The sequence below is a fragment of the Ureibacillus massiliensis 4400831 = CIP 108448 = CCUG 49529 genome (assembly GCF_000772965.1).
GTDB lineage: Bacteria > Bacillota > Bacilli > Bacillales_A > Planococcaceae > Ureibacillus > Ureibacillus massiliensis.
The window spans coordinates 1-41436 of the sequence record NZ_JPVQ01000029.1 but is presented as its reverse complement, the minus strand read 5'-3'; the positions used below and the strand labels follow the sequence as shown (position 1 = coordinate 41436).

Below are 41436 nucleotides of genomic sequence, written 5' to 3'. Positions count from 1 at the left end.
TTCCTTTTTACATGGAAATTTTCATTTACACAAAATATTTTATACTCTCAAAATTAATGAAACATTCCATTTTTCAGTCACAATTTAAAAAATAGTTACTATTATTTGTATTATTAAGTCGAAAAATAATAGATTAACATTTATACTTTTCAATAAATTATAAAAAAAAATCAAATCATGTCGAAATAAACTATAACGAGTAATTGGAGGTAGTCAGATGGATATTTCTTCATTAATAGGAATTATACTTGCAGCTGTTGCTTTAATCGTCGGAATGATATTTAAAGGTGTAACACCCGATGCATTATTAAACCCTGCTGCAATATTTATAATCATTTTAGGTACTGTAGCAGCAGTAACAATTGCTTTTCCTATGAAAGAGTTAAAACGAGTTCCAAAGTTATTTGCAATATTATTTAAAGAAAAAAAGCTTACTAGTGATTTAGAAATTATTAAAATGTTTTCTGGTTGGGCAGATTTAGCTCGTCGTGAAGGTTTACTAGCACTTGAAAGTAAAGCGGCTGAAATCGAAGACCCATTCCTAAAAAATGGATTAACGTTAGCGATTGATGGTCAAAACGCAGATTACATAAGAGATGTATTAACTGAAGAAGTGGAAGCTATGGAGGAACGTCATGCTAGTGGTTCTGCCATCTTCACTCAAGCTGGTACATATGCTCCAACTTTAGGGGTACTTGGTGCAGTAATAGGTTTAATTGCTGCTTTAAAAGATATGAGTGACATAGACAAACTAGGTCATGCAATTTCTGCTGCATTTATTGCAACATTATTAGGGATTTTTACTGGTTATGTTTTATGGCATCCATTTGCAAACAAACTAAAGCGAAAATCAGCTGAAGAAGTACGCCAAAAAAGAATGATGATTGAAGGCGTGTTATCTGTTCTTGAAGGTGAAGCACCTCGTGTGATTGAACAAAAATTAGCATCCTATTTAACAAGGGAAGAACGTTTGAAAATTACGGGTGAAAGCGGGGCGAGCGGCCTTGGCAAAGAAGTCTAAGCGTCATAAGAAGCATGAAGAGCATATACCAGAGTCATGGCTCGTACCTTATGCGGATATATTAACATTATTATTGGCGTTATTTATCGTTCTTTTTGCTATGAGTACAGTTGACCAAGAAAAGATGAAGGAAATGTCCCAAGTATTTTCCCAAATTTTTGATGGTGGAACAGGGTTTATGGATGAAAATGCGGTTATTGAACAAGCGGAACTCATCAATCAACTAACTGAAGAGCAAAAAGCTTATTTACAGGATCAAGAAGCTTTAAAAGAAATTCAAAGCAATGTTAATAATTTTATTGCTGTAAATGAGCTTGAAAAAACTTTTGCTACTTCCATGACTGACGAAGGATTACTGATCACCATTCGTGACAGTATGTTATTTGATCCAGGGAAAGCGGATGTAAAATCAGAGTATTTACAAGTGGCAACAGAATTATCAAAGTTATTAAGTATGGACCCTCCGCGTTATATAGTGGTGACAGGTCATACGGATAATGTTCCTCAAAATAGTCCTGAATTTAGATCGAATTGGGATCTATCAGTTATGCGTGCAGTAAATTTATTGAAAATTATAGTGGAAAAAAATCCTGAGCTTGATCCAAAGTACTTTAGTGCGAAAGGATATGGGGAATTTAATCCAATTGCCTCAAATGATACTGCAGAAGGTCGTGCTCAAAATAGACGTGTAGAAGTATTGATTCAACAATTAGTAAATGAAGATGGAACAAAAAACAAAGTAGAATAATGAAAAGACAAAATCTCTAAATAGGGGATTTTGTCTTTTTTATTGATTTATTATAAACATTTGTTTATAATTATAAACAAATGTTTATAATCGAGGTGAGCGCATTGAATGATAAGGAAAAACAAGTAATTGATATGATAAAAGCGAATCCGTACTTGTCACAGCAGGAAATGGCAACTCAGTTAAACATCTCTCGTCCGGCATTAGCAAATATTATTTCCGGTTTAATGAAAAAAGGTGAAATAGTTGGACGAGCATATATTTTACCTAAAAAGGATGCCATAGTCGTTATAGGTGGAGCAAATGTAGATAGAAAATTCCACTTAAATAATGAAGTTCGCTACGGTACCTCAAATATCGCCTCTTCCCATAGTAGTGTAGGAGGCGTAGCAAGAAATATTGCTGAGAACCTAGGTAGATTAGGCAACTCTGTAAAGTTAATTACAATAATGGGAAATGACCAAGACGCCTATCAAATCGAGCAAGAAAGTAGTACTTACATTAACTTCGACTTAGTAGAAAAACGAGAAAATGAAACGACGGGATCCTATACTGCAATACTAAGTAATGACGGTGAATTAATACTAGGGTTAGCCAACATGGCGATCTACGATTCATTGATACCAGCTGTATTAGAAAAACATGAGTCAACTTTAATAAATTCTAAATGTATCGTCGTGGATTTAAATTGTCCAAAGGAGACGGTTGAATATTTGAAGAATATTGCTGAAGTACGCAATGTACCATTTGCTATCGTTCCAGTATCATCGCCAAAAATGAAAAATATGCCGTCAGATTTAAAAGGTGTTACGTACTTTATCTGTAATTTAGAAGAAGTGGAAATGTATTTAAATGGAAGAATTGAAAGTCTGATTGATTGTGAAGTTGCTGTAAAACAGTTACTAGAGCTAGGTGCTGAAAATGTCGTGTTAACAATGGGAGATAAGGGAGTTTATATCGGCAATTATTCGGGAAGAAAGCATCTCGAAGCAGTGAAAGTAAATGATGTAGTTGATGTAACTGGTGCTGGTGATGCATTTGTAGGCGCGACATTACATGGAGTCTTAAATGGTGATTCCTTTGAAGATGCAGTCCAACTGGGCTTATATAATGCATCCAAAACATTAGAATCTGATAAAACAGTGCGAAATGATTTATCAGCTGAAGAATTATATAATTGGAGGAATTTATAATGGAAAAATATTTATCCTATTCACAAGAAGTATTAGATGCAAAAGAAAAAGGTTACCCAATTGTCGCATTAGAATCAACGATTATTTCTCATGGGATGCCTTATCCGCAAAATGTTCAAACGGCAAGAGAAGTAGAAGATATCGTTCGTGCAAATGGAGCGGTTCCAGCTACAATTGCAATTATTGATGGTAAGATTAAAATTGGTCTAACTGATGAAGAACTAGAAATGTTCGGAAACGCAAAAGATGTTGCGAAGGCATCAAGAAGAGACCTTGGTTATTTAATTGCATCAAAAAAACTTGGTGCAACAACTGTAGCGGCAACGATGATTGCTGCAGAGCTAGCGGGAATTGAATTGTTTGTAACAGGTGGGATTGGTGGTGTGCACCGTGGAGCCGAAGAAACAATGGATATTTCAGCAGATTTAGAAGAGCTTGCACAAACGAATGTGGCAGTTGTATGCGCGGGTGCAAAATCAATTTTAGATTTAGGCTTAACTCTAGAATATTTAGAAACAAAGGGTGTTCCTGTAATCGGATATGAAACGGACACTTTACCTGCTTTCTATACAAGAGAAAGTGAATTCAATGTTAACTTCCGAGTGGACTCGCCTCTGGAAGTGGCCGAAATGATGCGTGCAAAGTGGGATTTAGGGTTACAAGGCGGAGCAGTTGTAGCAAATCCTATTCCAAAAGAAGAAGCAATGGAAGCTTCATTTATTAATGGAATTATTGAAAAAGCATTAAAAGAAGCTGAGGAACTAGGAGTTAAAGGAAAAGATGTAACACCATTTTTACTTGGTAAAGTAAAAGACTTAACAGAAGGAAAATCTTTAACAGCAAATATTGCATTAGTTAAACATAATGCAAAAATAGGAACACAAATTGCTGTTGCACTTGAGAAAACTAAAAAATAGGTAAATAAAAAAGAAGTTCTATTAGGGTGTAAAATACTTGATGTTGGCAAAAGCTATTACCGAAAAAGTATTGTAACCTATAAAAGAACTTCTTTTTATTTACGTGAACAAATAAATTATCGTCTCAAGGAACCTAGTTCAGTAACGATTGCTTGCATTTCACTTGGACTAAATGTCTCACGTTTCATAACCATGTTGTAAAGATATAGTAAGTCGTCATAATGTTCATCATTAAAATTTTCTGATTTCATTGCATCTACATTAACCATTCTAAGCTTTTCTTTAATTGAATCAACAATATAAACAACATTTTCTTTTGATGGGTTAGATAAATCCATTTATTAATCCGCCTTTCAATGTTTACTCAATAATCATTTCATTTGATCCAAAAGATGTCAACCGAAATCGTAAAAAAACAAAGACATTGACCACTTACTTTAAAAACAAAGGAATTTTATTTAAAATGGTAATGTAAACAATAACAACCAATAACAGTGACAATCTTAATTTATTTAGGAGGTAATATAATGAGCGAAAGTAAGCTATTAAAATCGATGGTAATTGGTGCACTCGTAGGAGCAGCTGTAAGTATGTTTGACCGCAAAACACGAGAACATACTGTAAACAACATGAAGAAAGCAAAGGATACTGTACAATATTATGTGACGCATCGTGATCAACTACAACAAATGATTGAGGAAAAAATAGCCCAAGTACAAAAACTATATGAAACAACGCAAGACAATGTATCCTTTATAAAAGATAAGTTAGATGAAGTGAGAGAAATTCCAGTGGCAGTACAAGATATCATGGATGAAACAAAAACAACATTTACAAAACCGATTAACTAATAAAGTACTTTAGTGAAAGGAAGTGGGCTTAGTTTTGAGTAAAGATAAGAAACAAGCTGAAAACAAAAGTCCGAATTTTATCCAATCCATCATATTTCCTGATGAATCTAAAGTAAATATTTTAACATTTAAAGGGATGGTTCAGGATTTAATCCTTCGAATGTACGCTGTTGATGTTTCGGGACTTGGTGCACAGCTTGCCTACTTCTTTTTACTATCATTTTTCCCGCTATTAATTTTTTTAGTTGCTTTGCTACCGTTTCTTAATCTTAATCAACAACATGTATTTGATTTTATGGAGTCGATGGTTCCGACAGAGGTTTTCTTGTTAACGCAAGGAACGCTTGTTGAAATCTTAACGAGTCAAAACAATGGAGGTATTCTATCATTAAGTATTATCGGAACAATATGGTCTGCTTCAAGAGGTGTAGACGCGCTTATTAAGGCATTGAATGAAGCTTACAATACAAAGCCAAAGCATGGCTTAGTCGTTCGAGCGTGGTCAGTTGTATTTACGATTGCCCTTGTTGTGATTATTTTAATCGTATTGATGCTACCGATTTTTGGATTGCGATACGGATATACCTTATTTGGTTACTTTGGTTTTGAACAATCCTTTATTTCAATTTGGCAATATGTACAATGGGGATTACCACCTCTATTGATTTTCATTGTTTTAACACTTCTTTATTGGGTAGTGCCAAACACTGATCCAAGGTTAAAATTAAGAAGTGTCATTCCTGGAACAATTTTTTCTACAGTAGCTTGGGTTGTTTTAATTTATGCTTTTACGTTTTACATTAATAACTTCGGAAATATTTTCTCTACGTATGGAAGTATTGCAAGCGTCATTGTATTAATGCTGTGGCTTTACTTTACAGGTATGATTTTAATTTACGGTGGATTAATCAATGCAACGATACAGAGAAGAAGGTTAGCAAAAATAGAGAAGAAGAAACAACTTAAAAATTAAAAAGCTTTCGCTCCTAATTTGGGCGAAAGCTTTTTATTTCTAAAGATTTCTATTCAATAAACGTAATCCATTTAAAATTACTAAGATGGTACTTCCTTCATGTCCAATTACACCAAATGGTAAGTCAACAGCCTGTAAAAAGTTAGAAATGATTAATAAGGCAATGACGGAAATTGAAAAAATGATGTTTTGTTTTACAATTCTTTGCATTTTTCTGGATAATCGAACTGCATAAGCAATTTTCGATAAATCATTTTTTATTAACACCATGTCGGAAGTTTCTAAAGCGACATCAGTCCCGCCGCCCATCGCAATACCGACTGTTGCAGTAGCAAGTGCTGGAGCATCATTAATACCATCACCAACCATACCAACATATTTATAATCATTTAAATATTTTTTAACATGGTCCACTTTTGTTTCAGGTAAACAGTTAGCAATATACTCCGTAACACCCGCTTCAGCTGCAATTGTTTTTGCGGTCTTCTCGTTATCTCCTGTAAGCATTGCAACTGTAATACCAAGTTCTTTTAACTGTTTAATAGCTATCTTTGCTTCATCTCGAACGGTATCCTTCAGTGCAACAAGTAAAGCTATGCCTTTGTCATCTTTCATAAATATGACAGTTTTACCTTCTTCAGCTAATGTTGAAAGTGCTTGATTACTAAACTCTTTTGCAGCTTCACTTCCAACAAAATCCGGTTTTCCAACGACATAGGATTTATTGTTTATCTTTGCTTTTATTCCCCATCCAGGTACATCTTCAATATCAATGCCTTGATTAGTTTGAATGTTTCGTTCATTAGCATACTTTGTAATAGACTGTGCTAATGGATGATTCGATTGAGCTTCAATAGATGCAAGAACAGAAAGTGCTTCTTGTTCTGACAAGTCTTCTCTTGCAATAACATCAGTAACCACTGGTGAGCCAACAGTTAAAGTGCCAGTTTTATCAATAGCTAATAACTTGATAACACTTAAATGTTCTAGATGAATGCCGCCTTTTAATAGAATGCCGTTTTTTGCACCGTTAGAGATGGCAGCAAGTGTAGCTGGCATAATTGATGCTACAAGGGCACATGGAGAAGCGACAACTAACAGTACCATAGCACGGTAAAATGTTGTATTCCAATCCCAACCTAATAAAAAGTGTGGCATGAACATCATTAGTCCAACGGCAATTAAAACAAATTTAACGTAATTACCTTCAAAACGTTCGATAAATTGCTGAGAAGGAGATTTTTCGCTTTGCGCTGATTGAACTAGTGTAATGATTTTTTGAAACAGTGTTTCTGAATTAGGTTTTTCCATATTAATGGTGATGGTTCCGTTTAAATTTACAGTACCTGCAAAGACATGATCACCAATTCCTTTTGTTACAGGCATGGATTCGCCACTAATTGCAGATTCATCAATTGAAGAAGTGCCCTTTATAATCTGACCATCAGCTGGTATTCGCTCACCAGGCTTAATAAGTAAATGATCGCCAACAGATAAAGATGAGACAGGTACCTTCATAGGCTCAAATGAACCACGAACAAGCCATGCTTCCTCTGGCTGTAATTTCATTAATGCAGAAATTTCTCTTTTACTTTTATTCATCGCGTAGGTTTCAAGGGCGCCACTTACAGCGAAAATGAAAATAAGGATAGCCCCTTCTGTCCAATAACCGATAATAGCGGAACCAATTGCAGCTAATACCATTAACAATTCAACATTTAGACTTTTATGTTGAATGGTATCCTCAATACCTTCTCTTGCTTTGGCATATCCACCAATGATAAAAGCGGTCAAATAAGCAAGTACCGCAGCGGTAGTTAAACCTCCAGCTTCCATACGCCAAGCAAAAAGTATAATAACCCCTGAAAGAAGGGCAGCAATTAGTTCACTATGAATTTTTAAATTCTCAATTAGATTATCATTTTCTCGATTAGAAATATCCATGATATTCTCCTTTTGATAATGAAAATCACTTTCATATAACTACTATTTAACTAATAATGATTCTCATTTGTTCTATGTTATAAATAAAATTAATTACTAATTTATAATTATTATAATATAGGGCACCTTATTTGTAAACGTGATTGATTTATATTTTTAGAAATGCAATTAAAAGGAGAAATGTAAGACTAATGACTCTTTAATTGAAAAAATAAAAAAGACTCAAATGATTGCTTAACAATCATTTGAGTCACTATCAAAACTAACTTTTAAATTAAAATACTCGTTCAGCGTATTGAGCTAATTTTTCTAAAGAAGATTTTTCAACATCCGCGTGTAAAGAGTTACCGTGAGAATCCATTGTAACTACTGCTGTGAAGTCTTCTACTGTTAAATGCCACATAGCTTCAGGAATTCCGAATTCCTGTAAATCAACACCATCGACTGATTTAATACAATCAGCATAGTATTGTGCAGCTCCACCGATCGCATTTAAGTAAACGCCACCATGTTCTTTAAGAGCGGCAAGGGTTTTTGGTCCCATACCGCCTTTTCCGATTACAGCACGGATACCGAATTTTTTCATAATGTCCCCTTGATATGGCTCCTCACGGATAGACGTAGTTGGTCCAGCTGCTTTTACTGTCCAGTTGTCATTCTCGTCTTTTGCCATAACAGGACCACAATGGTAAATAATATGTCCATTTAAATCAACTGGAGCATCGTGACTCATTAAATGGTGGTGGATTGCGTCACGACCAGTGTACATGCGACCGCTAATTTTAACTACGTCACCAACTTTAAGTTCACGGATTTGCTCTTCAGTAATAGGTGCGCGTAATTCTACTACTTTACTATCTGATTTTACTTCTGTTTTTGGCTCGTCTTTAAATGTGACTCTCTCGCCTTCTTGATAATGCCATTTCGTAATTTCACCAGTTGCAGGGTCGATATTTACTGCCATACGACGATATGCCCAACAGTTGTAAGCAACAGATACATAGAATGAAGCTGGGATACGGTGCATTACACCAATTTTACAACCAAGTAAAGTTGCTTCTCCACCGAAGCCCATTGTACCAATGCCAAAAGTATTCGCTTTTTCAACAATATATTCTTCTAATTTTGCTAAATCAGGGTTTGGATTTACATCATCAACATGACGGAATAATTGTTCCTTCGCAAGGTCATAACCTGAAGAACGATCACCACCGATACCAACACCGATAAAGCCTGCTGAACATCCTTGTCCTTGTGATTGCCATACTGAGTGAAGAATACATTTTCGAATTCCATCAAGATCACGACCTGCACGACCAAGACCTTCTAATTCACAAGGTAGGCTGTATTGAATATTTTTGTTTTCACAACCGCCACCTTTAAGAATTAGTTTCATTTCAATATAGTCTTTTTCCCATTGTTCAAATTTAACAACAGGCACGCCTTCACCAAGGTTATCCCCACTGTTTTTACCAGTTAATGAGTCAACTGAGTTAGGACGTAATTTAGCGTCTTTAGTAGCTTGTACAATTGCATTTTTAATTGCTGCTTTAATTTCTAATTGATTAACGCCAACAGGAGTTTTTACTTTAAAAGTAGGAAGGCCTGTATCTTGGCAAATTGGAGATACGTTGTCTTCAGCCATCACAATATTATTTGTAATAGTGTCTAAACTCATTGCAGCACGAGTGCCAGCATTTTCAGCTTCTTTCGCCTTTTTAATAGCACGACGTACATCAGTAGGTAAGTTTGTAGATGTTTCACTTACTAAATCGTAAATACTCTTCTCAAGAGCTTGTAAATAAGATGTTGCCACTTGTGACATTGAATATATACCCCCCAAAAAATTTAAAAATTAATTTCCAAGAACATTATACCTTTTTGAAACTACGAAAAAAAGAGTAGTAGATTAAGTTTGGAGGTAAATAAACATAAGAGGCCCGTTCAAAAAAATATTTGAATAGGCCTCTAATTATCTTTTAGATATATTAAAAAGTTAATTAATCAACTAATTTATCACGATGATTGAATTGGTCCATCTTTTCTTCTACGTCATCGATGATTTGAATTAGTCGGTCAATGTCTTCAACACTTGTAGTTTCAGGATCAATTGCATCTAAAACTTCCACAAAAATTTGAAGTCTTTCTTTTAAATAGTTTAACTGTTGGTCTTTATCTGTAATGGGGTTTGACATGATTTCACCTCTTGTAAGTTTTACAATGACAATTATAGCATGTTCCAAGAGTATGAAAGAGTATTCATTTAGAAAAAAGAATATATTTGTAAAATTATTTGAAGGAAAATGAATTGGATTATGTTAACATATTTACGTAAAAATAAAGTGGTTGTCTCGGAGGACTCACAGTATGATAGAGAGATACGAAAAAGTGAGATTTTGGATATTGATAGCAATTGTATCAATTTCAGGTTTTTCTCAAGGAATGTTGTTACCGCTTATATCCATCATTTTTGAAACGGATGGAGTATCTTCGACTTTAAATGGTCTTAATGCAACAGGCTTATATATTGGGACATTATTAATATCTCCTTTTATCGAACAGCCTTTAAGAAAATTTGGTTATAAACCAATTATTATATTCGGCGGTGCGTTAGTTTTTGTCTCTTTATTGCTGTTTCCATTATGGAAACACGTGTTATTTTGGTTTGTTTTAAGGTTATTAATTGGTATTGGTGATCATTGTCTTCACTTTTCAACACAAACCTGGCTAACAAGCTCAACACCTCATGGCAGCTTAGGGAAGAGTATGTCCATATATGGATTATCCTTTGGTGTTGGTTTTGCGGTTGGTCCGTTAATGGTTCCTTTAGTGAATGTATCTGAAGCATTTCCATTTATAATTTCTTCTATTTTTTGCTTAATTGCTTGGTCATTAATATTTTTTATCCGTAATGAACATCCAGATGTTCTTCAAGGAGATGCAAAAGAGGCAAATAGTATTACTAGATATAAATTATCATTTAAATATGCGTGGATTGCCTTTTTACCTCCTCTTGTTTATGGAGTATTAGAAACATCCCTTAACGCATTGTTCCCAATTTATGCATTAAGAATGGAATATGATGTTTCGATGGTGTCTATAATTATATCTGCCTTTTCTATAGGTGGTATTATTACACAAATTCCATTAGGCGTATTGGGAGATACGATTGGTAGAAGAAAATTATTATTATATGCATTATTTATCGGTTCGGCTTGTTTTGGTATCGGAAGCTTTTTAGAGTTCTCAGAAATATTAATTGGTGTTGTATTTTTTATTTGTGGTATGTCTTTAGGTTCTACTTTTTCATTAGGCATTACTTATATGGCAGAGTTAACGCCAAAGGAATTATTACCAACAGGAAATTTACTTTGTGGAATTTTCTTTAGTCTAGGTAGCTTGATGGGACCATTTGTTGGTGGACTATTTTTACAATTGGTTGATTCCATTAGCTTCCTATTATTTATTGCAACAATTCTATATGCTGTATTTATTATTGTTTTATTATTTGGAAAAGGATTTACACCTTTAAAATTAGTCGGTAGGGAAGAGTAATCTCCCTACCTTTTTTATTAAAGAGCAATAATCATTATAAATGTAAAAGGTTTCTTAAATATCGAATGAAAAATAAAAAACTTTGCGGGAAGAATTGTCCTCACGCAAAGTTGATTGAATTAAGAGAGTCTATTTCTGTAATCTTCATAGCCGAATTGACGGACTACCTTAACGCCTTCTTCTTCGTTATATAAGCAGATGCTTGGTAGGTTGACACCGTTGAACATATGGTTTTTTACCATTGTGTAGTGTGCCATATCTGTAAAGACAATTTTATCCCCAGCTTTTAAAGGTGTATCAAATGAATAGTCACCGATAACGTCTCCAGCTAAACAAGTCATCCCACCTAAACGATACGTATGGGCTTTGTCATTTGGTGTACTTGCACCGATAATTTGTGGACGGTAAGGCATTTCTAATACATCTGGCATATGGCATGTTGCAGAAGTATCTAAAATGGCAATTTCCATTCCGTTTTTTACAACATCAAGAACAGTTGTCACTAAGTATCCAGTGTTTAAAGCAATTGCTTCTCCTGGCTCTAAAATAACATGTACATCATATTTCTTTTTAATATAGTTAATAATATTCACTAATTTATCTACATCATAATCAGGGCGAGTAATATGGTGACCACCACCAAAGTTTACCCATTTCATTTGATGTAAATAAGGTCCGTATTTTTCTTCGAAATGAGGAATAATACGTTCAAGCACATCTGAGTTTTGTTCACACATTGCATGGAAATGGATTCCCTCAACGCCATCTAATTCATCTGGACGGAATTGTTCGAATGGAATTCCTAAACGAGAATTTAATGCACATGGATCATAAAGTTCTGTTTCAACCTCTGAGTAACCAGGGTTTACACGTAATCCAATTGAAACGTGCTTATCTAAGCTTTGTACTTTTTCTTTGTACTTATTTAATTGGTCAAAGGAGTTGAACACAATATGATCAACATATTTTAAATACTCGTCAATTTCATGCTCAGCATATGCAGGTGCATAGGCATGAACTTCTTTACCGAACTCCTCGTAACCAAGACGAGCTTCAAATAAAGAGCTAGATGTAATTCCTTTTAAATACTCGCGCACCATTGGGAATGTCGAAAACATTGAAAATCCTTTTAGTGCTAGCAATATATCGCAACCTGTACGATCTTGTACAGATTTTAAAATTTCTAAGTTACGTCGAAGTAAACGCTCGTCCACAATATAGCTTGGAGACGGTACAGCTTTCCAATCTATTGCCTTCATTTATTTTACCTCTTCTTTGTCTAATTCAAGGTCTAGAAGATCAGGGTTGAAGCTTTCTTGCCATGGAAGACCCCATTTATTTAATGCTTCCATGAATGGATCTGGATCAAATTCCTCTACATTGTAAACTCCAGGTTTTTGCCAAGTTCCGTTCATTACTAGCATTGCACCAATCATAGCTGGTACACCTGTTGTATAAGAAATTGCTTGTGATCCAACTTCACGGTAACATTCTTCATGATCACATACATTGTAAACGTAGTAAGTTTTTTCTTCACCATCTTTAACACCACGGAAAATACAACCAATGTTTGTTTTACCTTTAGTACGTGGTCCTAGTGAAGCCGGGTCTGGTAAAACTGCCTTTAGGAATTGAAGTGGTTGGATCATTTTGCCCTCAAATTCAATTGGTTCGATTGAAGTCATACCAACGTTTTCAAGTACGTTTAAGTGTGTAATATATTTTTGTGAGAAAGTCATCCAGAAACGAATTTGTTTAATCCCTTTAATGTTTTTTGCTAAAGATTCCAATTCTTCATGATATAGAAGGTACATATCTTTAGGTCCAATTTCAGGGAAGTTATAAACTTCTTTAAATTCTAAAGGTTCTGTTTCTACCCATTTACCTTCTTTCCAGTAACGACCATTTGCTGTAATTTCACGAATGTTGATTTCAGGGTTGAAGTTTGTTGCGAAAGGATAACCGTGATCACCAGCATTTGCATCTAAAATATCGATGTAATGAATTTCATCGAAGTAATGTTTCAATGCGTAAGCTGAGAATACACCCGTTACACCTGGGTCAAATCCGCTACCAAGTAGTGCAGTCAGACCTGCTTTTTCGAATTTTTCTTTATAAGCCCATTGCCATTTATATTCGAATTTAGCTGTTTCAGGTGGCTCGTAGTTTGCTGTATCAACGTAATGCACACCTGTAGCTAAACATGCATCCATAATTGTTAAATCTTGATATGGTAAAGCTACATTAATTACCACATCTGGTTTAAATCCATTGATTAATTCAATAAGTTCGTCCACATTATCCGCATCCACTTGAGCAGTGTGGATAATCGTTTTACCGCCGTCTAATTTTTCCTTTAAAGCGTCACATTTTGACTTTGTTCGACTAGCGATCATGATCTCCTCGAACACTTCTGAATTTTGTACACATTTGTGTACCACAACACTAGCTACACCGCCAGCTCCAATAATCAATGCTTTACCCAATTCCTTATTACCTCCTTAAGAGAAAAGTTAATAGTTTCTGTGAGATTAACCACAATCTGCACAATAAAACAGATTATACAGAATTATTTTTTTCGTAGCAATTACTTTTCTACAAAATATTTGATGAAAATAGAAAAATTTAACGAAAACCATTATAAACATTTTCTTTTCCTATATTAGAGTAAACAAAAAGTATGAAAATATTTCAGAATGCAATAAACAAAAATTGTTCTAGAATAAATAGAACAGATTTGTTATACTGTGTATAGAACAGATTTGTTCTATAAATAATAGAACAGACGGTATCTAATAAGAAAAATACTGCATGTTCAAATAGACGAAACTATCCGCTTTTTACTTAAATTCAAAAAAAGGCAAGGTATTCAGCAATTGGGGGTGAAATGTTGATGATCTGTATAGAACCAGAATCGGAAGTTCCTATTTATACACAATTAACAAATCAAATTATTCAAGGGATCGTTAGAAGGGAAATTTTACCAGGTGATTCTCTTCCTTCTGTTAGATCCTTTGCAGCAGATTTAGGTGTTAATATGCACACAGTGAACAAGAGCTATCACGAACTTGAGAAAAAAGGAGTAATACGAATCGTCCCAAAATCAGGAGCAGTAATAGCAACACATGACAAATTTGATGAAGCAATTTATCAAAGAATTATGGAAGACATTAAACCACAAATCGCTGAAGCATTAGTATTTGGAATTGATGAGGAGAAAATACAAATGATGGTGAAAACTATTATTGAGGATTTTAAAAATAAATAATTCAAGTTAAAAAACTAAGCAAACAGGCTTAGTTAAGAAAATATAGAGGAGGAAAAATCAATGGCATTACTTATATTTTTTGTAATCATTTTATCTTTGGTCATTGTTCAGACGCTCATACCTTTCTTAGTCAAAAAAACAGTTGTGTTTGGCGTTTCGATACCAGAGCAGAATATTGAGGAACCAAAGCTTGCACAATTTAAAAAGCAATATGCAATTGCGACTTTCACTGTTTCTGCTATTTCATTAGTGCTCTATGCTGCTTGGGCTTTAATAAATCAATTATCAGATGAACAAATCGTAATAGTTGGAGCAAGTATTCAATTTGCGATAATAATCTTTAGTATTTCATTGTACTTTTATTTTCATGGTAAGACGAAGCAATTAAAGCAAGCAGAAAAATGGACAGAGAATTTAAAGCAAGTAACGGTTACAGATTTGAACATTCGTAATCAAGATGAGATGCTTCCATGGTATGTTTATACACTACCGATGATTGTTACGATTGGACTCATTATTTATACATTTATGAATTATGATTTACTGCCAAATGAAATCCCTACACATTGGGGACCAAATGGTGAGCCTGATGCTTTTACTGAAAAGACACCTTTTTCTGCAATTCAATCATCTTTATTTTTATTAATCATGCAAATGATGTTTACAGGAATTCATATTGCAACGAAAAATTCAGGCATAAAATTAAGTGCAACAAATGCAATAGCATCTAAAAGAAGACAATTAGGAATGCGTAAATATTCTAGTTGGTTACTATTTATAGTGCTTTTAGTTATTACAATCATGATGAGCTTCTTCCAATTAACAACCATTCACCCAAACTTATTTGAAGGGTCATTATTAAAACTGATACTTCCGTTTGGAGCATTAGCCATTATTTTAATAGGAACAATCATTTTCGCATTGAAGGTTGGTCGATTAGATAAGGAAGAAAGTACAGTGATAGAAGGAAATATTACGGATATAGATGATGATCAATATTGGAAGGGTGGCTTATGGTACTTCAATAAAAATGATCCATCTATCTTTGTTGAAAAAAGATTTGGTGTAGGATGGACGATTAATTTTGCAAATCCTTTAGGATATCTTATTATCATTTTACCGATTGTCATCATTTTATTTGCAACGTTCTTTATGAACTAAAAACGGGGGAATTAATCCTTAAAAAAACTGCCTACGATTATTAAAATCGTGGCAGTTTTTTTATTTATGAAATTGTTGAAACATCGCCAACTTGAACTGAATCTTCTTTTTGTTGTTTCTTCAATTTTTTCAAATCATAACGTATCCACAATGAAATACATAGTGAAATGCCGATTAAGAATGAGAATAAATAAAACACAGGAATGTAACTATTTGTTGAATTACGAATGGACGTTACAATAATTGGACCAAATATTCCACCTAATGACCAAGTTGTTAGTAAATAACCATGAATAACTCCAAGTTGTTTTGTACCGAATAAGTCACTTGCAAAGGCAGGTAAATTTGAGAATCCACCGCCATAACAGCTAACTACAAGGAATATGAATAATTGGAATATAATTACGTTTGTTGTAAATGGTAATGTAACGAATGTAATTAATTGAATGATAAAGAAAATGACAAAGACATTATGACGTCCTATATAATCAGAAGCGGCAGCCCATAATAGACGTCCTCCTCCATTAAATAAGCCCATTAAACCAACCATTGCAGCAGCTCCAGCAACAGATAATCCAACGATCTCTTGAGCCATTGGAGATGCGACTGAAATCATCATGATCCCAGCTGTTACGTTTACTAAGTGCATTGACCAAAGCATCCAGAAATGTTTTGTCTTAACAGCTTCTCTAGCTGATAATTGGGCAATCGGTTTTGCACCTGGGCTTGTTGCATATTTATCAACAGAAACATTCTCAGTAGGTGGAGCAATGTAAAGAGCACCTAGTAACATTAAAATAAAGTAACTAATTCCAAGAATGTAGTAAGTATTTGAAATGCCAACAGCTTCCATTAAATATGTAGCAACAGGAGCTGTAATTAATGCGCCAGAACCGAAGCCAAGAACGGCCATCCCAGTTGCTAAACCGCGTCGATCTGGGAACCATTTTACTAATGTTGAAACTGGTGCTATATAACCAATCCCCATACCTAACCCACTTAATACGCCATAAGTTAACCAATAAAGAACAACAGAGTCTGATAAGATTGCAATCCCTGCACCTGCTTGTCCAACTCCGAATAAAACAGCTGCAACGATTGCTGATTTTCTTGGACCCATTTTTTCTACTAAACTACCAAACAATGCTGCTGCGAATCCAGCTAGTCCCATCATAATCGTAAATGCGATCGTTACGTTAGTGGTACTCCAACCCATTTCGTCAGTTATCGGATTTTTATATACGCTGTATGCATATGCACCGCCTATTGATAAATGTATAGCAATAGCTGAAAGCGCAATTAACCATCTATTTTTATTCATAATTTCTCTTTCAACCCCTATTTTTCTAGTCTATGAATTTTCGCGAATAATTCTTAGATAAAAAGATACCATTAAACAAAATAATATTGCAATAAGAATTTTTAAAAAAATATTTTCTTTAAATAGAATTTTTGCATTTTAAAAGAGAAATTATTGTTGTTTCCTGTTTTATAACAGGGGGTATGCGAAGTGGTGATAACCTTATGAATAAAGGGTTTTTAATGTATCGATTAGAAGTAAAACAGGTTAGATGAAGGGGTGGTAAGAAAATTTTTGTTTGAAGTAAAATATAATGTTTTGAAAGAGAATATTTTATATTAATATATTTTAAGTTAGGGGGAAGTAGGAATGAATATTATTTTATTGCTTATAAAAAGTCGTGAATAAATATTCGTGATATTGAATTTTGAAAAAATGAGTGTGAACAAAAGTAATGTCAATAAAGGGTAATTTGAACTCCCGTTCGATTTTAGGGAATTTCGTGTAGTTCCAATTTATTTATTTTCGAAGTATTTAACTAAAGAGTCAATTATAAAGAAAGATGTTACATAAATTAACGGAATAAACTTTCATTTTCATTTATGTACTTAATAACACCATTTTATATTTCTTCTGAACTATATTTATCCATAGAAAAACTGCACCACCAATTGTTTTGCTAAATGGTGGTACAGTTATCCTTACGACTGGTTAAATTTATTTAGTTTTTAAAGTCATTTTCGCAACGATTTCTACCCTTGCTGTTTGTGGGAACATATCAACTGGCTGGATATATTCTACATTATAGACCTTAGTAAGATCAGCCAAGTCCTTTGCAAAAGTAGATGGGTTACATGAAGTATACACAAAACGTTTAGGTTTAATTTTCAAAACAGTTTTGATGAAGCTTAGTGCAAGTCCAGTGCGCGGAGGATCTACCGTAATGACGTCAGGGATAAACCCTTCTCGTCGCCATTTTTCTAGCCATTCTTCAGCAGTACCAGTATAGTAACGAACATGTTTAAAGCCATGATTTCTCGCATTTTTCTTTGCATCTACAATACTTTCTGGGACTACATCCATTCCACGAACTTCCTTGGCATCACGCGCAAGCCATAACCCAATTGTACCAACACCACAATAAGCATCTACTACGGTCTCTCTTCCTGTTAACATAGCTGCTCTTTTAATTTCATCATATAAATGGACGGTTTGTTCAGGATTTAATTGAAAGAAAGCTCTTGATGATAGGTCAAATGCTAACTCACCTAATTTTTCATGAATCGTTTCTTTTCCATATAATACAATTGTTTCATCTCCGAAAATAAGAGAAGTCTTTTCACGATTAACATTTTGTGTAATTGATACTATACTTGGATCTATTTTTAACATACGTTCGATTAATTCTTCTTTATGTGGAAGCTCTTTTCTAGTTGTTACTAAACAAACTTGTGTTTCACCTGTTTCAATGGCGGTACGAACAACGATTGTACGAACAAGCCCGTTTAATGATTTTCCATCGTATATAGAGATATTTAGTTTTTGTAAAATTTTTCGTGTACCCACTGTAATTTTTGAAGTTAATGGATGTTGTACTGCACAATCATTAATGTTTAACAGTTTATTTGTGCCTTCTGAGAATAGGCCAGCATAAACGCGCTTTCCTTCTTTTCGAACCTGGAAGGAACTTTTATTACGATAATGCCAAGGATTGTCCATTCCGATAGTAGGTCTCACTTCTAATGTAGCTGCGATTGGTTTAACATATTTTTCAAGTGATTGCAAAACCATGTCACGTTTTTCTTTTAATTGTCCCCCGTAGGTTAAATGCTGAAGCTGACAACCACCACATTCTGCATAAACTGGACAGCTTGGTTCTTGTCGATATTCAGACTCCTTTCGAACATTCAATAAGTCAGCCTCTGCGAAATTACGTTGCACTTTGGATACCTTTACCGTCACTTCTTCACCAGGTAATGCACCCTTCACAAATACTACATTTCGTTTATAGAAACCGACACCTTCTCCATTAATGCCAAGTCGTTTTATTGTTAACGGAAATTTTTGACCAACTTCCATCAATACTTTATTATCGCTCAAAAGCGTTCACGTCCTTTATTTTACTCATCTTATCATTATAACGAAGAGTATTATGAAAGCAAGTGAAGTAAGTGGAAAGGGTTATTAATCATTTTAATTAATGGCTATTACTGCGAAATAGTGATAATATGGTAATTAATTTAATAATGTCTAGCAAGGTAGGTTTTCCTTTCTTTTGCTAGAAGTCCTTCGGGGTCGGGTGAAATTCCCAATCGACGGTGATGAAGTAATTCTAAGCCCGTGAGCTCAAATACGAGCAGGATTTGGTGCGAATCCAAAGCCGACAGTTAAAGTCTGGATGGGAGAAGGATGTAAATGTAAAATCCATTAAATTTATATTTAATGGACTAGTTTCTTATTGACTTTTTTACATTACAAATCTAATCCCGCTTCTTTTAGGTAAGCGGGATTTTTATATGGCATAATCTTCCTTTTGATGTTATTCATCAAGAAGGCTTATTTGTGCTACCTATTTTCAAAAATCTCCCACCCCCTTTAACTATCAGTTTGAAGGGGGATTTTTGTTGCGAAAAATACATGGAGGTGATTTATGTTTACAGGAATTATTGAAGAGTTAGGAAGAGTAACTGCATTAAAGAAAGATGATGTAAGTATGGAACTATCATTGCAGTGCAGCAAAATTTTATCTGATGCCAATTTAGGTGATAGTGTTTCTGTAAATGGCGTTTGTTTAACAATTACAAATTTCACTAAAAATGAAATGACAGTCGATGTTATGCCAGAAACAGTTAAAGCAACAAACATTCACAAACTGAAAATTGGTGACTATGTGAATTTGGAAAGAGCCATGCTTGCAAACGGTAGATTTGGTGGTCATATTGTTGCGGGCCATGTTGACGGTGTTGGAATTATAAGGAGTATTAAACCTGTTGCCAATGCAGTATATATTGAAATCGAAGCTCCAAAAGAACTTACTGAGAACTGCATTCCTAAAGGTTCTATCACAGTCGATGGAACTAGTTTAACGCTTTTTAAAGTGTCCGAAAAAAGCCTTACCATTTCGTTAATTCCTCACACGTTTAAGGAAACGGTATTGGGAATAAAAAAAGTCGGGGATCAAGTAAATATTGAGACGGATCTATTAGGGAAGTATGTATTACATCATTTAGGAAATATAGATAAAAAATCAAATATCACAATCGATTTTTTAAGAAAAAATGGATTTTGAGAATGGGTGATTTCATTTTGTTAAATACAATTGAAGAAGCAATCGAAGATTTGAAAAAAGGTAAGGCCATTATTGTTGTTGATGATGAGAATCGTGAAAATGAAGGAGATTTTTTAGTATTGGCAGAGTATGCAACACCTGAAAATATTAATTTTATGGCTAAATACGGTAGAGGATTAATTTGTATGCCGATTACAGAGGAACTCGCAGAAAATTTGCAACTGAATCCAATGGTAAAGAAAAATACTGACAATCATCAAACGGCTTTTACCGTTAGTGTGGATCATGTCGATACGACAACTGGTATTAGTGCTTATGAACGTTCGCATACCATTGTATCTATGATTAAACAAGATGCTCAAAAAGAACATTTTAGAAGACCTGGTCATGTATTCCCATTAGTTGCGAAGAATAATGGTGTTCTAGAACGTAGGGGACATACTGAAGCTGCGGTAGATTTAGCAAGAGCATGCGATAGTTTTCCAGCCGGAGTTATTTGTGAAATTATGGGTGATGATGGGAACATGTTACGTTTAGATGATTTAATACTATTTGCTAAACAACACGGATTGAAACTTATCTCAATAGAGGATTTAGTTCAATACCGAATTAAAAATGAAAGCTCTTTAGCTGAATTAGTACAAAAGGAGATTGAATAAAAATGGGAAAAGTATTTGAAGCACAATTAATTGGTACAGATTTAAAAATTGGAGTTGTAGTAGGTAGGTTTAATGAGTTTATTACAAGCAAATTATTAGACGGCGCTTTAGATGGACTTAAAAGACATGGTGTACATGAAGATAATATTGATATTGCATGGGTGCCAGGGGCATTTGAAGTACCATTCATTTCAAAGCAAATGGTTGAAACCAATCAATATGACGCTGTTATTGGCTTAGGAACTGTTATACGAGGTGCAACTTCACACTATGATTACGTTTGTAGCGAGTCCGCAAAAGGAATCGCAAAGGTTTCGTTAGATACAAATGTTCCAGTCATTTTTGGTATTGTAACAACTGAAAATATTGAACAAGCAATTGAACGAGCTGGTACGAAGGCAGGAAATAAAGGATATGATTCAGCCGTTTCTGCTATCGAAATGGCTAATCTAAATCAAATGTTTAAAAAATAAATATATAAAGGGATCTTCAGATTTTTTGAAGATCCCTTTAAATGTTTTAAATTAGATTAATTTTTTCTTTCTAAGGTGAAGTCAGTTACTAACTCATCAAGTGTACCAAATCGGTAGCCTTGTTTTTTGGCTTCTTGGATGAATTTTGGCATTGCATCCGCATTATGTTTTGCTACTGTATGCATTAGAATTATTCCGCCAGGATGTAATTGCTTCATTAGTTCATCGTAAGCATATTCCCAACCTTTTTGAGAATTTTTATCCCAGTCTACAAATGCAATAGACCAGAAAATATGTCGATATCCATGACGATTTCCTATCTCTAATACTTTTTCGCTAAATACCCCTTCAGGAGGACGAACAAAATAAGTACGTTCTACACCTGTAAGTTCATTTAGTAATTTATCAAACTTCTTCCATTCATCAATCATTTTCTCCTCTGGCAAGTTGGCCATATTCGGATGACCATAAGAATGATTTCCAATCGTATGTCCTTCATCAATCATCCGTTTAACAAGGTCCGTTGCACTTTTTAAATAATGCCCCGTTAAGAAAAATGTCGCTTTTACATTTTCTTCTCTTAAAGTATTTAATATACTTTCTGTATGCCCGTTTTCAAAACCGTTATCAAAGGTTAAGTAGATAACTTTTTCATCGGGTCTTCCTTTATAAATGGCGTCATATTCCTTTAAAACTGCCTCTAATTCATGGCCCGCATCTGCTGGTTTTCCTTCTTTTGATTTAGTGAATCCCCAATTATAAGTTTTCGCGTATGCAGTATTTGATGGAGCGAATGTAAAAGCCAAAGCAACTACAATGGCGACTAACATACTACCTAAAATGTGATGTTTCCACATGAAAGTAAAGCCTCCTTTGTCTAATTTAGAATGTGCTAATAGGCTTTCATTATGCAAATTGAATAAGAAACATTATTGAAATATAAAAAATATGAAAATGTTTCCCAAATGAAACAACTTAAAAAACAATGTATACTAGCATTAGAAGGAGCGAGTCTGATGCAAGCCATATCAAAAATAGCACGTCAAAAAAATAATCCTGAACGATATAATATTTATTTGAATGATCAATATGCCTTTGCAGTTGATGAGTCGACACTTATAAAGTTTGGCTTAACAAAAGGAAAAGTACTCGACCAATTTGAAATTGATGAAATTACATATGAGGATGAAATTGCTAAAGCCTTTAATCGAGCACTTAATTTTCTAAGTTTTCAAATGCGAAGTGAATTTGAAGTGAAAAAGAAATTGCTTGATATTGGTTTTGGAGAAGCAGTAACTATTGAAGCGATACGAAAGTTAGAAAAACTCGGATTTCTTAATGATGAAACCTATTCAAAAGCACTGCTTGAGACGAAAAAGAAAACCGCAAAAAAAGGTCCTAAGGCAATAAAGCAGGATTTAATAAAAAAAGGTATAGATAAAAAAACGCAAGAAAAAGTGTTAAATACATTTACATACGAAGAACAATTGGAAATTGCAAAGGATTTGGCTCGAAAAGCAGTTAAATCCAATGCAAAAAAAACGCCTTCTCAAGTAAAGCAAAAAATACAAGAGCTGTTAATGCGAAAAGGGTATTCCTTCGATATAATAAATCAAATACTTGACCAAATTGACTTGCAGCGAGAAGATGAAGATTGGCAACAAATGATCGAGCAGCAAGGTGAAAAGCTGTGGAAAAAGTATTCCGCAAAATTCACTGGCAATGAACTGCATATGAAAATAAAACAAGCTTTATATCAAAAGGGTTTTCCGATAGATGTGATTGAAGGGTTTATCGAAGAAAAGGAGAGCGAATAAAATGGAAAAAAGCTATGCACAAATGTCCGAGCAAGAGCTAAGAGAGGAAATTGCAAAGCTTAAGGAAAAAGCAAGAAAAGCCGAACAGCTTGGTATTGTGAATGAATTTGCTGTATATGAAAGAAAAGCAATAATGGCGGCTAGTTATTTAATGGATCCAAAAAGTATTGAAAAAGGTGAAATTTACCGTATCGATGGTGCGCCAGGTGAATTCTTCAAGGTGGAATATTTAAAAGGGCGTTTTGCATGGGGATATCGACTCGGTGGAGAACAATTTGAAGAAGCGTTACCGATTGCATTATTACAACCGACGAAAGTGGGGAAATAATATGGATGTAAACGGAATCATCGAAGAACTAACACAGGAATTAGTAAATAAAAATCCTAATCTAACAGTTGGTAAAGCAAAAACATGGATTGAGCTATTATGGTCAGATTTTGAAACAACTTATGCGAAAGCTGGATATCCATACCGTGGATTTGAGTACACACAACGAATTATTCGTCAATGGATTGAAAGCTATGGAGATAAAATTCACGAATTTGCAGGGCGTAACCCAAAATATGCGAAATTTTTGGAAGAAAGCGATGAGCAAACCCATTAAGAGGTGAAAATTAAGAGTTGCCGTATTAAAGGCAACTCTTAAAATTTTGTTAGCTTGAGCCAATTTGTAGTTTTCTTTGAAGTTTATCTTCGCTGTATATCCAACCTGTATAGGAATTCACAATGTTTAATTCTTCATCCACATGCGCGACTGCGACAAAAGGATAACGATCATTACTACGATAGCGTAAATCGATTAAACGTACTTCTGTCAATCCGTTGGGTAGTTCTGAAATCTCCCAATTATATAGAGGAGAAAAAGAAAGGAAAGCCGCTAAATTTGAGTCTGACAATGCTTTATCCACTAACGGTGTTTTAGGTATTGGGTGAATTTCAATTTTATCGTGTATATTCACTGTACGCCCATAAGCTCTACCAACGTAATAATGGGTTTTAGATTTTGCAGCAACTCTCCAGTTAAAGAAACGCATAGTAGGAGCAACAATAACAAAATCCTCATCCTGTATCGTATTTCGAACTGCTTGTTTTACTGCAGCCTGCACTGCAAATCTTGAGAAATAATAAAGGATGATAATGATATACATCAGCCCAAAAGTAATAACTGAATCTGCTCCAAATACCCAAAGTACAATGCCGACACAATGTATACCAAAGATAAAAGGGTCAAATGTATTAATGACACCGAGAGCTACCCATTTCTTTGAAAAAGGTCGCAACGCTTGTGTTCCATATGCATTGAATATATCAACAAATACATGTAAAAATACAGCTAAAAAAGCCCAAAGCCATATATGAAAGGCGTTTGCATCGGGTACGATTAATGATAATAGACCAGTAATTGCTAAAGGCCATAAAATAACTGCTGGTATTGAATGGGTAATACCACGATGATGCCGAATATATACAGCGTTATTTCTTAGTTTTAATACAGTGTCAATATCAGGCGCTTGTGAACCAAGAAGAGTACCTGCCATCACAGCACCAAAGGTCATTGAATTATTCGCGACAACTGGGTCTACTAATGCTAATCCACCCAAAGCGACGCCCATTACCAAATGTGTGCCTGAGTCCAATTGTATCAACTCCTTAAATCGGAGGTAGGTTGGAATTACTTTTATTAATATGGATAAATTTTCTTTAATTAATTATACCCTATTTTCATCAAAATCAATCGAAACTAAGGAGGATGTCGTGAAATATCCATATATCAGAGAATTTTCTTCAACTCTTGTTAACTGGTACTACAAAGAAAAACGTGATTTACCATGGAGACATACAACTGATCCTTATAAAATATGGGTTTCAGAAGTCATGTTACAACAAACACGAGTTGATACTGTAATACCTTATTACCACCGTTTTATTAATAAATACCCTACGCTAGAATCATTAGCCTATGCCCCGCAGGAAGAACTTTTAAAAATGTGGGAAGGTCTAGGCTATTATTCAAGAGCCCGTAATTTACAAACAGGCGTACGTGAAGTGGTTGAAAAATATAATAGCAAAGTACCTAATAATCGTCACGATATTACAAAATTAAAAGGTGTCGGTCCATATACAGCTGGTGCCATATTAAGTATAGCTTACAATGAGCCTGAACATGCGGTTGATGGCAATGTTATGCGTGTTTTAAGTAGAGTTCTACATATAAAAGAAGACATCGCTCTTCCTAAAACGAAAAAGGTTTTTGAAGAAGCTGTAACACAATTGATTTTTAAAAAGGATCCTGGCTCCTTCAATCAAGCGTTAATGGATTTAGGTGCACAAATTTGTACACCAACTTCTCCAAAATGTTTACTATGTCCAGTCAGAGAATACTGTCTAGCTTTTCAAGAAGGAAAACCAGAGGAGCTCCCGATTAAATCAAAAAAGCAAAAGAACAAAAAAATTAAATATGACATATACATTGCGATAGATGAAGATGGAAAATATCTTTTGCAAAAGCGACCAAGCGAAGGATTGCTTGCAAACATGTGGGAATTCCCAATGATTGAAATAGAGAAAGAAAACATATTAAAATCATATGAAATTTTTCAAAAAAGTTATGATTTGAATATCACGGATTTTTTAAATGATCAATTATTGAAATTTAAGCATGTTTTTTCCCATTTAACTTGGGAAATGGATTGTCACCTAGTACAAGTCCAAAAGACATCAAAGCTTCCAAAAGACTCTAATTTCTATTCAATTGATGAAATAACAAAGCTTCCAATGTCTGTGCCAATGTTAAGGATTTTGAATATTCTGAAATGATTTTTTTTCACTTGCTACGAATAATCTCCGTCTCAACAGTCAACAATATTTATCACGGAGGTGAATTTGAAATGGCAAAACAAAATAACAGAAACAACAACAATAACAACAACAATAACAACAACCAAAACGAAGAGTTTGCAGTAGATCAAGATTTTGCACAAGCTCAAAATCAAAAACAAAAGCAACAAAACAACCAACGCAATAACAACCGACAAAACAACAACAATAACAATTAATCGTTTAGTCAAATCAAATTTCAAGTAATAAAATTAGGTATAGACGCTTGTCTATACCTTAATTTTTTATTTTAAAAAAATTCCGCTATCGGATATTTCTTCTTTTTTTGTATTCTTCTAACTACAAGTTTTCTCAATCCATTGCTATAATATAATTGGGATATTATTTATTTAATTTGAGCAATTGAAAAAGGTGGGCTTTTTTATGGCAATACCGTTAGAAGGAGAAACGATACAAATACATAGCTATAAACATAATGGAAAAATTCATCGTGTTTGGCAGGAGACGATGGTGTTAAAAGGAACGAGAAATATATTCATCGGTGCAAATGAAAGGACCCTTGTTACGGAATCTGATGGACGAACATGGTTAACGAGAGAACCATCCATTTGCTATTTCCACGCTGAACATTGGTTCAATATTATTTGTATGTTACGTGAAGATGGAGTTTACTACTACTGTAATATGAGTTCACCCTATATATTTGATAATAATGCGATAAAATATATTGATTATGACCTCGATATTAAAGTATTTCCCGATATGACATATACATTACTGGACGAAGATGAGTATGATCAGCACAAAAAGGAAATGAGTTATCCAGAAGTAATAGATAAAATATTGAAACGTAATGTGAATAAGTTAGTAAGCTGGATAAAACAAAGAAGAGGACCCTTTGCGCCTGACTTTATCGAAGTTTGGACGAATCGCTATCTATTTAACAAAGAAATGCAAAATGAATAACTAAGAATGGGGTGTCCAGGCTGTTGATTCTGGACACCCTTTCGAATGCTCGTAAAACCCAGATTGTTAATGAAAATTTTGCTCCTGCCTATTCTTGATAGTAACGGTTATTCTATAAAAACATCTGATTTATGAAAGGTGAATCAATAAAACATTCAATTTCTATGGTATATTTTTAGTTACCCGCACAAAACATAAAATTTGTGCGGTGAAACAAAGGAAGTGAACAGGTAGTTTGGGCAGTATAAGACGCTATATGCGATTTGTGAAACCATACCGATGGGAAATTTTATTAACAATTGGAATCGGTATATTAAAATTTGCAATTCCTTTATTTATTCCATTCCTAACTAAGATTGTCATTGACGATATTATTTTAGAGGAGTCATTATCTTATGAAGAAAAAATGACCCAATTATTTTATTGGTTAGGTGGAACAATTATTGTATTTTTCATCGTTCGGCCACCGATTGAATATTATCGTCAATACTTTGCACAGCATGTTGGGAACAAAGTATTGTTTGATATTAGAAAAGAATTGTTCGGTCATTTGCAAAAATTAAGCTTGAAATATTACGCCAATACTCGTGCTGGAGAAGTTATTTCAAGAGTAATAAATGACGTCGAACAGACGAAAAACTTTATAATGATCGGATTAATGAACTTATGGTTAGATATGGCGACAATCTTGATTGTTATCGCAATTATGCTAACGATGGACGTTCAGCTAACAATCATAGCCATTATTTCATTACCGTTATTTGCAATAAGTGTAAAATACTTTTTCAGTAAGCTAAGAGATTTAACACGCAAACGATCACAGGCGTTAGCAGGTGTTCAAAGCTATTTACATGAACGGGTTAGCGGTATAAGTATTATTAAAAGCTTTGCTCTTGAGAAACATGAGCAAAAAATCTTTGATAAAGAAAATGGCGAATTTTTAGATCGTTCCTTAGATCATACCGTTTGGAATGCGAAATCCTTTGCAGTAGTTAATACAATTACAGACATTGCACCTCTTTTAGTTATTGGTTTTGCAGGTTTTGTAGCTATTAATGGGCATTTATCTGTAGGAACAATGGCTGCTTTTATGGGGTATATTGAACGGCTCTACAGTCCGTTGCGAAGATTGATCAATTCATCTACAACCTTAACCCAGTCTATCGCTTCGATGGATCGTATGTTTGAGCTAATGGATGAGGAATATGATGTCCAAAATAAGCCGAATGCAAAGCCGATTTCTTCTGTAAAAGGGCAAGTAGATTTCGATCAAGTAACATTTAAATATGAAAAAGAAGGTAATACCATCTTAAATAACATTAGCTTTCATATTAAACCGGGAGAAACAGCCGCTTTTGTTGGGATGAGTGGTGGAGGGAAATCAACCATTGTAAGTTTACTTCCGCGTTTTTATGATGTGACAAGCGGTGCAGTAAAAATTGATGGAATGAATGTTTCTGATGTTAATATCCATTCCTTGCGGGAACAGATCGGAATTGTACTTCAAGATAACATTCTATTTAGTGATACAGTTAAGCGAAATATATTAATGGGTAGACCTGATGCAACGGATGAGGAAGTGATTGAGGCGGCAAAGGCAGCAAATGCCCATGACTTCATCATGTCACTACCAAATGGCTACGACACAAAAGTCGGGGAACGGGGTGTTAAACTATCCGGTGGACAAAAACAACGAGTTGCAATTGCTCGTGTTTTCTTGAAAAATCCACCTATATTAGTATTGGATGAAGCGACTTCTGCCCTTGACTTAGAAAGTGAAGCACTTATTCAGGAATCCATTGAACGTCTAGCTCATAATCGAACAACAATCATCATTGCGCATCGTCTTTCTACAATAACTCATGCAGATAAAATCTTTGTAATTGATCATGGTGAATTAGTGGAAGAAGGCACCCATGAAACATTAATGCAAAAACAAGGAATTTATCATGACCTATTCCAAATACAGAAACTAAATTAAATACAATCACTTTATTAGGAAAAGAAATCTAATTAGTTATTCATTGACTATTAGATTTCTTTTTTATTTTAAACTTTGCGAAAAATCACTGGCGTGAATGGGAAACTACTAAACTGGTATGGATCAGATAGAAAAAATAAATAGACAAGAATTTCGATAACGAATAGATAGATGAAAGATTGGACTCTTATATTAAAGAAAAAAGTATAACGAGTATATTCGACTAAAATAGAATTTTGTCGAGAAGATTTACATAAAAATAGGAATAATTTACAAATTTTAAACATAAAAATTAGAAGTTAATAGAGACAGGCAGCTGTAAATGATGTTGGAAATAGTTTTATTAATATAAAAACAATTCTAGGAGGTATTTAATGGAACGAAACGTACTGTTAGAAGTAAAGGACCTAGAAACAACTTTCTTTACAAGCGAAGGAAAAGTACCAGCTGTTGATAAAATAAATTTCCGAGTATTTGACGGAGAAATTCTTGGTATTGTTGGTGAATCAGGTTGTGGGAAAAGTGTCACCTCATTATCAATTATGGGATTAGTTCCATCTCCTCCAGGGAAGATTACTTCAGGTGAAATCTCATTTAACAAAGTGGATTTAACAAAGCTTTCCGAAAGAAAAATGCGAAAAATTCGTGGGAATGATATTGCGATGATTTTCCAAGAACCAATGACATCATTAAATCCACTTTTTACAATTGGCAATCAATTGATTGAAGCAATTTTGTTGCATAACAAAAAATGGTCAAAAAAAGAAGCAAAATCCAAGGCAATTGAAATGATGAAGCTTGTCGGCCTACCTCGTCCAGAAGAATTGATGAAGGATTACCCCCATCAATTATCTGGTGGTATGAGACAAAGAGTAATGATTGCGATGGCTTTAGTATGTAATCCGAAATTATTAATTGCTGATGAACCGACTACCGCTTTAGATGTAACAATACAAGCTCAAATATTGAAATTAATAAAGGAATTAAATGATAGATTGCAGATGGCGGTTTTATTAATTACACATGATTTAGGGGTTGTGGCAAAAACCTGTCATCGAGTCATTGTTATGTACGCAGGTCAAATTGTCGAAGAAGCAAATGTACATGAGATTTTTAAGAATCCACAGCATCCTTATACATTGGGCTTAATCAAGTCCGTTCCAGATATGCGATATAAAAAAGACACACTGTATTCAATTCCGGGAAATGTCCCGAAGCCAGGATCAATAGAAGTAGGTTGCCGCTTTGCCTCTCGTTGCGAATTTGCGATGGAACGTTGTGCGAATGAAAATCCATCCCTTTATGAAGTGAATGCTGAAGAGGGCCATAGAGCAAGATGCTTTTTACTTGAAGAGAAAGGAGGATTTTCAAATGTCGAAAGTATTGTTGGAAGTAGCTAACTTAAAAAAGTACTTTCCCATTCATACAGGGGTGCTTTCAGTAAATAAATCTTATGTTAAGGCTGTTGATGATCTATCTTTTAAGGTTCGTGAAGGAGAAACGTTAGGCATTGTAGGTGAATCTGGTTGTGGGAAATCTACAACAGGAAGAACAATTATGAGATTAATAGAGCCAACAGAAGGTTCAATAAAATTTGATGGGATAGAGCTCTCCACCTTATCAAAAAAAGAAATGAGAAATACTCGAAGGGATATCCAAATGGTATTCCAAGATCCTTATGCATCATTAAATCCTCGCCATTCCGTTGAGAAAATTCTAGAAGAGCCATTAATTGTTCACGGTATAGGGTCTTCTGTCGAAAGAAAACGGAAGGTGCATGAATTACTGGAGATTGTTGGATTAAGTGTACACCATGCAAAACGTTATCCTCATCAGTTTAGTGGTGGGCAAAGACAACGCGTTGGTATTGCCCGTGCTCTAATGACGAATCCAAAGTTAATAATTGCTGATGAACCAGTATCTGCTTTAGATGTTTCGATTCAATCCCAAGTATTAAATTTAATGCAAAAGCTACAAGAAGATTTGAGATTAACTTATATTTTTATATCACATGACCTTGGGGTTGTTAGACATATCTCTGACAAAGTAGGAGTGATGTATTTAGGAAGAATGGTAGAGCTTGCTGATAGTGAATCCCTGTATAGAGAACCGTTACACCCATATACACAGGCACTACTTTCTGCAGTCCCGATACCAGATCCTGAGTTTAATAGAGAACAGATACTCCTAAAAGGGGATATCCCAAGTCCTTCAAATCCACCAACAGGTTGTTCTTTTCATTCAAGATGTCCATATGTAATGGATAAGTGTAAAATTGAAATCCCTAAATTTGTAGAAGTTCAAAGTGGTCACTCTGTTGCGTGTCATTTATATAATGAACCGCAGCAATGACATATAAGAAGTTGAAAATCCGAAGGGGGAAAATGATGAAAAACAAAATTTCGTCTTTGTGGCTATTGCTAGTACTATGTCTTGTGTTTTTACTTGTAGCATGTAACGGAAGTGAATCGACTGAACCGGAAGACACTACAGAACAAACAAATGAAGAAACTGAGGAAACAAATGAATCAGTACCGCAAGTATTAGTATTTGGTCGAGGGGGAGATTCTGTTTCACTTGACCCAGCTATCGTAACAGATGGTGAATCATTTAAAGTAACAGAAAATATTTTTGAAACTTTACTTGAATTTGGTGAGCAAGATACAACTGTCCATCCTGGATTAGCTAAAGAATGGGAAGTTAGTGAAGACGGATTAACTTATACGTTTACATTAGAAGAAGGTGTCAAGTTCCACGACGGTACAGATTTTAATGCTGAGGCGGTTGTGAAAAATATTGAACGATGGAAGGGTGGGGCAGAAGAAAAATTCTATTACTTCCATTCAATGTTTAAAGCAAATGGTGAAGACATTATTGAAGAGGTAACAGCTGAAGATGACTATACTGTTGTCTTTAAATTGAGTCGTCCTCAAGCGCCATTCCTTAAAAACCTTGCGATGAGTCCATTTGGAATTGCTTCCCCAACTGCGTTTGAAGCTGCAGGTGACGCATTTGGTGATAACCCAGTTGGAACTGGACCGTTTAAATTTGTTGAATGGAAACGTAATGACTCGATTACGGTAGCAAAAAATGAAGATTACTGGCAAGAGGGCCTACCAAAATTAGATACGATTATTTTCCGTGCAATACCTGAAAATTCAGCACGTTTAAATGCACTATTAGCGGGTGAAATTGACCTAGCAGATGGAATTAATCCATCAGATGTTTCTGTTATTGAAGGCGATGCAAACCTACAATTAATAGAACGTCCATCCATGAATATAGGTTATTTAGGGTTAACAAATACTCGTCCGCCATTTGATAATGTGTTAGTTCGTCAAGCAGTTAACCATGCAATCGATAAACAAGCAATCGTCGATGCGTTTTATGAAGGGCTTGCAGAGGTGGCGGTAAACCCAATGCCATCTTCGATTAGTGGATATAATGATGAAATTACTGGATATGAATATAATCCTGAAAAGGCAAAAGAATTACTAGCTGAAGCTGGATATGATGGCACGCCAATTGAACTTTGGGCAATGCCTGTTCCACGTCCATACATGCCAGATGGACAAAAAATTGCTGAAGCTATCCAAAAGAACTTAGAAGATGTAGGTATCCCTTCCTCAATACAAAGTGTTGACTGGGCGACTTATTTAGATCGAGCTAATAAGGGTGAATTTGATGCATTCTTATTAGGATGGACTGGTGATAATGGAGACGCAGATAACTTCTTGTACACATTATTAGACAAAGACAATATTGGAAGTAACAACTACGCTTACTATTCTAATGATGAAGTACATGATCTTTTATTATCAGCTCAATCAGAAGTTGATGAAGAGGTACGTAATGAATTGTATAAACAAGCCCAAGAAATTATCTTTGAAGAAGCGCCTTGGGTACCATTAGCACACTCTATACCATTATTAGCAGGGAAGAAAGGTGTGACTGATTATTACCCACACCCTACAGGATCTGAAAGCTTAAAGAATGTTTCAATTCAATAGCAGATAAAAGAATAAAAGATTAATAAATCACAAATATCTACAAGTATAGAGGGAAGGTGTCTTGCCTTCCCTCACCTTCATTCCAAAGAATTGAGAGGTGGAGAATATGCTTCCTTACATAGGGAGAAGATGCCTTCAATTAATACCAGTATTACTTGGCATGACATTCATTGTTTTTTTAATCATTAGAGCAATTCCAGGAGATCCAGCAAGAGTTATTTTAGGTCAACAGGCTTCCGCTGAGTTAATAGAAGCACTCCGTAAGCAATTAGGACTTGATAATCCTTGGTACATTCAATACTTCGAATATTTAAAAGGTTTGTTAACTGGAGATTTAGGTGAGTCACTTCGTACAAAACAACCTATTGTTACAGAAATTTGGCCATATTTGGCTGCAACGATTGAATTGGCTTTGTTTGCGATGATTCTTGCAGTTGTTATCGGTATGAATGCAGGGATTATTTCAGCATGGTTTCAAAATTCATGGTTTGATTATTTAGCAATGATTATTGCATTGATTGGGGTATCTATGCCTATTTTCTGGTTAGGATTAATGGAGCAATGGGCGTTCAGTATAAACTTAGGATGGTTACCGACTTCAGGTCGTGAGGATGTACGAGCCCCTGTAGAAGCAATCACACATTTCTATCTAGTAGATACACTTATTCAAGGTCGCTTTGATCAGTTTTTAACAATTATCAAATACCTAATTTTACCAGGACTTGCACTGGCGACGATTCCGATGGCAATAATCGCTCGTATGACTCGTTCTTCGATGTTAGAAGTGATGCGTTCAGATTATATTCGAACTGCAAGGGCAAAAGGACAAAAAATGGTCAAAGTCGTCTATAAGCATGCGTTGAAAAATGCACTTATCCCAATCTTAACAGTAATCGGTCTACAAACAGGGTTATTGTTAGGTGGAGCCATTCTAACGGAGACAATATTTAGTTGGCCGGGGATAGGAAGGTATATATACGAAGCAATTGGATTCCGTGATTACCCAGTGATTCAATCTGGAATTTTAGTTGTTGCCTTTATGTTTGTAATGATTAACCTCTTTGTCGATATCCTATACTCTGCAATCGATTCGCGCATTCGATATAACTAGGAGGTGGATGTTTAAATGGTCTCGAAATCTATTGAACTTACAACAAAAAAGGAGAAGGTAAAAGGACCTTGGCAGGAAGCGTGGCAAACCTTTTTGAAAAATAAAGTCGCAATTGTTGGAACATGCATCGTTATATTTTTCATTCTCCTTGGATTAATAGGTCCTTTTTTTGTACCTCAAGGTATTAATGAACAAGACTTTAGTTTAAAGCTTCTGCCACCTTCGAGTGAGTATTGGTTTGGTACGGATGATTTCGGTAGAGATATTTTTTCACGCATTGTTCATGGTGCTAGAATTTCTTTGGCAGTTGGATTTTTTGCAGTTATTCTATCTGTAATCGTAGGCAGTTTCCTTGGCATCGTTGCCGGGTATTATGGGCGTTGGATTGATACGGTTATTTCAAGGGTTTTCGATATTATGCTAGCATTCCCAAGTATTCTTTTAGCAATTGCAGTAGTATCCATGTTAGGTCCGTCTCTTCAAAATGCGTTAATCGCCATTGCAATTGTCAATGTGCCGAATTTTGGACGTCTTATAAGGTCAAGGGTGCTAAGTGTAAAGGAAGAAGAGTATATTGTTGCTGCTAAAGCAATTGGGATGAAAGATTCGCGAATATTATGGCGACATATACTCCCGAATTCCTTTTCACCTGTTATTGTTCAAGGGACACTTGCTATTGCGACGGCAATTATAGAAGCAGCAGCGTTGGGCTTTTTAGGATTAGGAGCAGAAGCACCAAACCCTGAATGGGGGAAAATGTTATCAGACGCACGTTTATTCCTTATGACTGCGCCGTGGACAATGATTTTTCCTGGGCTTGCTATTATGTTAACTGTTCTTGGATTTAATTTAATGGGAGACGGGTTAAGGGACGCACTAGATCCGAAAATGAAAAATTAAAGTAGTAAACAAAGGTAAAAGGATGCCCCATCAATTCAAAATTGTTGATGGAAGCATCCTATTTTTAATAAAAATCTTCTTCTAAATCTGGGTTTTTTTCTTGTCCGTGATAGTTACGGAATGAAACGATAAGTGTATCCAAATGAGTCAGGTTTTCTTCATAGTCTAATATTCTTGAAAAAATATAAAATAGATGGAATGAAGAGAATTCTTCCTCTTCTACTTCAGTTTTTCCTAACGTAATTTGCTTGATAATCTCGTTAATAACCTCCGAGCGATTTAAGCGCCCCTCATCTACATTTAATTGAGAATGCTCTGGCCTCAGCTTTCCAGTATACTTTAACAATAATTGCTCGTGGAAGGTTAATAAATAATCAAGCCGTTCTTGAATTACTAAACGAAATGATTCTGGTAAATTACTCATTTCATTTTCATGTTTATGAATACGTTGCAAAAGCTCAATACTTTTCTTTGTTGTCGTAATCATTTGTCGATAAATAACGAGTTTACGTGCTTGAGTTCTTCTTTTACTTTTACGATAATGTCTTTCCTCTTTATAAAAACCATACATATTCTCAACATCAGATAGCCGCTTTTCAAATTTAGAAAGTGCATTTTTCGTCGATATATGTTCCGCTGCACTTCGGATAGCAAGTCGTGTCCAACGAATGATATCATCCTGTAATGAGTCAATCATTGTAAAAAGTTTAATTTCATAACGGGGCGGAAGGAATACTAAATTTACTACGAATGCTGCAAATACACCAATCATAACAGTAATAAACCGTATCGCACCAAATTCTAAGAAGCTGTCCCCTTCATAAACCATAATCGCAACAAGAGTTACAAGTGCTAAGGATAAGGAGCTTACAAGATTAAATTTACGCATTAAAGCAATCACAATAATAGCAGCAATACCTATAGCTACGATGTGATGACCAAACAGTAAACCGAAAATAACAGCAATTCCTGCACCAATTAAATTTCCTTGTATTTGTTCCACGATTGATAAATAGGAACGATAGATTGATGGTTGAATTGCAAAGATTGCAGCAATACCTGCAAAAACTGGTGATGGTAGATTAGTTAATTCTGCTAAAAATAATGCAAATACAATCGCCACACCCGTTTTTAATACTCGGGCACCTAGTTGCATAGAATGTGCAGCCCTCTCTTTCTATTGTTTTGAAAGTTGAGAAAAAGCATAATCACAAGCTTCTATTGTTTCAATAATGTCTTCTTCTTTATGCTCAGTTGTTAGGAACCAAGCTTCGTATTTCGATGGAGCAAGATTGATTCCTTTTTCAAGCATTAGCTTAAAGAAGCGACCAAACTTTTCACCATCTGAATTTTTTGCTTGTTCGTAGTTCTCTACTTTTTCATTTGTGAAATAAACAGTTAAAGCGCCTTTAACACGATTTACAGTAATAGTAACACCGTGTTTTTGTGCAGTTTCTATAATGCCTTTTTCAAGCATCGCACCAAGACGATCCATTTCCTCATATATGCCAGGTTGTTTTAATACTTCTAAACATGCGATACCGGCTAACATTGACGCTGGATTACCTGCCATTGTTCCAGCTTGATATGCTGGTCCAAGTGGTGCAACAGTATCCATAATTTCTTTGCGACCACCATATGCTCCGATTGGCAGGCCTCCACCGATAATTTTACCAAATGCAGTTAAGTCTGGTTTTAATCCAAGTAAATCATGTGCGGCACCGTAATGGAAACGGAATGCTGTAATAACTTCATCGTGTATTGTTAAAGCACCATTTTCTTTTGCAAGCTCATGAACGAATTCTAGGAAACCAGGGTTCGGCATAACCATCCCGAAATTACCTACGATTGGTTCAATTAAAATGGCTGCAATTTCTGTTCCCCATTGATCCATAGCTAGTTGGAATTCTTCTTTGTTATTAAAAGGAACTGTAATGACTTCAGTAGCAACGTTTACAGGAACACCAGCGGAATCAGGCGAACCAAGAGTTGCAGGTCCTGAACCAGCAGCAACTAATACTTGGTCAAAGTGTCCATGATAGCATCCAGCGAATTTGATGATTTTTGTACGACCTGTAAATGCGCGGGCGACACGGACAGTGGTCATAACTGCCTCTGTACCTGAATTAGTAAAACGTACTTTATCAAGTGAAGGGATAGCTTCTTTTAACATTTTGGCAAATGCAACTTCATGTTCAGTAGGTGTTCCGAAAAGCACACCAGTTTGTGCTGCATGGGAAATTGCCTGTGCAATGTGTGGATGACCGAAACCAGTGATGATAGGTCCATAACCAGCTAAATAGTCGATGTACCTGTTTCCATCAACATCATAGAAATAGGCTCCTTGTCCTCTTTCCATAACAACTGGGGCTCCACCACCAACCGCTTTATAAGAACGTGATGGACTATTTACACCACCTACGATATGTTCGAGCGCTTCTTTATATACTTTTTCAGATTTTGTATGATTCATGAGAAATCCTCCAATATTGATATTTCAATATCATTGTAGCCTTAATTACATAAAAGTGGCAAAGAAATTGAAACTATTAGGAGAGTTCTGTACGATAATCGAAAGGGGAGGAATAAATATGCAAACTTTATTAAATGAAAAAGCACCAGATTTTACATTGTTAAATGAAAAAGGTGAACAGGTGACTTTAAGCGATTTTCGTGGGAAAAAGGTTGTTCTTTATTTTTATCCAAAAGATATGACACCGGGCTGTACTACAGAAGCTTGTGATTTCAGAGATCACCATGAATCTTTTGAAAAATTAAATGCTGTAATTTTAGGAGTAAGTGGTGATTCATCAGAGCGCCATATAAAATTTATTGAAAAATATGGTTTACCTTTTTCATTACTTGTCGATGACGACCATCAAGTAGCTGAAGCCTACGGGGTTTGGGTATTAAAGAAAATGTATGGTCGTGAGTATATGGGCATCGAGCGTTCTACATTTTTAATCGATGAAGAAGGTGTAATTGTAAATGAATGGCGAAAAGTTAAAGTGAAAAATCATATAGATGAAGTACTAGAGACGATAAAGGGAGGAGAGAAGTAAGTGAAAATTTATTTTACATTTGAACCAAGACCGGATTTACGTGAGCCTCTCGTTGAAGAATTTCCAAACATAGACTTTGTGTTTCATAGAAAACTGAAGGAAGATGAATTAAGCGGAGTAGATGTTTTAGTAACTTATGGAGAAGATTTAAATGAAAAAAGAATTGAATTGGCAAAAAATCTAAAATGGATTTTTGTCGTTTCTGCTGGAGTGGAGAAAATGCCACATCAGGCGATACATGACAGAGGGATTTTGGTTTCCAATGTGCGCGGCATTCATAAAAAGCCAATGGCAGAATCGATTTTAGCTCATATATTAGCTATAAAACGAGTACTTCCATTCATCTATGAAAATCAGCAAAAAGGGGAATGGAATAAAGACACGCGTCCTACTGAATTAAATGGAAGTACTGCTTTAATCCTAGGACCAGGAGCCATTGGCGAAGAAATCGGAAGACTATTACAGGCCTTTGAAGTATATACTATAGGATGTAATCGTAGCGGAGACGACGTACCTTATATGAATGAAACATATCAAATTAAGGATATAATGTCAGTATTACCAAGAGCAGAAATTGTGATCTCTATCTTGCCGAGTACTCCTGAAACTAAACATTTACTAACGTATGAGCATTTTAAACAAATGCGTAGGGATACAATATTCTTAAATTTTGGACGTGGCGATCTTGTATCAACAGATGTACTGATTAAAACGTTGGAAGAGCAATTGATTTTACATGCTGTATTAGATGTATTTGAAGAAGAACCATTACCAAGCTCGAGCAAACTTTGGGAATTAGACAATATAACGATTTCACCACATTTTTCAAGTCATTCATCACGCTATTTAGAAAGAAGTTTTGAGATTTTTAAACCAAGCTTAAGAAAATGGCTAAATGGTGATGAGAATTTAGAAAATAAAATGGACATACTTCGTGGATATTAAGGATAAAACATAATTTTTTTGTAAATCTTAAGTTTTTTAAAAAATAATGAATATTTATTGAAAATGAGAGTAAATTATTTGTAAAAAGCACGGAAATATTGACAATCAACGGTTTTAGGAAGTACACTAATTATAACAATTATTAGATAAGAATTTTTTAGAAAAGAGGTGCATGGCGATGTCTGAAATGCATTTAAAGGATGCTCTAGACACGTTAAAGACAACAGGTGTTAGAATTACTCCCCAACGTCATGCTATTTTAGAATATTTAATAGAATCAATGAATCACCCAACAGCGGATGAAATATATAAATCGCTTGAAGGTAAATTCCCTAATATGAGTGTAGCAACGGTATACAACAATTTGCGTGTATTCCGTGAGGCTGGATTAGTAAAAGAGTTAACATATGGGGATACTGCAAGCCGTTTTGATTTTGTGACGAATGATCACTATCACATGATTTGTCAATGTTGCGGTAAAATCGTTGACTTCCATTATCCAGGATTGAATGAAGTGGAGCAATTCGCATCTCATGTAACTGGTTTCCAAGTGAATTCACATCGTCTTGAAGTGTATGGCACTTGTCCAGATTGCGTTGATAATGTAGATAGAAAAGCAAATTAACCTAGCAGCAAGAGCTCGCTAGGTTTTTTGATTTTTAAAGACTATAAAATTTCCATTGTTTATAACTTAGTTGTTAGGTAAATTACAGAATCAAAAGTTTAAGCTAAAGGATTTTAATCTCTCAATAAGTAAATAAAAAACTAATCCCTCTGATTAAGTAAAAGGATTAGTTTTGTTTTTTATCTATTCTTTTTAGTATTATATCTTTGGTCAAACTCTTTACCAATTAAAGTTGGATCTAAAGTTAATGGTTCATTACAATACATACACATATCAACACGACCAAGTACTTTCGTATGTTTTCCGCAATTTGGACAAACAACTTGAACTGCTCTTGTGGACAGCAATCCAATCCAAGCGTAAACCGCAGTACTACCAATGATACAAATTAAGCCTAATACCATAAAAATAATTACAAGTGCCTGATTTTCACGGAAGAATATAGCACCGTACATAATTACAAATCCAATGAAAATAAGCGAAAGTGCAAAAGTACGAATTTTATTTATTTTACTTGTATATTTCTTCATAATTGACTGCCTCCCAACTTTCCATTCTACTATAACATAGAACGTTATCGTAGTAATGTGAAACATTTGAGAAGGAATCTCGTTTATTATGTCGAATTGATAACTTACTTTTTTATTTATAATAGGAGGACTTTTAATGGAACATATACTACGTCCCATTTATCAAGAACGTGCAAGTCAACCAGATACGCTAGGAGTCATAATTGTTAAAAAGGTAGAGGATGCAGAAAATATAACCGATACTTTTGATACAGTGCTATTTATTATCGTGCGAGAAGCAGAAGTGCCTGTTTTTACAAAACATTATTTGCACGAAAATCAAAAAATGGTTATGCATGTTGTGAAAGAAGAAACATTGAATAAATGGTTATTTATCGGTTCAAAAAAACGAGTGGTAGATTGGATTTTTCATGGGAAAATTCTCTTCGATCGTAACGAGTATCTAGTAAAATTAAGATCTAAGCTTCAGGAACACCCCTTCTTTGGTCGCAAGATAAAAACAGGTATACAGTTTGCCAAGTTAATTCGTCGTACGCTTGAAGGGAAGGAATTATTTAATAGAGAAAATTATTTAGATGCATATAGTAACGTTATTGAGTCATTACATCATCTAGCAAGTCTTTCCGTCATTGATAAAGGCTTATATCCTGAGGTAACAGTATGGTCGCAGGTGAAAAAAATTGAACCACAAATTTACAAGTTATATGAAGAACTTGTTTTTAGTAAAGAAAGCTTAGAAAAGAAATTGGAGCTTTTATTTTTAGCAATTGAATTTATGATAAATTCAAGAACACATGAGGGTGCCCAGCATATATTAGAGACGATGTTGAAAAAAGATGTATGGACTGTTCAAGAATTACATACGAATAATGAATTGAAATTTTACTCAGGTGATTTAGAAGTTTTTGTCGAATACTTAATCGATAAAGGGTTTATTCGAGTCGAGCAAGTTGAATCGAAAAATGAATTGATACAACATCGATTATATAGAGTAGATAAAGAACTTGTAGAATCTAAATATGATTTATAAAGGTCCAAGGATTATTTAAAATAAAATATAAATTAATTTTCCAAAAAGTGTTGACTTCTATATGATTTGTATAGTAAGATAATCAACGTCGCTAAGATAAGTCGATAAAACATCTAAATCATTTTGTTTTTCGGAAATAACTTTTTAACAAAAAAGTGTTGACGAGTTAATAGATAAATGATATATTAGAGAAGTCGCTGAAAAAACAGATAGCGAGATATGAACCTTGAAAACTGAACAACAAAACGTTAATGAATTAAACGTTTCT

General features: G+C 34.8%; 40 protein-coding genes, 1 pseudogene and 1 riboswitch. Of the genes and pseudogenes, 28 read left to right on the top strand and 13 right to left on the bottom strand.

What is annotated here, in order from left to right; translation table 11 throughout:
- Positions 1 to 217 precede the first annotated feature (217 nt).
- The 4 genes from motA (at position 218) to CD30_RS13830 (ending at position 3879) form a co-directional block, all read left to right on the top strand.
- Positions 218 to 1021, top strand: coding sequence for a flagellar motor stator protein MotA (motA, locus tag CD30_RS13845; RefSeq protein ID WP_036178028.1), 804 nt, complete (start codon positions 218 to 220; stop codon positions 1019 to 1021).
- On the top strand, positions 1005 to 1769 hold the full coding sequence (motB, locus tag CD30_RS13840) for a flagellar motor protein MotB (RefSeq protein WP_036178026.1): 765 nt from the start codon (positions 1005 to 1007) through the stop codon (positions 1767 to 1769). The genes motA and motB overlap by 17 nt, the downstream gene beginning before the upstream one ends.
- A gap of 104 nt (positions 1770 to 1873) precedes the next feature.
- Entirely contained in the window at positions 1874 to 2962 is a 1089-nt protein-coding gene (locus tag CD30_RS13835) for a PfkB family carbohydrate kinase (protein ID WP_036178024.1), read from the top strand.
- Positions 2962 to 3879 (top strand): pseudouridine-5'-phosphate glycosidase, encoded by a 918-nt coding sequence (locus tag CD30_RS13830; protein WP_036178022.1) that lies wholly within the window; start codon positions 2962 to 2964, stop codon positions 3877 to 3879. The genes CD30_RS13835 and CD30_RS13830 overlap by 1 nt, the downstream gene beginning before the upstream one ends.
- Positions 3880 to 3995: 116 nt before the next feature.
- On the opposite strand, the gene CD30_RS13825 is transcribed toward CD30_RS13830, so the two are convergent.
- Positions 3996 to 4217, bottom strand: coding sequence for a DUF1128 domain-containing protein (locus CD30_RS13825; protein ID WP_036178020.1), 222 nt, complete (start codon positions 4215 to 4217; stop codon positions 3996 to 3998).
- 189 nt (positions 4218 to 4406) lie between these two features.
- Here CD30_RS13825 and CD30_RS13820 point away from each other — a divergent pair, with 189 nt between their 5' ends.
- On the top strand, positions 4407 to 4730 hold the full coding sequence (locus CD30_RS13820) for a YtxH domain-containing protein (RefSeq protein ID WP_036178018.1): 324 nt from the start codon (positions 4407 to 4409) through the stop codon (positions 4728 to 4730).
- A gap of 34 nt (positions 4731 to 4764) precedes the next feature.
- A complete protein-coding gene (locus CD30_RS13815) occupies positions 4765 to 5703 on the top strand; it encodes a YihY/virulence factor BrkB family protein (RefSeq protein WP_036178016.1) in 939 nt (312 codons plus the stop codon).
- A 39-nt stretch (positions 5704 to 5742) separates the two neighbouring features.
- On the opposite strand, the gene CD30_RS13810 is transcribed toward CD30_RS13815, so the two are convergent.
- The 3 genes from CD30_RS13810 to CD30_RS13800 all read right to left on the bottom strand — a co-directional run bounded on the left by CD30_RS13810 (position 5743) and on the right by CD30_RS13800 (position 9842).
- The gene (locus CD30_RS13810) at positions 5743 to 7647 is read right to left on the bottom strand and encodes a heavy metal translocating P-type ATPase (protein ID WP_036178014.1); all 1905 of its coding nucleotides are present in this window, start codon (positions 7645 to 7647) and stop codon (positions 5743 to 5745) included.
- Positions 7648 to 7921: 274 nt separating this feature from the next.
- On the bottom strand, positions 7922 to 9472 hold the full coding sequence (locus tag CD30_RS13805; RefSeq protein WP_036178012.1) for a fumarate hydratase: 1551 nt from the start codon (positions 9470 to 9472) through the stop codon (positions 7922 to 7924).
- 175 nt (positions 9473 to 9647) lie between these two features.
- Entirely contained in the window at positions 9648 to 9842 is a 195-nt protein-coding gene (locus CD30_RS13800) for an SE1561 family protein (RefSeq protein WP_036178009.1), read from the bottom strand.
- Between the two features lie 172 nt (positions 9843 to 10014).
- Here CD30_RS13800 and CD30_RS13795 point away from each other — a divergent pair, with 172 nt between their 5' ends.
- Complete coding sequence (locus CD30_RS13795; RefSeq protein WP_036178007.1) at positions 10015 to 11202, top strand: MFS transporter; 1188 nt, start codon at positions 10015 to 10017, stop codon at positions 11200 to 11202.
- Between the two features lie 119 nt (positions 11203 to 11321).
- Here CD30_RS13795 and nspC read toward each other — a convergent pair whose 3' ends face one another.
- Both nspC and CD30_RS13785 read right to left on the bottom strand, forming a co-directional pair.
- Positions 11322 to 12461, bottom strand: a complete 1140-nt coding sequence (gene nspC / locus CD30_RS13790; protein WP_036178005.1) for a carboxynorspermidine decarboxylase — start codon at positions 12459 to 12461, stop codon at positions 11322 to 11324.
- Complete coding sequence (locus CD30_RS13785; RefSeq protein ID WP_036178003.1) at positions 12462 to 13688, bottom strand: saccharopine dehydrogenase family protein; 1227 nt, start codon at positions 13686 to 13688, stop codon at positions 12462 to 12464. It abuts the gene before it with no gap.
- Positions 13689 to 14089: 401 nt separating this feature from the next.
- Between CD30_RS13785 and CD30_RS13780 the strand changes: the two genes are divergently transcribed.
- Together CD30_RS13780 and CD30_RS13775 are read left to right on the top strand one after the other, a co-directional pair.
- Positions 14090 to 14470: a GntR family transcriptional regulator gene (locus CD30_RS13780; protein ID WP_328286140.1), complete on the top strand. Its 381-nt coding sequence runs from the start codon at positions 14090 to 14092 to the stop codon at positions 14468 to 14470.
- Between the two features lie 60 nt (positions 14471 to 14530).
- On the top strand, positions 14531 to 15631 hold the full coding sequence (locus CD30_RS13775) for a DUF1648 domain-containing protein (protein ID WP_036178000.1): 1101 nt from the start codon (positions 14531 to 14533) through the stop codon (positions 15629 to 15631).
- Between the two features lie 64 nt (positions 15632 to 15695).
- Here the strand turns inward: CD30_RS13775 and CD30_RS13770 are convergent, their stop codons facing one another.
- Together CD30_RS13770 and rlmD are read right to left on the bottom strand one after the other, a co-directional pair.
- Positions 15696 to 16952 (bottom strand): L-lactate MFS transporter, encoded by a 1257-nt coding sequence (locus CD30_RS13770; RefSeq protein ID WP_036177998.1) that lies wholly within the window; start codon positions 16950 to 16952, stop codon positions 15696 to 15698.
- Positions 16953 to 17648: 696 nt separating this feature from the next.
- The gene (gene rlmD, locus CD30_RS13765; RefSeq protein ID WP_036178031.1) at positions 17649 to 19010 is read right to left on the bottom strand and encodes a 23S rRNA (uracil(1939)-C(5))-methyltransferase RlmD; all 1362 of its coding nucleotides are present in this window, start codon (positions 19008 to 19010) and stop codon (positions 17649 to 17651) included.
- 202 nt (positions 19011 to 19212) lie between these two features.
- Positions 19213 to 19345, top strand: a riboswitch (FMN riboswitch).
- 236 nt (positions 19346 to 19581) lie between these two features.
- Between rlmD and ribE the strand changes: the two genes are divergently transcribed.
- The 3 genes and pseudogenes from ribE to ribH all read left to right on the top strand — a co-directional run bounded on the left by ribE (position 19582) and on the right by ribH (position 21352).
- Complete coding sequence (gene ribE / locus CD30_RS13760; protein WP_036177996.1) at positions 19582 to 20220, top strand: riboflavin synthase; 639 nt, start codon at positions 19582 to 19584, stop codon at positions 20218 to 20220.
- A gap of 17 nt (positions 20221 to 20237) precedes the next feature.
- A pseudogene (gene ribB, locus CD30_RS13755) lies at positions 20238 to 20876 on the top strand (3,4-dihydroxy-2-butanone-4-phosphate synthase); the annotation flags it as partial.
- A 5-nt stretch (positions 20877 to 20881) separates the two neighbouring features.
- Positions 20882 to 21352 (top strand): 6,7-dimethyl-8-ribityllumazine synthase, encoded by a 471-nt coding sequence (ribH, locus tag CD30_RS13750; RefSeq protein WP_036177994.1) that lies wholly within the window; start codon positions 20882 to 20884, stop codon positions 21350 to 21352.
- A gap of 56 nt (positions 21353 to 21408) precedes the next feature.
- On the opposite strand, the gene CD30_RS13745 is transcribed toward ribH, so the two are convergent.
- Entirely contained in the window at positions 21409 to 22209 is an 801-nt protein-coding gene (locus CD30_RS13745; protein ID WP_036177992.1) for a polysaccharide deacetylase family protein, read from the bottom strand.
- A 159-nt stretch (positions 22210 to 22368) separates the two neighbouring features.
- Between CD30_RS13745 and recX the strand changes: the two genes are divergently transcribed.
- The 3 genes from recX to CD30_RS13730 are packed head-to-tail and all read left to right on the top strand — an operon-like array spanning position 22369 to position 23774.
- Positions 22369 to 23169 carry a recombination regulator RecX gene (gene recX, locus CD30_RS13740; protein ID WP_036177991.1) on the top strand — a complete coding sequence of 267 codons (801 nt, stop codon included), beginning with the start codon at positions 22369 to 22371 and terminating at the stop codon, positions 23167 to 23169.
- A 1-nt stretch (position 23170) separates the two neighbouring features.
- Positions 23171 to 23497 (top strand): YfhH family protein, encoded by a 327-nt coding sequence (locus tag CD30_RS13735; protein WP_036177989.1) that lies wholly within the window; start codon positions 23171 to 23173, stop codon positions 23495 to 23497.
- 1 nt (position 23498) lies between these two features.
- The gene (locus CD30_RS13730) at positions 23499 to 23774 is read left to right on the top strand and encodes a YfhJ family protein (protein ID WP_036177987.1); all 276 of its coding nucleotides are present in this window, start codon (positions 23499 to 23501) and stop codon (positions 23772 to 23774) included.
- Between the two features lie 49 nt (positions 23775 to 23823).
- On the opposite strand, the gene CD30_RS13725 is transcribed toward CD30_RS13730, so the two are convergent.
- Positions 23824 to 24807 carry a metal-dependent hydrolase gene (locus CD30_RS13725; protein ID WP_036177985.1) on the bottom strand — a complete coding sequence of 328 codons (984 nt, stop codon included), beginning with the start codon at positions 24805 to 24807 and terminating at the stop codon, positions 23824 to 23826.
- Between the two features lie 118 nt (positions 24808 to 24925).
- Between CD30_RS13725 and mutY the strand changes: the two genes are divergently transcribed.
- The 9 genes from mutY (at position 24926) to CD30_RS13685 (ending at position 34976) form a co-directional block, all read left to right on the top strand.
- Positions 24926 to 25987, top strand: coding sequence for an A/G-specific adenine glycosylase (gene mutY, locus CD30_RS13720; protein WP_036177983.1), 1062 nt, complete (start codon positions 24926 to 24928; stop codon positions 25985 to 25987).
- Positions 25988 to 26058: 71 nt separating this feature from the next.
- The gene (locus tag CD30_RS20335; RefSeq protein ID WP_170215844.1) at positions 26059 to 26226 is read left to right on the top strand and encodes a hypothetical protein; all 168 of its coding nucleotides are present in this window, start codon (positions 26059 to 26061) and stop codon (positions 26224 to 26226) included.
- 205 nt (positions 26227 to 26431) lie between these two features.
- Entirely contained in the window at positions 26432 to 26974 is a 543-nt protein-coding gene (ntdP, locus tag CD30_RS13715; protein WP_036177981.1) for a nucleoside tri-diphosphate phosphatase, read from the top strand.
- A gap of 235 nt (positions 26975 to 27209) precedes the next feature.
- Complete coding sequence (locus tag CD30_RS13710) at positions 27210 to 28955, top strand: ABC transporter ATP-binding protein (RefSeq protein ID WP_036177979.1); 1746 nt, start codon at positions 27210 to 27212, stop codon at positions 28953 to 28955.
- Positions 28956 to 29329: 374 nt separating this feature from the next.
- The gene (locus CD30_RS13705; RefSeq protein WP_036177977.1) at positions 29330 to 30355 is read left to right on the top strand and encodes an ABC transporter ATP-binding protein; all 1026 of its coding nucleotides are present in this window, start codon (positions 29330 to 29332) and stop codon (positions 30353 to 30355) included.
- A complete protein-coding gene (locus tag CD30_RS13700) occupies positions 30327 to 31307 on the top strand; it encodes an ABC transporter ATP-binding protein (protein ID WP_036177975.1) in 981 nt (326 codons plus the stop codon). The genes CD30_RS13705 and CD30_RS13700 overlap by 29 nt, the downstream gene beginning before the upstream one ends.
- A 32-nt stretch (positions 31308 to 31339) precedes the next feature.
- Positions 31340 to 32965 (top strand): ABC transporter substrate-binding protein, encoded by a 1626-nt coding sequence (locus CD30_RS13695; protein ID WP_036177973.1) that lies wholly within the window; start codon positions 31340 to 31342, stop codon positions 32963 to 32965.
- Between the two features lie 106 nt (positions 32966 to 33071).
- Positions 33072 to 34076 carry an ABC transporter permease gene (locus tag CD30_RS13690; protein WP_036177971.1) on the top strand — a complete coding sequence of 335 codons (1005 nt, stop codon included), beginning with the start codon at positions 33072 to 33074 and terminating at the stop codon, positions 34074 to 34076.
- Between the two features lie 15 nt (positions 34077 to 34091).
- Positions 34092 to 34976: an ABC transporter permease gene (locus tag CD30_RS13685; RefSeq protein ID WP_036177969.1), complete on the top strand. Its 885-nt coding sequence runs from the start codon at positions 34092 to 34094 to the stop codon at positions 34974 to 34976.
- Between the two features lie 64 nt (positions 34977 to 35040).
- Here the strand turns inward: CD30_RS13685 and CD30_RS13680 are convergent, their stop codons facing one another.
- Complete coding sequence (locus CD30_RS13680) at positions 35041 to 36132, bottom strand: FUSC family protein (protein WP_036177967.1); 1092 nt, start codon at positions 36130 to 36132, stop codon at positions 35041 to 35043.
- Between the two features lie 21 nt (positions 36133 to 36153).
- Positions 36154 to 37449 (bottom strand): glutamate-1-semialdehyde 2,1-aminomutase, encoded by a 1296-nt coding sequence (locus tag CD30_RS13675; RefSeq protein ID WP_036177965.1) that lies wholly within the window; start codon positions 37447 to 37449, stop codon positions 36154 to 36156.
- Positions 37450 to 37567: 118 nt separating this feature from the next.
- On the opposite strand from CD30_RS13675, the gene bcp reads away from it, so the two are divergent.
- From bcp to perR, 3 genes are all read left to right on the top strand, one after another.
- A complete protein-coding gene (gene bcp / locus CD30_RS13670; RefSeq protein WP_036177963.1) occupies positions 37568 to 38038 on the top strand; it encodes a thioredoxin-dependent thiol peroxidase in 471 nt (156 codons plus the stop codon).
- On the top strand, positions 38039 to 38983 hold the full coding sequence (locus CD30_RS13665) for a D-2-hydroxyacid dehydrogenase (RefSeq protein WP_036177961.1): 945 nt from the start codon (positions 38039 to 38041) through the stop codon (positions 38981 to 38983).
- A 178-nt stretch (positions 38984 to 39161) separates the two neighbouring features.
- Positions 39162 to 39608, top strand: coding sequence for a peroxide-responsive transcriptional repressor PerR (gene perR / locus CD30_RS13660; RefSeq protein ID WP_036177959.1), 447 nt, complete (start codon positions 39162 to 39164; stop codon positions 39606 to 39608).
- A gap of 179 nt (positions 39609 to 39787) precedes the next feature.
- Here perR and CD30_RS13655 read toward each other — a convergent pair whose 3' ends face one another.
- Entirely contained in the window at positions 39788 to 40138 is a 351-nt protein-coding gene (locus CD30_RS13655) for a YgzB family protein (RefSeq protein WP_036177957.1), read from the bottom strand.
- A 136-nt stretch (positions 40139 to 40274) separates the two neighbouring features.
- On the opposite strand from CD30_RS13655, the gene CD30_RS13650 reads away from it, so the two are divergent.
- Positions 40275 to 41168, top strand: coding sequence for a nucleotidyltransferase-like protein (locus CD30_RS13650; RefSeq protein ID WP_036177954.1), 894 nt, complete (start codon positions 40275 to 40277; stop codon positions 41166 to 41168).
- Positions 41169 to 41436 lie beyond the last annotated feature (268 nt).

Bases quoted from the DNA above. Each gene is read 5' to 3' on its own strand.
- motA (WP_036178028.1), top strand. From the start codon at position 218: ATGGATATTTCTTCATTAATAGGAATTATACTTGCAGCTGTTGCTTTA.
- CD30_RS13830 (WP_036178022.1), top strand. From the start codon at position 2,962: ATGGAAAAATATTTATCCTATTCACAAGAAGTATTAGATGCAAAAGAA.
- CD30_RS13825 (WP_036178020.1), bottom strand. From the start codon at position 4,217: ATGGATTTATCTAACCCATCAAAAGAAAATGTTGTTTATATTGTTGAT.
- CD30_RS13820 (WP_036178018.1), top strand. From the start codon at position 4,407: ATGAGCGAAAGTAAGCTATTAAAATCGATGGTAATTGGTGCACTCGTA.
- CD30_RS13810 (WP_036178014.1), bottom strand. From the start codon at position 7,647: ATGGATATTTCTAATCGAGAAAATGATAATCTAATTGAGAATTTAAAA.
- CD30_RS13805 (WP_036178012.1), bottom strand. From the start codon at position 9,472: ATGTCACAAGTGGCAACATCTTATTTACAAGCTCTTGAGAAGAGTATT.
- CD30_RS13800 (WP_036178009.1), bottom strand. From the start codon at position 9,842: ATGTCAAACCCCATTACAGATAAAGACCAACAGTTAAACTATTTAAAA.
- CD30_RS13795 (WP_036178007.1), top strand. From the start codon at position 10,015: ATGATAGAGAGATACGAAAAAGTGAGATTTTGGATATTGATAGCAATT.
- nspC (WP_036178005.1), bottom strand. From the start codon at position 12,461: ATGAAGGCAATAGATTGGAAAGCTGTACCGTCTCCAAGCTATATTGTG.
- CD30_RS13780 (WP_328286140.1), top strand. From the start codon at position 14,090: ATGTTGATGATCTGTATAGAACCAGAATCGGAAGTTCCTATTTATACA.
- CD30_RS13775 (WP_036178000.1), top strand. From the start codon at position 14,531: ATGGCATTACTTATATTTTTTGTAATCATTTTATCTTTGGTCATTGTT.
- CD30_RS13770 (WP_036177998.1), bottom strand. From the start codon at position 16,952: ATGAATAAAAATAGATGGTTAATTGCGCTTTCAGCTATTGCTATACAT.
- rlmD (WP_036178031.1), bottom strand. From the start codon at position 19,010: ATGGAAGTTGGTCAAAAATTTCCGTTAACAATAAAACGACTTGGCATT.
- ribE (WP_036177996.1), top strand. From the start codon at position 19,582: ATGTTTACAGGAATTATTGAAGAGTTAGGAAGAGTAACTGCATTAAAG.
- ribH (WP_036177994.1), top strand. From the start codon at position 20,882: ATGGGAAAAGTATTTGAAGCACAATTAATTGGTACAGATTTAAAAATT.
- CD30_RS13745 (WP_036177992.1), bottom strand. From the start codon at position 22,209: ATGTGGAAACATCACATTTTAGGTAGTATGTTAGTCGCCATTGTAGTT.
- recX (WP_036177991.1), top strand. From the start codon at position 22,369: ATGCAAGCCATATCAAAAATAGCACGTCAAAAAAATAATCCTGAACGA.
- CD30_RS13735 (WP_036177989.1), top strand. From the start codon at position 23,171: ATGGAAAAAAGCTATGCACAAATGTCCGAGCAAGAGCTAAGAGAGGAA.
- CD30_RS13730 (WP_036177987.1), top strand. From the start codon at position 23,499: ATGGATGTAAACGGAATCATCGAAGAACTAACACAGGAATTAGTAAAT.
- CD30_RS20335 (WP_170215844.1), top strand. From the start codon at position 26,059: ATGGCAAAACAAAATAACAGAAACAACAACAATAACAACAACAATAAC.
- ntdP (WP_036177981.1), top strand. From the start codon at position 26,432: ATGGCAATACCGTTAGAAGGAGAAACGATACAAATACATAGCTATAAA.
- CD30_RS13705 (WP_036177977.1), top strand. From the start codon at position 29,330: ATGGAACGAAACGTACTGTTAGAAGTAAAGGACCTAGAAACAACTTTC.
- CD30_RS13700 (WP_036177975.1), top strand. From the start codon at position 30,327: ATGTCGAAAGTATTGTTGGAAGTAGCTAACTTAAAAAAGTACTTTCCC.
- CD30_RS13695 (WP_036177973.1), top strand. From the start codon at position 31,340: ATGATGAAAAACAAAATTTCGTCTTTGTGGCTATTGCTAGTACTATGT.
- CD30_RS13690 (WP_036177971.1), top strand. From the start codon at position 33,072: ATGCTTCCTTACATAGGGAGAAGATGCCTTCAATTAATACCAGTATTA.
- CD30_RS13685 (WP_036177969.1), top strand. From the start codon at position 34,092: ATGGTCTCGAAATCTATTGAACTTACAACAAAAAAGGAGAAGGTAAAA.
- CD30_RS13680 (WP_036177967.1), bottom strand. From the start codon at position 36,132: ATGCAACTAGGTGCCCGAGTATTAAAAACGGGTGTGGCGATTGTATTT.
- CD30_RS13675 (WP_036177965.1), bottom strand. From the start codon at position 37,449: ATGAATCATACAAAATCTGAAAAAGTATATAAAGAAGCGCTCGAACAT.
- bcp (WP_036177963.1), top strand. From the start codon at position 37,568: ATGCAAACTTTATTAAATGAAAAAGCACCAGATTTTACATTGTTAAAT.
- perR (WP_036177959.1), top strand. From the start codon at position 39,162: ATGTCTGAAATGCATTTAAAGGATGCTCTAGACACGTTAAAGACAACA.
- CD30_RS13655 (WP_036177957.1), bottom strand. From the start codon at position 40,138: ATGAAGAAATATACAAGTAAAATAAATAAAATTCGTACTTTTGCACTT.
- CD30_RS13650 (WP_036177954.1), top strand. From the start codon at position 40,275: ATGGAACATATACTACGTCCCATTTATCAAGAACGTGCAAGTCAACCA.